Below are 43679 nucleotides of genomic sequence, written 5' to 3'. Positions count from 1 at the left end.
CAACCTCTGCTTCTTCAAGGGTTTCGTGGCGAAATCAATGGTCCATGGAAAGCTTCCACTGTCACCCACTGCTATGAAAAACAAAGCGGATACACCACAGAAATTACACTCGAAGCGCCAGACAAGGGAAACAAAACAAGAGAAAAGGAAACCTCTGAGTGACAGAAAATCAAAGGGACAACTTGACCCTTTGATCGGTCGTGATGAGGAATAGGTGCAACTTGCACCAATTGCATGAGTACAGCAATAAGGTAATGTCTACTCAATTCCTTAAACGCTTCTCTTTTTAATAATGTCCTGAATAATGTGCTTAGGATACAGAAAAATCATCAGTCAATTTGATTGATCATCTCAAATTGCGATTTTGAGCAGAAAAGAAAAGAGGCTTTAAACGATCTTTGAAAGGTCTTTGAAGACCCTTTGAGAACCACTTAAAAACTCTTTGAGAAAAAATAAATTGGTACAAAACCTAGTGGCAAATTATACAAAACCCGCTGGCAAGCTACATTGAGAAAAAATAAATTGGTACAAAACCTAGTGGCAAATTATACAAAACCCGCTGGCAAGCTACAGCTACAACAATCAATAAGTTATAGCACCATAAAAGTGCTGTGGCGGAGGGGGTGGGATTCGAACCCACGGTACAGTCTCCTGCACGCCGGTTTTCAAGACCGGTGCCTTAAACCGCTCGGCCACCCCTCCAAACTGGATATGCTTTTTGACAAATTTCTTGCAAAAGGTCAATCATTTTAATACGCATTTTAAAGCGTTCTTTGTAAAACTATTTAAATTTCAATTAAAATAATTCTTTATAAGTCAATTCTTTGAGTGTGTTATCTAACAGTTTCATTTTTAAACATGATCATTTTTTCTGAAAAAATGAAAAGTAAATATGATATTTATCATTTCTTTTTTCTGTTTAAAAATTTTTCACAAAGCAATATTTTTTAAGTTTTAACGACCGATATTCGTAATAATAAGAAATATTCGGTTGAAAATATTTGATAAATTATATTAAATTCTTTGCGGGCGTGTATTTTTGAATTATTTTATATTTCCAGATATTTATTCTATACAAATCGTTCATATCTGCGAAAAAAAATGTTATTGTTCTGACAGTTTATGAGAGATAAATTTGTAAGAATGACATAATATATTCAAGGAAAGTTTTTATTGAGTTTAAATAAGCATAATTCGATAAGAAAGCTCTTTAAAAGATTTTAATTTTTTAAATAAAAATATTTAGATATTTAGTGCGTCTAAAGGGCGGCTTGGAGGGAATGGCTGGTTTGCACTATTTGAAAAAATTTTATGTAAGATTTGCATCGACAGTTTAAAATCTCTTCCAGATATGACTGGAAATTAGGTATATTTATAATGCTTTTTTTGTGGGAGAAGCAAAAAGTTAGTTGGAATAGAAGAAAAGATTATTGAACAATACGCTTAGATCAATAGATAGCTTGTTAAGGTATTGCATAGTTTTTCAAGAATAGAACTTAAAAACGCTAAATTATGCAGAGGCAGAAAGCATAAACTTTAACAGAAAAGCTTTTTAAAGCCGATTCATTCATAAGTATGTATAAAATAAAAAACTTATTTACAAAATAAAATGGTGGGCGATGAGAGACTCGAACTCCCGACATCCTCGGTGTAAACGAGGCGCTCTACCAGCTGAGCTAATCGCCCAATGCAATGATTAGCAATTGAATGGGAACTCTTTAAGGAAAAATTTTTCTAAACGCAAGAATAAAGATAGTATTTGATAATTTTTTTTAAAAATGCATAATCCTTCTTGACATAAACGCATGAACCCCTTACACGACCGCTTGTACCAAATTAAATTGGTTCGAAAAAAATGCGCGGGTGTAGCTCAGTTGGTTAGAGTGCTGGCCTGTCACGCCGGAGGTCGCGGGTTCGAGCCCCGTCACTCGCGCCATTTCGTGATTCCTTGTGAAATTTCCTTTTTAAAATATCCATATAGTATTGAGTGTGGTGGTGGAGTATTTGATTGGGGGATGATATGTTTTTTCTTTCTTTTTATATGGTTTATAAGAATAGGGCTTGCGTCTTTCTTTGCTCTGCGTTACCTATGCCGATAAGAAGAGTATCGCTCTATATGCATTTGAAGCAGTATGAATATAATTAATAGAGCGATTATTAAATTTGTCTGTTTGGTCTCGCAATATTGAATCATTGTGTTAAACTCAGGCATTTCGTTACGATGGAAGAGGGTTATGGCTTATTTATTGAGCTCTTATTTACCGGTCTTGATTTTCATTATTGTGTCAGCTGTTATTGCTGGAGTTTTGTTGATTACACCTTACATTGTAGCATATCGTTCCCCCGATCCTGAAAAGTTATCGGCTTATGAATGTGGGTTTAATTCATTTAGTGATGCACGCATGAAGTTTGATATTCGTTTCTATTTGGTATCAATTTTATTTATTATTTTTGATCTTGAAGTTGCTTTTCTTTTTCCTTGGGCTGTTTCATTCGAATCAATAGGTATGTTTGGCTTTTGGTCTATGATTGTGTTTTTAGCAATTTTGACTATTGGGTTTATATATGAATGGAAAAAAGGAGCCCTTGAATGGAATTAAGATCTAATAATTCAACGATTGCTGCTCCAAAACCAAAAGGAATCATTAATCCCAATACTGGTGAGCTGATAGGGTCTGACGATAAGTTTTTTCGTGATATTAATGCTGAATTATCAGATAAGGGGTTTTTAGTTACTTCGGCAGATGCTTTGATTACTTGGGCACGTACCGGTTCTTTAATGTGGATGAGTTTTGGTTTGGCTTGTTGTGCTATCGAAATGATGCAATGCTCAATGCCTCATTATGATAATGAGCGTTTTGGATATGCGCCACGAGCTTCACCCCGTCAGTCAGATGTGATGGTGGTTGCAGGTACTCTAACAAATAAGATGGCTCCTGCTTTAAGAAAAGTGTACGATCAGATGCCAGAGCCACGTTATGTGATTTCTATGGGATCATGTGCAAACGGTGGGGGATATTATCATTATTCCTATTCAGTAGTGCGTGGATGTGATCGTATCGTACCTGTCGATATATATGTTCCAGGGTGTCCACCTACAGCAGAGGCATTATTATACGGCATATTGTTGCTACAGAAAAAAATCCGTCGTACCGGATCCATAGAGCGATAGAGAGTTTTCTTGTCATGATGGATGAAACTTTGGCTGAACTTGCTGCTTATTTGGAAAACAAGTTAAAAAATAAGCTTGAAGAAACTGTTATTGCTTTTGGTGAATTGACCATTGTGGCACGTCTTGATGCAATTATCGATGTCTTAATGTTTGTTCGTGATGATTCGCGCTGTCAATTTATTAATCTCACAGATATTAGTGGTGTGGATTATCCTTCTCGCGATAAGCGCTTTGACGTTTCTTACCAATTGTTATCTCCTCGTGAGAATTTACGCTTACGTGTAAAAGTTCGTACGGATGAAAATACTCCTGTTGCTTCAGCTTGTACGGTTTATCCTGGCGCAGAGTGGTATGAACGTGAAACGTATGATATGTATGGGATTTTATTTTCAGGACATCCGGATTTGAGACGGATTTTAACAGATTATGGGTTTGAGGGATATCCTTTACGAAAAGACTTTCCTGTGACAGGATTTGTTGAATGTCGTTATGATAATGAAGCAAAGAGGGTGATTTATGAGCCTGTTGTTTTGCGTCAAGAGATGCGTAATTTTGATTTTCTTTCTCCTTGGGAAGGAGGACAGTATACTTTGCCATGTGATGGAAAAGCGGATGAAAAATAATAATATTGGTTTTGATAAGGCATTATATTAGAGTACTGTATTTCTTAAATAATTAAATATTTTTTAGTATGATAGATCTTTTTGATATTTGATATGAAGTTTTTAAAAAAGCAAGGGGTTGATTGTGGCTGAGGTCAATGTTCGAAACTTTAATATCAATTTTGGTCCGCAGCATCCTGCCGCGCATGGGGTTTTGCGCATGGTTTTGGAGTTGGACGGTGAAGTTGTTGAGCGTGTAGATCCACATATTGGGTTATTGCATCGCGGTACCGAAAAATTAATGGAAACAAAAACTTATCTTCAAGCGGGTCCTTATCTAGATCGTTTGGATTATGTTGCTCCTATGAATCAGGAACATGCTTTTGTCCTTGCTATTGAAAAGTTATTGGATATTAAAGTTCCTAAAAGAGGGCAATTAATACGTGTTTTGTTTTCTGAAATTGGGCGTATTCTTAATCATTTGCTTAATGTAACGACACAGGCAATGGATGTTGGTGCTTTAACACCACCTCTTTGGGGGTTTGAGCAACGTGAAAGATTGATGATTTTTTATGAGCGTGCCTGTGGCGCACGTCTTCATGCAAATTATTTTCGTCCTGGTGGTGTGCATCAAGATTTACCAGAATCTTTAGTTGAAGATATAGGTAATTTTATTGATCCTTTTCTTGTTGCTCTTGGTAAACTTGATGCGCTTGTAACGCCAAATCGGATTTTTAAGCAGCGTAATGTGGATATTGGCGTGGTAACTATTGATGAAGCTTGGGCACGTGGTTTTTCTGGGGTTATGATTCGTGGGGCTGGTGTTCCATGGGATTTACGTAAAAGCCAACCTTACGAATGTTATGATGAAATGGAATTTGATATTCCTGTAGGTAAGAATAGCGATTGTTATGATCGTTATCTTATTCGTATGGAAGAAATGCGTCAATCAGCAAAAATTATGCGCCAATGTGTGGAGCGTTTGCTGAGTACTGAAAAAAATGGACCGGTTTCGAGCTTGGATCGCAAGATTGTACCACCGAAACGGAGTGAAATGAAAAGTTCGATGGAAGCACTGATTCATCATTTCAAGCTTTATACGGAAGGTTTTCATACGCCTCCTGGAGAAGTATATGTTGCTGTGGAAGCTCCGAAAGGGGAGTTTGGTGTTTATCTTGTTTCTGATGGAACCAATAAGCCTTATCGTGTAAAGTTGCGTGCTCCTGGGTTTGCGCATCTCCAAGCTATGGATTTTTTAACCAGAGGTCATATGCTGGCGGATGCTACAGCTATTTTGGGTTCGATTGATATTGTTTTTGGGGAGGTTGATCGCTAATGTCCGTACGCCGTCTTGCAGATGATGTTTATCAGCCCGCTGAGTTTTCTTTTACAAAAGAAAATCAGATATGGGTAAAAAATACTATAGAGAAATATCCTGTAGGGCGTGAGCAGTCTGCTGTAATTCCATTATTAATGCGTGCTCAAGAGCAAGATGGTTGGGTGACACGTGCCGCGATTGAGCATATTGCTCAGATTCTTTCCATGGCTTATATTCGTGTTCTGGAAGTTGCAACTTTTTACACTCAGTTTCAGCTTAAGCCTGTTGGAACAAAAGCGCATATTCAAGTTTGTGGTACGACCCCTTGTATGTTACGTGGATCTGGTGAATTGATTAAAGTTTGTCAGAAAAAAATTCATCATGAACCTTTTGTTACCAATCAGGATGGAACCTTATCATGGGAAGAGGTAGAATGTCTTGGTGCTTGTGTGAATGCTCCGATGGTTATGATTTTTAAAGATACTTATGAAGATCTTACAGCTGAGCGTCTTGAAGAAATTATTGATGCATTTGAAGCTGGGAAAGGTTCTGAGATAGCGGTTGGTCCGCAAAGTAGCCGTAAGTCGTCGGAACCGATTAGTGGTTTAACTTCTCTTATTGATGATGAGAAAGAAAAAAAGATCTCTCAAGTCTTCACCAAAAAAGGATAAGGAAAGAGTGGGAACATAATTAAGTATTTTTCTTGAAAAAATATTTTATTATTCTACCCATGATGACAACATTTAATGAAAAGTAAGAAGTCTTGAAAAGATATTTAAAAATTGCATTTGAGGAAAAGCGGAAAATGCTATGGGTAATAGAAAAAAAGGTGGGGTATGCTAGCTGATAAAGATCGTATCTTCACCAATCTGTATGGTTTAAAAGACAAATCATTAAAGGCTGCGATGTTGCGTGGGCATTGGAATGGTCTGAAAGAGATGATTGACAAAGGTCGTGATTGGATCATTGATGAGGTGAAGGCATCGGGTTTACGCGGTCGTGGTGGTGCTGGTTTTCCTACCGGAATGAAGTGGTCCTTTATGCCAAAGCAGAATGATGGTCGTCCTCATTATTTGGTTGTCAATGCCGATGAATCTGAACCTGGAACTTGTAAAGACCGTGATATTTTACGTCATGACCCCCATACTTTGATTGAAGGATGTGCAATCGCTACTTTTGCTATGGGAGCCAATGTTGCTTTTATTTATATTCGTGGTGAATATATTCGTGAACGTGAAGCGCTACAAGCTGCCGTTGATGAATGCTATGATGCAGGTTTACTTGGCAAAAAAACGAAATATGGGCATGCTTGTGATATTATTATTCATCATGGAGCTGGTGCTTATATTTGTGGTGAAGAAACAGCTCTTCTTGAAAGTCTTGAGGGAAAAAAGGGACAACCTCGGCTTAAACCACCATTTCCTGCCAATATGGGGATTTATGGCTGTCCAACAACAGTAAATAATGTAGAGTCCATTGCTGTTGTTCCAACGATTTTGCGGCGGGGTGCTTCGTGGTTTTCGTCAATCGGACGAGCAAATAATGTTGGAACGAAATTGTTTATGGTTTCAGGGCATGTTAATGCACCTTGTACATTTGAAGACGCTCTTGGTGTTTCATTCCGTGAATTAATTGAAAAACATACGGGTGGTGTTCGTGGTGGGTGGAATAATCTTTTAGCAGTTATTCCAGGGGGGGCTTCTTGTCCAGTCGTCCGTGGTGAGGATATGATCGATGCGATCATGGATTTTGATGGGATGCGAGATGTCGGGTCTTCTTTTGGCACGGGGGGAATGATTGTTATGGATAAATCAACCGATATTATCAAGGCAATTTGGCGTATAGCTGCTTTTTTCAAGCACGAGAGTTGTGGTCAGTGTACTCCGTGTCGTGAGGGGACGGGTTGGATGATGCGTCTTTTAGGGCGTATGGTTGAGGGAAGAGCACAAAAACGCGAGATTGATCTTTTGTTTGAAGTGTCTAAACAGGTTGAAGGACACACTATTTGTGCGCTTGGTGATGCTGCCGCATGGCCTGTACAGGGGTTGATACGTAATTTTCGTCCGGAAATCGAGCGTAGAATTGATGAATACACGCGAAATGTAGTCCAAAGCAAAAACATTGCTTTAGAAGCAGTAGGATAGAAGATTTTTTAAAGAGCAGCCGAATGCAAATTTTAAGTGGGTTATCCGCAGGTTGGATGGGTGATGATAAATATCAAAGTTGATGGCAAAGAGATTGAAGTTCCTGATTACTACACGTTGCTTCAGGCTGCTGAGGCGGCTGGGGCAGAAATTCCACGTTTTTGTTTTCATGAATCTTTGTCAATTGCTGGAAATTGTCGTATGTGTTTGGTTGAGGTTAAGGGTGGTCCTCCAAAACCTCAGGCTTCTTGTGCTATGGGGGTTCGTGATTTACGATTAGGGCCTAACGGTGAAGCACCTGAGATTTTTACCAATACGGCGATGGTAAAAAAAGCACGTGAAGGTGTTATGGAATTTCTTCTCATTAATCATCCTTTGGATTGTCCAGTGTGTGATCAAGGGGGAGAATGCGATCTTCAAGATCAAGCAATGCTTTATGGACGAGATTGTTCTCGTTATACAGAAAATAAGCGTGCTGTAGAAGATAAATATATTGGACCTCTTGTCAAAACTGTCATGACACGGTGTATTCATTGTACACGGTGTGTTCGTTTTACAACGGAAGTTGCAGGTATTTCTGAGCTTGGTTTGATCGGTCGTGGTGAAGATGCTGAAATTACGACGTATCTTGAAAAAGCTATGACATCTGAATTACAGGGAAATGTTATTGATCTTTGTCCGGTGGGAGCTTTAACTTCAAAACCTTATGCGTTTCATGCTCGTTCGTGGGAATTGGTAAAAACGGAATCGATTGATGTGATGGATGCGCTTGGTAGTGCGATCCGTATTGATAGTCGTGGCCGTGAAGTTATGCGGATTATGCCGCGTACGAATGAAGATGTAAATGAGGAATGGATCTCTGATAAAACGCGTTTTATTTGGGATGGATTACGGACTCAGCGGCTTGATAGGCCATATGTGCGCAAAGAAGGAAAGCTTCAACCTGTCAGTTGGACAGAAGCTTTTGCAAAAATTAAAATGGTGGTTTCTAAAACCTTGCCAGAAAAAATTGGAGCGATTGCTGGAGATCTCGCGTCTGTTGAGGAAATGTACGCACTTAAAACATTGCTTCTTTCATTGGGCTCAACGCTTTTTGATTGTCGCCAAAGAGGGGGGGCTTTATCGCCTGAGTTTGGGCGTTCGAGTTATATTTTTAATCCTACAATTGCAGGTATTGAACAGGCTGATGCACTGCTTATTGTGGGATCTAATCCACGTCATGAAGCGGCTGTTTTAAATGCGCGTATTTTTAAGCGCCAACGGATGGGAAATTTTCCTATTGCATTAATTGGAGAGAAAGTCGATTTACGTTATCCTTATTCTTATCTTGGATCTGGGAGTGATACATTAACGACACTTATTCGTGGAGAGGATGTTTTTTTTAATGTCTTAAAAGAAGCGAAGAGGCCCCTTATTCTTATCGGAGAGGGGGCTGTTTCAGGAAATGAAGGTTTATCTGTTTTAAAAAGTCTTGCTAAATTAGCTGACAATATTGGTGCTCTTAGTGAAGAATGGAATGGGTTTGGGGTTCTTCATAATGCAGCATCGATTGTTGGAGGATTGGACATAGGCTTTACTTCTAAACTTGGGGTTGCAAATATTCTTAAAACCTGTGAAGTTTTATTTTTACTTGGTGCTGATGAAGTAGAATTAGCCAATACAAAAGCTTTTACAGTTTATATTGGTAGCCATGGTGATAATGGTGCACATGCTGCTGATGTTATTTTGCCTGCATCTGCTTACACTGAAAAATCAGGGCTTTATGTGAATACAGAAGGACGTGTTCAAATGACAAATCGGGCTGGTTTTGCTCCAGGTGAAGCAAAAGAAGATTGGGCTATTTTGCGTGCTTTATCGGATATTTTAGGACAAAGGCTCCCTTTTGATTCTCTTTCTCAATTAAGACAATGCTTGTTTAATGATTATCCACACCTTTGTGCTGTTGATGATATAGTACCTTCTGATATAAGTGGTCTTAAGGCGCTTGGTTCAAAAATGGTTTCTCTAGAGAGTCAAATTTTTACTTCTATAGTTAAAGACTTTTATTTAACAAATCCGATAGCACGTGCTTCTGCTGTTATGGCTGAATGTTCATCTCTTACAAAAAACCGTGCTACGCAAACTGTAAAGTAAGGCAAAGGAAAAGGAATAATGATGTATGATTTCTTTATGACTTGGCTGTTGCCATTACTCATTATAGTTGGAAAAACACTTCTTCTTTTGGTCGTTCTTTTGATCTTAGTTGCTTATCTTCTTTACGCAGATAGAAAGATTTGGGCTGCGGTACAATTGCGTCGTGGACCAAACGTTGTTGGTCCATGGGGTTTGTTACAGTCTTTTGCAGATTTAATTAAATTTGTTGTTAAGGAGCCTATTATCCCTGCAGGTGCAAATAAGGGTGTTTTTCTTTTGGCTCCTTTTGTTTCAGCGACACTTGCTTTATCAACTTGGGCTGTTATTCCTGTCAATGAGGGCTGGGAAGTTGCAAAAATTAATGTTGGTTTGCTTTATATCTTGGCTATTTCATCTCTTGAAGTTTACGGTGTCATTATGGGGGGGTGGGCGTCAAACTCTAAATATCCTTTCTTAGGAGCCCTTCGTTCGGCGGCACAGATGGTTTCTTATGAGGTTTCAATTGGGTTTGTGCTTGTAACCGTCATTTTAGTGAGTGGTTCATTGGATCTTACAACAATTGTTCATAAACAAAGTTCTGGAATTGGTACAACTCTTGGTCTTCCTTTTAACAGCTTTCTCGATTGGAACTGGTTGGTCCTTTTTCCAATGTTTATTATATTTTTTATTTCTGCGCTCGCAGAGACAAACCGTCCTCCTTTTGATTTGGTTGAAGCTGAATCTGAACTTGTAGCTGGTCATATGGTAGAATATTCTTCAACGCCTTACATGCTTTTCTTTCTTGGTGAATATGTTGCGATTGTTTTAATGTGCGCATTAACAACCATTCTATTTTTAGGCGGTTGGCTGCCACCCTTAGATGTTTGGTGGCTTAATTGGGTTCCTGGTATCATTTGGTTTGTTTTAAAAGTCTGTTTTGTATTTTTTTGGTTTGCTATGGTTAAAGCATTTGTTCCACGTTATCGCTATGATCAGCTCATGCGGCTTGGTTGGAAGGTTTTTCTTCCTCTCTCACTAGCAATGGTTGTGATAACTGCTGCTTTTTTAAAGTTTACGGATTTCGTTTAAGAGGAGATTTTACGATGTCAGGTTTTATTCATGCGGCAAAGTCACTTCTTCTATTGGAATTTGTGAGTGCTTTTTTCTTAGCCATGCGTCAATTTTTTTCACCAAAGCCCACGATTAATTATCCTTATGAAAAAGGTTTTGTATCTCAGCGTTTTCGCGGTGAGCATGCATTGCGTCGCTATCCAAATGGTGAAGAACGGTGTATTGCTTGTAAATTATGTGAAGCAATTTGCCCTGCGCAAGCGATTACAATTGAGGCTGGACCGCGACGTAATGATGGTACGCGTAGAACTGTTCGTTATGATATCGATATGGTTAAGTGTATCTACTGCGGTTTTTGTCAAGAGGCTTGTCCGGTAGAGGCTATTGTTGAAGGTCCAAATTTTGAATTTGCAACAGAAACGCGTGAAGAACTCTATTATGATAAAGAAAAGCTTTTAATGAATGGAGATCGTTGGGAGCGAGAAATTGCTCGAAATATATTGATGGATGCGCCTTATCGTTAAGTGTATCGTTAAATGAGGTGTCGGATATTTTTCCGATAAATTGTAATCTGGTATGAAGTTTATACCAATTGTTTGAATATTTGAGGAGAAGCCTATGCTAACAGATCTAGCGGCGGCATTTTTCTATTTGTTTGCTTTTATTATGCTAACAAGTGCAGTTATTGTTATTACAGCACGCAATCCAGTGCATTCTGTTTTGTTTTTAATCCTCGCATTTTTTAATGCAGCGGCTTTATTTTTGCTTGCAGGAGCAGAGTTTTTAGGGCTTATTCTGCTTGTTGTGTATGTTGGAGCTGTCGCTGTTTTATTTTTATTTGTCGTTATGATGCTTGACGTTGATTTTGCTGAATTAAAGAGTGGAACTCTTCGGTATGCTCCTATTGGAGCTCTTATTGGTGTTATTATCGCTGTAGAATTGATTGTTGTTTTTGTGAGTAGCTATTTTTCTCCAGACTTGAGAACGCATGTTACCCAACCAATGCCAGATTTAGCGCAGCGAACAAATACACAAGCATTAGGTGATATTCTCTATACGGATTATGTTTTTTATTTTCAAATTGCTGGAATGATTTTATTGGTTGCAATGATTGGGGCTATTGTTTTAACACTTCGTCATAAATTAGGAGTAAAGCGGCAATCTATTGCGGAGCAAGTTTCTAGAACGGTAGAAAGTGCCATTGAAATCAAACAAGTTGAATCAGGCAAAGGTATGTAAGGGGGGCTATGTAGATGTATATTGATATTACACATTATCTCACTGTTTCTGCTTTGATGTTTACAATTGGTATTGCTGGAATTTTTCTCAACAGAAAAAACGTAATTATTATCTTGATGTCCATTGAGCTTATATTGCTTTCAGTTAATCTCAATTTTGTTGCATTTTCAGCATTTCTTCATGATCTCGTTGGTCAGATATTCGCTTTATTTGTCTTAACCGTAGCAGCTGCTGAAGCTGCCATTGGTTTAGCAATTCTAGTCGTTTTTTTCCGTAATCGTGGTTCCATTGCGGTTGAAGATGTTAATGTAATGAAAGGCTAACCAGTGATGTATTATACGATTGTCTTTCTTCCGCTTTTGGGTTTTTTAATTGCTGCACTAGGTGGAAAAACGATAGGAGATCGTGCGAGTGAATTGATAACATGTAGCTTTATGCTTGTTGTTGCCATATTATCGTGGATAGCATTTTTCAGTATTGCACTTGGTCATATTCCAGCGATTGATGTCTTGGTATTACATTGGCTTACTATTGGTGACTTAAGCTTTAATTGGGCTTTACATGTTGATGTATTAACAGCTGTCATGCTTATTGTTGTGAACAGTGTTTCGGCATTGGTACATATTTATTCAATTGGTTATATGCACCATGACCCTTCAAGGTCTCGTTTTTTTTCTTATCTTTCTTTGTTTACATTTATGATGCTTATGTTGGTCACATCCAATAATTTGATTCAGATGTTTTTTGGATGGGAAGGTGTCGGACTTGCTTCTTATTTACTCATTGGTTTTTGGTTTCAGCGTGATTCTGCTAATAAGGCCGCAATGAAAGCTTTTGTAGTTAATCGTGTTGGAGACTTTGGTTTTCTCTTAGGAATCTTTAGTATTTTTGTTTTATTCCAATCGGTTGATTTTGCTTCCATTTTTGCAAAAGCTGCAAACAATAACTTTATACAAAATATGACATTTTTAGGTTGGCAATTTGATGGGCAGACGGCAATTACCATTACATGCCTTTTATTATTTATTGGTGCGATGGGAAAATCAGCACAATTTCTTTTACATACTTGGCTGCCTGATGCAATGGAAGGACCAACCCCTGTATCAGCGCTTATTCATGCCGCTACAATGGTAACGGCTGGTGTTTTTATGGTTGCGCGTATGTCGCCAATTTTTGAACTTTCTTCAACTGCTTTGACCGTGATTATTATTGTTGGAGCAACAACAGCGTTTTTTGCAGCAACTGTGGGGTTGGTGCAGAATGATATTAAACGTGTTATTGCTTATTCTACATGCTCTCAGCTCGGTTATATGTTTGTGGCTTTAGGTGTTGGAGCTTATGGCGCTGCTGTCTTTCATCTTTTTACGCATGCTTTTTTTAAAGCCTTATTGTTTCTTGGTGCAGGTTCTGTCATTCATGCTGTATCTGATGAACAAGATATGCGAAAAATGGGTGGGTTACGCAAACATATAAAAGTCACCTATTGGATGATGATGGTCGGGACCATTGCATTGACAGGTGTTGGAATTCCAGGAACACTTTTCGGGACTGCAGGTTTTTTCTCAAAAGATGCGATTATAGAGTCTGCTTTTGTATCCCATAATATTGCTTCAGGATATGCTTTTTATCTTCTTGTTTTTTCAGCTTTATTAACAAGTTTCTATTCATGGCGGCTTATCTTTATGACATTCCATGGTAAACCACGGGCAACAGTTGATGTTATGCATCATGTTCATGAATCACCTCCAGTTATGTTGATTCCACTCTTTCTTTTATCTATTGGAGCAATATTTTCTGGTGTCGTTTTCCAACCTTACTTTTTTGGTGACTTGTATAATGCTTTTTGGAAGGGAGCATTATTTACAAGCAGCCACAATCACATTCTTCATGATGCCCACCATGTCTTTAATTGGGTAAAATGGTCGCCATTTATAGCGATGGTTCTTGGGTTTATTTTAGCTTATTTATTTTATGTTTCTATTCCATCTCTTCCTAAGAAAATGGTTCGTATTATGCCAGGAGCATATAATTTTCTTTACCAAAAATGGTATTTCGATCAATTATATAACTTTTTGTTTGTTCGTCCTACCTTTAGAATTGGTTCTTTTCTTTGGAAAGTGGGAGACGGTAAGATTATTGATGGTCTAGGTCCTAATGGTATCGCAGCGCGTGTTGTTGATATTACAAATAGAATTGTTCGATTGCAAACAGGCTATCTTTACCACTATGCATTTGCAATGCTTATCGGCGTTGCATTACTCATTACATGGATGATGATCGGGGGCGTAAACTAATGACCGATTGGCCTATTCTTTCTACGGTTACATTTTTGCCACTTGTTGGTGTGCTTCTGATTTTGTTTATCAAAGATGATAGTGAAGTAGCACGCCATAATATACGTAATGTTGCATTTTTTACGACTTTATTTGTTTTTATTATTTCTTTAATTATTTGGATAGGATTTGATTCTAGCAACCCAAATTTTCAAATGGTTGAAAAGTCCAGTTGGTTAGGAGGGGGCATTAGCTATCATATGGGGGTTGATGGTATTTCTATTCTTTTTGTTGTTCTCTCGGCTTTTCTTTTGCCTTTTTGTATTTTAGCAAGTTGGGAAAATGTTAAAGAGAGATTAAAGGCTTATATGATTGCATTTCTTCTTCTAGAAGTTGCGATTATTGGCGTTTTTTGTGCTCTTGATGCAATGCTATTCTATGTTTTTTTTGAAGGCAGCCTTATTCCAATGTTTATCATTATAGGTGTATGGGGTGGAGCACGTCGTGTTTATGCAAGTATAAAGTTTTTCTTATATACTTTACTTGGTTCAGTGCTTATGCTGGTTGCTCTTATGGCTATGTATTGGGAGGCTGGGACACTTGATATACCAACTTTACTCAATTACCAGTTTCCTGCTCATATGCAAATATGGTTATGGCTTGCATTTTTTGCTTCTTTCGCAGTTAAAATGCCAATGTGGCCAGTTCATACATGGCTCCCTGATGCTCACGTGGAAGCACCGACAGCGGGTTCCGTTATTTTAGCTGGTGTCTTACTCAAATTAGGTGGGTATGGTTTTCTTCGTTTTTCTTTGCCTATGTTTCCTATCGCTTCAGCAGATTTTGCACCTTTGATTTTTACATTATCGCTTATCGCTATTATTTATACGTCGTTGGTTGCACTTGTTCAAAATGACATCAAAAAGCTTATTGCTTATTCTTCAATAGCGCATATGGGGTATGTGACAATGGGCATTTTTTCTGCGAATGAACAAGGGATACAAGGGGCTATTTATCAGATGCTATCCCATGGAATTGTTTCAGCAGCGTTGTTTCTTTGTGTTGGGGTTATCTATGATCGCTTGCATACACGTGAAATTTCAGCGTTTGGTGGTTTAGTGAATAATATGCCTAAATATGCTGTTGTTTTCTTAATTTTTACTATGGCAAATGTTGGTTTGCCTGGAAGCTCAGGATTTTTGGGTGAATTTTTAACCTTAATAGGTGTTTTTCAAGTAAATAAATTGGTTGTTGTTTTAGCAACAACAGGTGTTATCTTATCGGCAGCCTATGCCCTTTATCTTTACCGGCGTGTGGTGTTTGGTTCCTTGGATAAAGAGAATTTAAAAGTATTAATAGATCTTTCTTTAAGAGAAAAATTCATCCTTTATCCAATGGTTATTCTTACAATATTCTTTGGTATCTATCCAACGCCTATTCTTAAAGCAACGGCGTTTTCCGTAGAAACCCTCATCAATAAACTGCACTAGATAAGGGAAGAACGCACATGCAAACTGAAATAATAGCGCAATTAGTCTTAATTCTTCCGGAGCTTTTAATCGCATTAGGAGCTGTCGTGTTGCTTATGATTGGTGTTTATTCCAATACACGTGCTTCTTTAACAGTGACAGGTTTAGCCATGGCACTTCTTGTGGCAACCATTATTATTCTTATAGTTTTTCCGAAAAATGGTTCATTTCAAACCAATGCGCTCGTTATCGATTCCTTTAGTCGTTATATGAAAATTTTAATGCTTATTGGTGCACTCTTTTCTCTTATCATGTCTGTTGGTTTTGCCAATGCACAAAAGTTTAATATATTTGAATTTCCAGTGCTTGTTCTTTTAGCAACCCTTGGAATGATGTTTATGATTTCAGCGGGTAATATGCTGTCACTTTATATGGGGTTAGAACTGCAATCTTTAGCTTTATATGTTTTAGCAGCGATTAATCGTAATAATGTAAAATCTTCTGAAGCCGGTATAAAATACTTTGTTTTAGGAGCATTATCTTCAGGATTGCTGCTTTATGGTATTTCATTGCTTTATGGTTTTACGGGTCAAATTGGTTTTCACGAAATTGCTGTTGCTTTAAAAAGTGAAAATTTGCAATTGGGAGTTATCTTTGGAATTGTTTTTATTTTAGCTGGTTTGGCTTTCAAAATTTCTGCTGTTCCATTTCATATGTGGACACCTGATGTTTATGAAGGAGCGCCAACACCGATTACAGCATTTTTTGCTGGTGCCCCTAAAGTTGCTGCAATGGCTTTAATCATCCGTATTATTGTGATGACCTTTATTCCCCTAGGGCATGTTGATAATGTGATGCCTGCATGGCAACAAATTTTGGTCTTCATGGCGATTGCATCAATGATACTTGGTGCATTTGCTGCAATTGGTCAAAATAACATTAAGCGATTAATGGCTTATTCGTCGATCAGTCATATGGGCTATGCACTTGTTGGTTTATCTGCTGGAGATATGCTAGGAATAAAAAGTGTTATTCTTTATATGACGATTTATCTTGGAATGACGATTGGCTCGTTTGCTTTTATTCTTGGAATGCGCTCTCAGAATGGCAATGTTGAAAATATTTATGATCTTTCAGGGTTAGCAAAGACAAATCCGTTTATGGCTATTGTTATGACAATACAGCTTTTCTCGTTAGCCAGTGTACCACCTATGGCTGGTTTTTTTGGGAAGTGGTATACATTTTCTGCTGCTGTCCATGCTGGTCTGACGCCACTTGCAGTCGTTGGGATGATAGCATCTGTCGTTGGAGCTTTTTACTATTTACGAGTCATTAAAATTATGTGGTTTGATGACGCAAAAGCGCATTTTGTTGCTTTATCGAATGAGCTTCAATTTTGTCTCGGTCTTTCTGCATTGTTTATTTTATTTTATACACTTTTTGGAGTTTGGTTTGCTGAATTAGCAGAAAAAGCAGCAGCTGCATTGTTTTAATGAATATGGTTTATATTTTATCAGATTTTGCTCAAGAACAAGGATACACTATTGAAGTGTACGATAGTGTTGACTCAACAAATCTCATTGCGCAACGAAAAGCGCAAACTGGTCATCAAGGTAATCTTTGGATTGTTGCACAAGAACAATCACAGGGAAGAGCAAGAAGAGGGAGGACTTGGTCTAGTCCCAAAGGGAACCTTTATTCTAGTCTTCTATTAATTGATGATATTGTTCATCAAACTGCAGCTCAACTTGGTTTTGTTGCTGGAATAAGTGTGGCAGAGGCAATAAAACAATTGATAAAAGATGAAAAGCAGACAGACAATATTGTGAGTTTAAAATGGCCAAACGATATTTTGCTCAGAGGAGCAAAAAGCTCTGGAGTTTTGCTTGAGATTTTAAAATTGTCATCACAACAATATGCATTGGTTATTGGTATTGGAATAAATGTGAAATATAATTATGAAAATGCACCCTATCCCACTTCAAGCTTAAAGAATATCGGTTTGCATATTGAAGCAGAACAATTATTTACGGTTTTGACGGAGTATTTTTCTAAAAATTACCTTCTTTGGAAACAACCAAAAGGATGTGAAATAATCCGAAAAAAATGGCTTTTATATTCTGCTCACCTTGGGAAACATGTCAAAGTGGTGAATGATGAAAAAGTCATTGAGGGTGTTTTTGATGGTCTTGATAGTGATTTTAACTGCATCATAAAGCAAAAAAATGGTCAGACAGCCATTATAACAGCTGGAGATGTTCATTTTGGTTCGGCTGCTTCTATTAATGCAGGTCGTTATTAAAAAATTATTTTACCATCAGATACCTTAATGATTTTGGGAGATGTTTATGGTTGCAGCCAATAAGAATGAATTTGTTTTTTTACCTCTGGGAGGTGTAGGTGAAATAGGGATGAATTTAGCTGCTTACGGATTTGGTCCCCAACATCTTCGTGAATGGCTGCTGGTTGATATGGGAATTAGTTTTGCTGGTTCTGAATTACCAGGAGTCGACCTTGTTTTTCCTGATATTCGTTTTCTAGAAAGTGAAAAACATAATATACGGGGTCTTGTTTTAACACATGCACACGAAGATCATTATGGGGCCGTTCTTGATTTATGGCCAAAGTTACAAGTTCCAATTTACTGTACGCCTTTTACTGCAGGATTATTGGAAACTAAAAAACAATTAGATTTTGAATCTCAAAAAATTTTACTCAATATTTTTCAAGCTGGTGATTGTTTTCAGGTAGGTTCCTTTGCTGTAGAGTCTATAGCTGTTAACCATTCAATACCAGAATCTGTATCTTTAGCAATTACAACCTCTTTGGGGACTGTGATTCATACTGGTGATTGGAAAATTGATCATACTCCTTCACTTGGGGCTGTGACGGATGAAAAAAGATTTCGTGCGTTAGGAAAAAAAGGTGTTTTAGCATTACTTTGTGATTCTACAAATGCGTGTCGGGATGGTATATCTCCATCAGAGCAGCAGGTTCAAGCCAGTCTTTCTGAGATTATTTCCAAAGCTGAAGGGCGCGTTGCAATAGCAACTTTTTCTTCTAATATTGGTCGGATACGTTCTATTGCTCTTGCAGCTGAAGCTGCTGGACGTAAAGTGCTTGTTATTGGGCGTTCCCTTAAGCGAAGTATTATGGTTGCACAAGAACTTGGTTATATGAATGGTTTAGCACCATTTGTAACGGAAGATGATTATGGTTACATCTCGCGAAAAGATCTTGTTTTAATTGTTACAGGGAGCCAAGGTGAGCCATGTGCTGCTTTGGCTAAACTGTCACGTGATGGAATGAGAAATATTGCACTTTCTGCTGGTGATACCGTTATTTATTCATCACGAAGTATTCCAGGAAACGAAAAAGCGATTATTGAGGTACAAAATCGTTTCATTGATTTGGGTATTGAAATTATTACGAATGAAGATGCACTTGTTCATGTTTCAGGTCATCCCCGTCGTTCAGAACTTTTACAGATGTATGATTGGGTAAAACCACAGATACTTGTTCCTGTACATGGGGAAGCAATGCATCTTAAGGCTCAAGCAACTTTAGCACGTCAAGCGGGTATTAAAATTGTTACAGATATCAGAAATGGACATATGTTACGTTTTGCACCAGAGCCTGTAGAAGTTGTTGATCAAGTTCCTGTTGGCCGCATCTATAAGGATGGTTGCCTAATTGGAGATGAAAATGAACTAGGGATTCGTGAACGTCGCAAACTAAGTTATGCTGGTCATGTTACTATTTCTCTCCATATAAATAGTAAGCATGAATTATTAGGGGATATAGGTCTAACAACATTCGGGTTACCTGAAAGCAATGGAAAGGGAGAAAGTTTAAAAGATATTCTTTTAGATATTGTAGAAAATACAGTTTATAATATCCCACGCATGAAACAGAAAAATAATGAACTTATTCGAGAGGCAACACGACGTGCTGTGAGAGCGGCTGTTCATGAAATTTGGCAAAAAAAACCTATCTGTACAGTTTTTTTACATCGGTCAAAATAAGGAACTTTCATATTACGTTATTTAAAAAGAGAAGAGCATTTTTATTTTATTGCTAAATAAGAAAAATAGAGAATAAAGCCCAATAAATTTTTAAATAATAAGATCGTTATATTTGAAAGTATTCAGAATGCGGATATAGATGAATAGAGGGTGTGATAAATTGTTTCGATATGATAGGTGTGATTAGGAGTTAATTATTTCAATGCGTCTTTCTCAATATTTCCTTCCACTTTTAAAAGAGAATCCTAAAGAAGCAGAAATTGTTTCTCATCGCTTCATGTTACGCGCTGGAATGATTCGACAACAAACATCAGGGATTTATTCTTGGCTTCCTTTGGGAAAAAAAGTGCTTGATAAAGTTTGTAGAATTATTCGTGAGGAGCAAGAACGTGCGGGTGCAATAGAAATATTGATGCCTACAATTCAATCTTCTGATCTTTGGCGTAAAAGCGGTCGTTATGATGATTATGGTTTGGAAATGCTTCGCATTAAAGATCGTCAAAAGCGTGATTTACTTTATGGTCCAACCAATGAAGAGATGGTAACAGATATTTTTCGTTCATATGTTCGTTCTTATAAAGATCTTCCACTTAATTTGTATCATATTCAATGGAAATTTCGTGATGAAATTCGCCCACGTTTTGGTGTGATGCGGGCACGGGAATTTTTAATGAAAGATGCTTATTCTTTTGATCTTGATTATGAAGGCTCTAAAACATCTTATAATCGTATGTTTGTTGCTTATTTACGCACTTTTTCTCGTCTTGGCTTAAAAGCAATCCCTATGCGTGCAGATACAGGTCCAATAGGGGGGAAACTCAGTCATGAATTTATCATTTTGGCTGAAACGGGAGAGAGCGCTATCTTCTGTGATAAACAATTTCTTGAACTTACTGTTCCTGATAGTTCAATCGATTTTAGTGATAAAGCTGTTTTAGATGATATTGTTAAACAATGGACATCTTTTTATGCAGCGACGGAAGAAATGCATAATGAAGAGGAGTGGGCTAAAGTTTCTGATCATAGTCGTCTTTCAGCGCGTGGTATTGAAGTCGGGCATATTTTCCACTTTGGTACGAAATATTCTGCTCCAATGGGAGCAAAAGTTATGGGACAAGATGGAAAAGAGCATGTAGTCTCTATGGGATCTTATGGTATTGGACCTTCGCGTCTTGTTGCGGCCGCTATAGAGGCTTCTCATGATGAAAATGGTATTATTTGGCCAAAGTCGATGGCACCGTTTGATTTTGGGATTATCAATATGAAATCCGATGATGAAAAATGCACGAAGGCATGTGAGTTTCTCTATCAGGGATTAAAGGAGGCTGGTTTTGATCCATTATTAGATGATAGAAATGAACGTCCTGGATCAAAATTTGCAACAATGGATTTGATTGGTTTGCCAACGCAAATCATTGTTGGTCCTAACAGCATTGCACAAAATGAAGTTGAAATTAAAGATCGAAAAACAGGTGTAAAAAAATCTCTAAAGGTTGAAGATGTACTCAGCCAACTTTCTATGAATTAATAGGAAATGTTATGAAGAGGCTGAAAGACAAATGGTTTTCATCTTATGAGTGGATGATCGCTTTTCGTTATATGATTCCCAATAAAAAACATGTCGTTGCATCTGTTATTTCAATTATTTCTCTTATTGGGATTATGTTGGGCGTATTTGCTCTGGTTGTTGTTATGGCGGTGATGAATGGCTTTCGTACAGAGCTTCTCAATCGTATTCTTGGTATGAATGGGCATCTTATTGTTCAAACAGTTGATTCTGGTTTTTCTGATTATAAGACTCTTATTTCTTCTTTAGAATCTACAAATGGTGTAAAGTTTGCTTTGCCTGTTATTGAAGGTCAAGCGCTTGTTCAAGGTGAAGTTCAAGGTGGCTCTGGCGCATTAGTTCGTGGTATGCGCAAACAAGATCTAGAAAAGCTTAAAACAGTCTCTCAAAACATTAAATTAGGATCGATTTCTCGGTTTGATGAAGAAGAAGGTGTTGCAATTGGAAGTGGCTTAGCAGAAAAATTGGGGCTGACAGTTGGAAGAGATATTCGTATTATTACTCCAGATGGTGATGAGACTCCTTTTGGCGTTACCCCACGCGTGAAAGCTTATAGAGTCGTTGCTATTTTTGAAGTTGGTATGTCTGAATATGATTCAATATTTATCTTTATGCCTCTCCATGAAGCACAAATGTTTTTTAATTTGGGAGATAAGGTTCAGTCTTTAGAATTATTTCTAAATTATCCTGATGCTGTTGATCAAATAAAACCTGTTGTAGAAAAAACAGTTGATCAACAGGTCTATTTAATTGATTGGCGTACACGCAATCAGGCTTTTTTTTCAGCCTTACAGATTGAACGAAATGTTATGTTTTTCATTCTTTCTCTGATCGTTCTTGTTGCTGCTTTAAATATTATTTCAGGGCTGATTATGCTTGTAAAAGATAAAAGTCATGATATTGCGATTTTACGCACGATGGGGGCTCAACAGAGTGCGATTTTGCGTATATTTATCATTACAGGAATGATGATTGGTTTTATTGGAACTATATTGGGTTTAGTTTTAGGTGTTATCGCGACCGCGAATATTAATCATATCCAAGACTTTATATCTTGGTTATTTAATGTCGACGTTTTTAATCCTCAACTTTATTTTTTAACAAAATTGCCTGCACAAATTGACTGGAAACAGACAATCTTGGTTGCTATGATGGCTTTATTTTTGTCGTTTCTTGCTGCTCTCATTCCGGCATGGCGTGCTGCTAAGCTAGATCCCGTACAAGCTTTGAGGTATGAATAATGACAGCTATTTTAGAGCTTGTAGAGATTGAAAGACACTTTTTCGAGAGTCATAAGCCGCTTATTGTTTTAGATAAAGCGAATTTTATTCTTAATCGTGGAGAGCTTGTCGCACTTGTTGCACCATCTGGTGCTGGAAAATCAACACTTCTTCATATTGCTGGATTATTAGAAAAACCAACAGCTGGTGATGTGATGTTACGGGGTGTTTCTTGTGCAAAGCGCTCTGATAGTGAGCGAACAGCTATAAGACGAAATGATATTGGTTTTGTTTATCAATTTCATCATTTACTTCCAGAGTTTACGGCGTTAGAAAATGTCATGGTACCGCAAATGATAGCAGGATTAAAAAAATCCATAGCAGAAGATCGTGCGCGCAAATTATTGACGTATCTGCGTATTTCTCATCGTGCTAACCATCGTCCCTCAGAGTTATCGGGAGGAGAACAACAACGTGTTGCTATTGCACGTGCAGTAGCAAATGGCCCTTCGGTTCTTTTGGCTGATGAACCTACAGGAAATCTTGATCCAGTAACTTCAGCTTATGTCTTTCAAGCTTTGTCTATCCTTGTTCGTCAGTCGGGTCTTTCTGCTCTTATTGCAACACATAATTACGCTTTGGCTAAGCAAATGCATCGTCGAATTACACTTAAAGAACAAAAGATTATAGAACTTCCTTAAAAGCAAGGTACAAATTTTATACGACTAATTGAATAGTTTATATTACTTTATTCAAGGAGATTTTTTATGACAGTTTTTGTCGTTGACAAAAATCAATTAGATGTGCGTCGTCGTCGATTGATTTTTCGTGCATGGCATCGCGGTATTCGTGAAATGGATCTCATTTTTGGACATTATGTCGATGCTCATATTGCTGAAATGAATGATAAAACGCTCTCTGAACTTGAATATATTATGTCTTTTGATGATCGTGATTTACTCACATGGATTACTGGAGAAGTTTTGCCACCCTCTGAAGTTGATAGTCCACTTTTTCGTGATATTGCCAATTATCGTATTTGCTTAAGTTATTAATCCTGATGCCTATATTTAAAAAAATTGTTATTCCCAAAAATAATTCTGTTCGTATGATTTTTGATGGAGTTCCTGATGGATTTGAAGCCTTTGCGCTTGCTAAATTAAGTTCAGAAATTGCACAAGGTAAACCACTCATCTATGTTGTCCGCGACGGAACAAAAATTGTTCATTTACAACAAGTTTTAAATTTTATTGAGCCCAATTTACCCATACTTCAATTTCCTGCATGGGATTGTTTGCCTTATGATCGTGTGTCACCAGGAATTGCTGTTATGGCACGTCGACTATCAGCATTGGCACACATAGCAAATTTACGTAAAGATCCACATCCTGCAATTATATTAACAACAGCAAATGCGATTATGCAAAAGTTACCTCCTCGTGAAATGATAGAAGCTCAGCTTATTCACGCACGTGTTGGCCAGCGCAATAACATGGGAAATCTTATTCAGTTTTTAGAAACCAATGGTTTTGAACGCGTTACGGTTGTCCGTGATGTTGGTGAGTTTGCTGTAAGAGGAGGAATACTTGATATCTTTTCTCCCATGGATGTTGAACCTTTACGTCTTGATTTTTTTGGAGATACCCTAGAAAGTATCCGCATATTTGATCCAGAAAGTCAAAGGACAACAGGTCAAAAAACTGAACTTTTATTACAGGCAATGAGTGAGGTTGTTCTTACACCAGAACGCATAAGCCGTTTTAAGAGCAATTATACCCGTACATTTGGTGTATCACAAAAAAATAACATGCTTTATGAAGCAATTGCTCAAGGTCGGCGTTTTGCCGGTATGGAACATTGGCTTCCATTTTTTTATGAAAACCTTGATAGTTTTTTTGACCATTGTGGTAACTTACCGATAGTTTTTGAGCATCTCATAGAAGAAGCCTTCATTGAGCGCTATCGTCTTATTGAGGACTATTATAACGCGCGCAAAGAGCGCGAAAATGATGAAAAAAATTCTACTTCTTATCACCCAATAGATCCTAGTCTTTTCTATTTAACGCCAGAGCGTGTTTTGGAGGGTGTGCAACAATCTTCACAGCGTATTGATTTTTCGCCTTTTAATATTCCACAAAGTTTGGAAAAAACTGTTATTCACACCAATGTTAAACAGGGATATGATTTTGTAAAAGAGCGTAATGCGCAGGAAAAAAATGTTTTTTCAAGTGTTGTTGATCATATCGCATCTTTACGCACTGCTGGTAAAAAAGTGCTTTTAGCGTGTTGGAGTGAAGGATCTCTCAATCGTTTGCTACAAGTTCTCGATGAGCATGGATTGAAAAAAATAGATGTTGCAAAATCCTTGCAAACTGTCAAAGCAACACCACGAGATCGCATATTAGCAGCTGTTATCATGATAGAACATGGTTTTGAGGCTGAAGATTTGGCTGTTATAGCAGAGCAAGATATCCTTGGCGATCGTTTTATAAGATCGCCAAAGCGGCGTAAAAATAACACAAATTTTATTTCTGAAATTTCTGCTTTAAATTCTGGTGATATTATTGTGCATATCGACCACGGTATTGGCCAATTTGTTGGTCTTAAAACCATCAAAACCACTGGAATTTTACGAGATTGTCTTGAAATTAGATATGCTGGAGGTGATTTACTCTTTTTACCTGTTGAAAATATTGAGCTTCTCTCACGTTATGGCTCAGAAGGAACAGAGGTAACTTTAGATAAATTAGGGGGTGTTGCTTGGCAAGCACGTAAAGCTCGGCTTAAAAAACATTTATTGGAAATGGCAGGGCAATTAATTCGTATAGCTGCAGAGCGTGTGACTCGTGCTGCGCCTGCTTTACTTCCACCAGTTGGACCATTTGATGAGTTTGTTGCTTGCTTTCCCTATGAAGAAACGGAAGATCAAATGAATGCAATTGATGCTGTTTTAGACGATTTAGCCTCAGGAAAGCCTATGGATCGCTTGATATGCGGTGATGTTGGTTTTGGAAAAACCGAAGTAGCCATTCGAAGTGCTTTTGTCGCAGCATTAAATGGATATCAGGTTGCTGTTGTTGTACCGACAACTTTGCTTTCACGTCAACATTACAAGACATTTATTTCGCGTTTTCAAGGATTACCGGTTAAAATTGGACATGCTTCAAGGCTTGTAAAAGCGAAAGAACTTGCACAAGTAAAAAAAGGTGTTTCAGATGGTACAATAGATATTGTCATTGGAACCCATGCATTATTAAGTGGTGCAGTTAATTTTTTACGGTTAGGCCTTCTCATCATTGATGAGGAGCAGCATTTTGGTGTCAAACACAAAGAGCGTTTAAAAGAGCTTAAAAGTGATATTCATGTTCTCACACTTTCAGCAACTCCCATACCACGCACTTTAGGGTTAGCATTATCGGGTGTACGTGAACTTTCATTGATAACAACGCCCCCCATTGATAGAATGGCGGTTCGTACTTTTATTTCACCTTTTGATGCACTTGTTATACGAGAGACCCTGCTTCGAGAATATTATCGTGGCGGACAAAGTTTCTATGTTTGTCCTCGTATTTCTGATCTGGCTTTTGTAGAAGAATATCTCAAAACACATGTGCCAGAACTTAAATTCGTTGTGGCTCATGGACAAATGCCGGCTGGACAACTTGATGATATTATGAATGCATTTTATGATGGGCAATATGATGTTTTGCTATCGACAACCATTATTGAATCTGGTCTTGATATTCCAACAGCCAATACCCTAATTGTGCATCGCGCTGAGATGTTTGGTCTTTCTGCACTCTATCAGTTACGAGGGAGGGTAGGGCGCTCAAAACAACGTGCTTATGCACTCTTTACATTTCCTGCTGGTAAAGTTTTAACAGCTGCTGCTGATCGCCGTCTTAAAGTTTTACAATCTCTTGACACCTTGGGGGCCGGTTTTCAATTGGCAAGCCATGACATGGATATCCGCGGTTCAGGCAATTTTTTAGGTGAAGAGCAATCGGGACATATTAAAGAAGTTGGATTTGAACTCTATCAAAAAATGCTTGAAGAAGCTGTTGCTGAATTAAAAGATGGAGAGCTAAATGAAGATAAGCAATGGTCTCCTCAAATTTCACTTGGTACAACAGTGATGATACCAGAAAGTTTCGTGCCTGACTTGCCATTACGTATGGGGCTTTATCGTCGTTTAACAGAACTTGATGATTTAGAACAAATTGATGAATTTGCAGCGGAGTTAATTGATCGCTTTGGTCCTTTACCGCTTGAAGTTCAACACCTTCTTAAAGTCTTTTATATCAAAACATTGTGTCGAAAAGCGCATGTAGAAAAATTGGATACTGGACCAAAGGGGATTGTTATACAGTTTCGCAATAATTATTTTGCAAATAGTGTTGCTCTTGTTCAGTGGGTTGGAAAACAAGGTTCGATGGCAAAAATTCGACCAGATCAAAGTATCGCTCTTATTCGTGATTGGTCCACAGCGGATGAAAGGCTTGTTGGAGCAGCGAATATTATGACACAGCTTGTCGAAATGGCAGAACAACATTCTGGTTAAAAACTTCTTTGTTGTTTCAGAATTGTTACTCATTTTTATAAAATTATTATAAAAAACAAATAGTTATTGATTTTTTATAAGAATAAAATTTAAGTTTATAATAAAAGAACTTCTTACATATTCATTTTGCGTTCTTCATCATAAGACATATTGATACAATGAAGAAAATAGCTTAGACGGTGTAACCGTAATAAATAGAACGTGCATATAAGTACCTTCTCTAAAAAGCAAAAATTTAAGCCAAGATAACATGCTTTCTTCATTACAAAAGTTGCTAACGATAGTTTTTTACTCCCTGTAATATATGGCATAAAAACGCTCACGCTGATTTATCTTCTAAGGAACAATACCAACATTAAAAAACAAAAGAAAGAATACTAAAGATAGCATACAATTTATTGAAGATAAGTATTTATATTTAGATATTTTGGGAAAAAATTTTTCTAAAGCAGAATACTATAAGCGTTTGCAGGAACGAAATAAGTTTTTAAAAGAACTGAAAAATCTGAAGAATGAATATTATAATCTTGGTTCGAATTACAGGATCTATTTGAAAAAAATAAAAATTTATCTCTAGGGTAGATATAGCGAGAGAGTACGAAGTAGGAGAATACGAAGAAAAGCTGAATTATTTAATAAATAGAAAATTATCCTCATATTTATTATTAGTTGCAAAGTTTTAGCGGATATATTGCAGAGTGATATAGGTGCTATTTTACGCAAAGATTTTGATTGGAAAGATAAAGATTTTTATTGAGTAAAAGACGCAATTAATTCGATAAGCCCCAGTTTCTAGCAATATAAAAGAATTGCTAACAGAAGGCTCTTAATAGCTATGAAAAACAAACATTTGATGATGTAAAAGATAAATTATTATTATAAATAAAATATTTTCAACAGTTATAAATTTTCTCTCTAAGAAAATATGTTGTTTAATTAAGAAAAAAGCACTTCTTTAGTAGCGTATTTTTAAACTAAACTTTTTGGTTAAAAGCTGTAGAATATAAAACTTTTATTACAAATAATGTATCGCCCTTGTTTTGTAAACAAGGGCAGAAAATTGTCCATTAGCAAAAAGTTCTCTTACAATTATGCAGAAATTTTAGACAATCAGTGGTTTTAATTTATGAAATGTTTCAATTATACCGTAAATGATTTTATTTTTGTGTATCACACGAATCACATAAAGAAAAAAGTAAAATTTATCTGATATTTTGAAGCTTCATGCATTACAACAGCTGTTGCTAAGGCTCTACGAGCTTAACATGAAGAGTAATAAATGTAAAAAGTTTAATTAGTAAGATTTTTAGAGTAGTATAGGAGTTTATTTTAATTAATATTGCAATATTGATTCGTTTGTGTAATCTTAGCTTAAATGCACAGAGGTGTTTTATGGATAGATTGCATCAAACACCAATATGATAAAGAGGGGAATTATATGGGTGTATAAAAATTAGAATAGCTTGTCGTATTTTTTTCTCTAAATTTGACTTTTTTTTTTATATTGAAGTAAAAATAGTAAAATTAAGTGTTATTTCATTATAATTTAATAAATTTAAGTTGGAATTATATTTAATATTTTTTTGAAGTTACTTAAAAGCGCGTTGAAAGGATTAACTTAATCATGTCGCATAAAAATGTTTATTCTGCTGTTTCAGTATTAGTTGGAGCCGCTGCCCTTTTTCTTATAGCTGGTATTTCTGCAAATGCGCAAACTTTATCACAAGGTTGGTACAAAGTTTGCAGTAAGCAGCATGATGTTGATATTTGTAATACAATGAATACTGTATTATCGAATACGGGACAACCTTTAACGGCTTTTAATCTTGTTGAAATAAAAGGGAAGCAAAATGAAAAACGTATAGGTATTCAAGTACCTACAGGTCGTTTTTTGCCAGAAGGTGTTCACATTAAAATTGGTGACGACTTCTCTAAAAAAATTCCTTATATTATTTGTAATGGACCAAGTTGTATTGCCAATGATGTCTTAGATGATAAGCTTATAGCTGCTATGAAAAGTGGTACAAAAATGGTTGTAACCACAGTTAATTTCCGTGGTTCAGCTAATCCTATTGAATTTTCTCTTAATGGGTTTACAGCAGCCTATACCGGTCCTGGTATGGAGGAAAAAGATTTCCAACAAGAACAAATAAAGATGCAGCAAGCTATTCAATCAAAGCAAAAAGAAATTGAAGATCGTATGCGGGCTGAGCAAGAAAAAGCAAAACAAAAGTGATAAACCCACACCATAGAATTGGTTGAAACGTCTTCTATAATTATTTATTTAAACCGTCACAGAAAACTGTGGCGGTTTTTTTAATCTTTAATTTTTCGAAAGAATTCTGCGTTTCCACCAACCAATACGTTCAGTTTTGGAAGAATCATTAGGCGTTGATGAAACAACAACGGGTTGATTAATTGTTTCTTCAATTTGGGAAGGAGAGGTTTCGACAACTTCCTCCATCTCGATTATAGTTTCTTTCTCTAATATTTTTTGTATTTGCGTTGTCTCTTTAGAAGATGATTTTTTACGTGTTCCACGTGTTGACTTTTTACTATTTTCAAGAGTTTTATCTTCTACTTTATGAATAGATTTGTCTGCCTTTTTTGTTTTAGCTTTACGTACTGAACTAGTTTTAGGTTTTTCTTCAAGAGATTTTTGTTCTACGACATTTTGATCATTATCTAAAGAAAGTTGATTTTCTACTACTTTTGAAGAACGTGTTTTACGTTTTTTAGGTTTAATACTTGTATCATTTTTTTCAGATTCACCCTGTTGTTGTATATCTAGAGCTTGTGTATTATTTTTTGTTTCTTCAAGTTCAAAAGATTTAGCAGGTGAAACACGATGTTTGCGGTGTGCTGCTTTAATTTCTGCTAAAGCCTGCTTAGCAAAATCTCCCACTGGTTCTGCGTAAGGAATGCGAATCTGATGAAAACTATTATCTTGATTGCGTCGACCACCACGACGTCCTCGACGACGTCCTCGACGATAAGAATCATCACTCAAGGTATCTTCTTTTTTATGAACGTTGGAGAGAGAATGATCAGTAATTTCATCGTGACGACTTTTGCGCCGACGCTTTTGGTTTGTTTCAATGGGAGAAGGATTTTCAATAGATTCACTTTCTGTGAAAACAGAATCTTCAATTTCTTGCTTATTAACATCTTCCAATGAAGATCGAGAAATGCTCTCTGCTATTGAGCCTTTAGAAATAACAAGATGTTGCGTTCCAATACTATCATCTGCTTCAATACTAATATTAAGCTTAAAGCGAGTTTCTAAATTAACAAGAATGTTGCGTTTATGATTTAATACATAAAGCGCTGTTGCTACGGGTGTGCGCACGATAATATTATATTGCGAATTATGAAGAAGATATTCTTCAATTGAGCGCATGACATGTAACGCAATTGATGATTCAGAACGTATATTTCCTGTTCCTGCGCAATGCGGGCAGGGCTGTGTTGTACTTTCTAAAACCGATATGCGAATACGTTGACGACTCATTTCTAAAAGGCCGAAGTGTGAAATATGACCAACTTGAATACGAGCACGATCATTTTTTAAACAATCTTTTAATTTTTTTTCGACCAGCTTTACATTGCGTTCTTCAAGCATATCAATAAAATCAATCACAATTAAACCAGCAAGGTCACGCAAGCGTAATTGACGCGCTACTTCTTCAGCAGCTTCAAGGTTAGTTTGTAAAGCTGTCTTTTCGACAGAGAATTCTTTCGTAGAGCGGCCAGAATTTACGTCAATAGCAACAAGTGCTTCTGTTTGATTAATAACAAGATAACCACCAGATTTTAAAGAAACCTGTGGTTGCAACATTTTATCAAGTTGAATTTCAATATTATTTCTTGCAAAAATGGGTGTAGGATCACGGTAAGGTTGCACAACTTTTGCATGACTTGGCATAAGCATACGCATAAAGTCTTTTGCTTCACGATATCCTTGGTCTCCAGAGACAAGAATTTCACTAATGTTCTTATTGTAAAGATCTCGTATAGAACGCTTGATGAGATTACTTTCTTCATGGACAAGGCATGGCGCCGTTGACTCGAGTGTCAAAGTGCGAATAGTATCCCATAACCGCATAAGATATTCATAATCACGTTTAATTTCAGCTTTTGTTCTATTGGCACCAGCGGTTCGTAAGATAACACCCATACCTTTTGGAACGGCTAATTCTTTTACGATTTCTTTAAGACGTTTACGGTCTTGTACGTTCGTAATTTTTCGTGAAATACCACCACCACGTGCTGTGTTGGGCATTAGAACAGAATAACGACCTGCTAAAGACAGATATGTTGTAAGGGCAGCACCTTTATTACCACGCTCTTCTTTAATGACTTGTACCAACAAAATTTGACGTCGTTTAATGACTTCTTGAATTTTATACTGGCGCCCTTGTTTTCTTTGATAAATTGGGAGCTCTTCACGGATGTCCTCAGCACCAACCATTTCGATCTCATCATAAGAGATATCGGCATTTAATGCTTCTTCTGTATTATCAATTATTGTTGATTCAGATGTGATATCATTTTCAATATCGGCTGCTATGACATTGTTTTTTCCATTTTTTTTTGTTCTTCTGGAGCGTTTTTTATTTTTAGTTGCTTCTTCCGTAAAGGCATCTACAGAATTTTCTCCTACAGCTGCTTTTTCCTCTTCTTCAAGAAGAGCAAGGCGATCAGCAATAGGAATTTGATAATAATCAGGATGAATTTCAGAAAATGTTAAAAAACCATGTCGGTTTCCACCATATTCAACAAAAGCTGCTTGGAGAGACGGTTCTACACGCGTAATACGTGCGAGATAAATATTCCCCTTGAGCTGTTTTCTATGTTCTGATTCAAAATCAAGTTCTTCAATTTTGTTGCCGTGAACAACAACAACACGTGTTTCCTCCGGATGGGAGGCATCTATAAGCATTTTGTTTGACATAAGCTAATATCCTGAAGGCGACATGCACAATTTTATTCAAACGAACGCTATAACTATTCGTAAATATAAAAGGCTGTCTGCCATAAAAGGGAGGTACCAGAAAAACAGGACGGAACACCACGTGCAAAGGCATGACTGCATTTACACCATTTCTCATCATTATCTCCATCTGTTTTTTATGACTCATATTTCTTAAAAGTCTCCGGTAAAATAATCTTTAAAACAGTTCGGATATCCGAACCAACGAATCTTAAGTAATGCAATCCTAATGTTATAACATAGAAATTTTTCATCCATAAAAAAGTCTCAATGCATAATAGGCAAAAAACCTCTAAAGACAACTTAATATGAGTTACAGATAATTTAGATGACTATTATCAGCTAGGAAGCATAAATATTCTTTTATGTTGATATCATGCGTTTGGCAAGTAACAATGTAAATCATGTATAATGATAATGTCTTTAATGACCTTAATTTCGTTTTTGGGTGTTTATTTAGCTTTTATTGAAAAATAGAGAATAAATTGGTGTATCGTTTTTATATAACCAAGATAAATTATTACAAATGTAATGTAGAGTATTTTGCTTATGATAAGAGTTTTCTTTACCAAAAAGCTGAAAACAGCTTATGGGAATGTTATTGTGCTTGTCACATACTTTTTATTATTATTATTTTTGCTATTCCAAACCAGTGTTCAAGCCGCAGATCCTCTGAGACTTATTAATTTTCGAACCATTGGTGATAGTGTTCATACGCGTATTATTGCGGTTTTCAATTCAAAACCAAATGTTCGTTTACAGATTTTGGACAGGCCAGCACGGTTGGTTATCAATTTACCTACAATTGACTTTTCGATGCAAAATACGCCTTTAAAGAAACAGAATACATTATCCGTTATGCTTTCAGATGTGCGTTATGCTTTTTCTGACATACAGACTTCACGCATTATTTTGACAAGTAAAACGGCCTTTGTAATTGAAAAAAGTGTCGTAAAAAAATTAAATAATGATTTATGGCAGTTGCTGATTGATATTCGTAAAACTACACTAGAAAAATTTGATGAAATATTAAAAAAACAGCAAAAGACCAATTTTGATACAAAAACGCAGTTAATGCCAGCATATAATTTTCGTGTTGTTCTTGATCCTGGTCATGGTGGTATTGATGGCGGTGCACGGGGTGTTACTGGAGTTTTAGAAAAAGATGTGACTTTAGACTTTGCGCGTGCATTGCGAGACGAATTACAAAAGGATTCTCATATTACTGTTGCTTTAACGCGAGATTCCAATATTTTTTTAAGACTAAGTGAAAGAGTTAAAAAAGCGCAAGAGCTCGATGCTGATCTTTTTATATCTATTCATGCAGATACGATTGATCTACATTCTCTTCGCGGTGCTACAGTGTATACCATATCAGACAAAGCCTCTGATGCCATTGCAAAATCTTTAGCTGAAAATGAAAATAAAGTTGATTTGCTGGATGGTTTGCCTGCAGATGAAACACTCGAAGTTACAGATATTTTGATGGATCTTACACGACGTGAAACACATACATTTTCGGTTAATTTTGCAAATAGTGTTATTTCAAGTTTATCAAAGAATCATATTAACTTGATTAATAACCCACATCGGTATGCTAATTTTCAAGTTTTAAGAGCTTCAGATATACCCTCCGTCTTGATAGAGATAGGTTATTTATCCAATAAAGAGGACGAAAAGTTATTAAATGATCCTCATTGGAGAAAACAAATGGCAGCCTCTATTGCTCATTCTATTCGTCAATTTGCTCATTATAGGCAGAAAATGATACAGCCTCTTTAAATTTGTGAGAAAATAGAGTATCAATATGGGGTTCTAGTGTACCTTAGTATAAATAAAAGATAGAAAATAATTTCTCTTGATCTCAATCTTGTGGTGATATCCGCTTGGTGTGTTTGAAGTAACGTATTTTTTCTTTGATTAATTCTTAAGAAAGCGATAGCCGTTTTTATGATGATTTTTTTAAGATATCTTCTTCGTTTTTTTGTTGCTATTGGACTTTGTGGAGCAATAACATGGGGTGTTATGACCAGTGGTCAAGCAAATGCACTCCCTGATTATGAAGTTCTTTCACTTTATGAGCCGCCGGTAATGACCCGCGTCCATGCTTCTGATGGCCGTCTTATGGCAGAGTTTGCAACAAAACATCGCCTCTATTTACCAATTCAATCAATACCAAAGCTTGTTATAAATGCTTTTATTTCGGCTGAAGACAAAAACTTTTATCATCATTTTGGTTTAGATCCCGAAGGACTTTCTCGAGCTTTGATCAATAATATTCGTAATATTGGTTCTGGAAGACGTCCAGAGGGTGCATCAACTATAACGCAACAAGTCGCTAAAAACTTTCTTTTAAGTTCAGAAACAACGTTAGAGCGTAAATTTAAGGAAGCTATTTTAGCAATGCGTATTGAGAAAACTTATTCAAAGGATCATATTCTCGAACTTTATCTCAATGAAATTTATTTGGGTCGTGGTACTTATGGTATAGCCGCTGCTTCTTTGACCTATTTCAATAAATCCGTCAATGATCTGACGCTAGAACAATGTGCTTATTTGGCTGCTCTTCCAAAAGGGCCAGCAAATTATGATCCATTTAAGAATACACAACGTGCTATTGATCGGCGCAATTGGGTTATAGATCGGATGATTGCAAATGGATATGTAACGCGTGAACAAGGTGAAAAAGCGAAAGCTAAACCTTTAGGAGCGACAATACGTGGGAGTGATAGCTATGTTTTTGCGGCTGATTATTTTACTGAAGAAGTGCGACGTCGTTTAATACATCGCTATGGGGCTAAGACACTTTATGAAGGTGGGCTTTCCATTCGTACAACGCTTGATCCGCATTTACAACTTATTGCGCGACGTGCTTTGCACGCTGGATTAATTAGATTTGATCATTCGCAAGGATGGCGTGGAGCTTATGCGCATATCGATAAAAAAGGTGATTGGGGGATAGAACTTGCAAATATCACGGGGCTAAGTGATGTTCCTGAATGGCGTTTAGCTGTTGTTCTTTCTGCTAATCCCAATAAAGTAGAGATTGGTTTACAGCCACAGCGCGAAGCTTCAGGTATATTATCAAAAAAACGGGAAATTGCTGTTTTATCTGAATCTGATTCAAAATGGGCACTCCATGTTGTAAAAGAAAATGGTTATCGAAAAACTGTTCAGAATTTATCTCATGTTCTGCAAGTTGGGGATGTCATTTTTGTTGAAAAACTATCCAATACAAACAACACTTATCGTTTACAACAAATTCCAAAGGTTGAAGGTGCAATTGTTGCTATGGAACCTCATACAGGGCGCGTTCTTGCTATGGTGGGAGGATTTTCTTTTGCTGCATCTGAATTCAATCGTGCAACCCAAGCTTATCGCCAACCGGGGTCTGCTTTTAAGCCTTTTGTTTATGCAGCAGCTCTTGATAACGGGTATACACCAGCATCCGTTGTTTTAGATGGCCCCATTGAAGTTCGTCAATATAATGGGGAAGTTTGGCAACCAAAAAATTATGGTGGTACATTTGCAGGACCTTCAACGTTGCGTTATGGTATTGAGCGTTCTCGTAATCTTATGACAATACGGCTTGCCAATGATATGGGAATGCCTCTTGTCGCTGAATATGCAGAACGCTTTGGCATAGTGGATAAATTGCAGCCTTATCTTCCCATGGCTTTAGGGGCTGGTGAAACAACAGTATTACGAATGGTTACAGCTTATTCAGTTATTGCCAATGGGGGACGCTCTATTAAGCCTTCTCTGATAGACAGAATTCAAGATCGTTATGGAAAGACAATTTATCGTCATGATGATCGTATTTGTGAAAATTGTAATACGCCTTCATGGAATAATCAACGTGAACCCACATTGATTGATGAGCGAGATCAAGTTCTTGACCCTATGACTGCTTATCAGATTACATCCATGATGGAAGGGGTTGTTCAGCGTGGTACTGCAGCACGTTTACGTTATCTTAATCGACATATTGCCGCTAAGACAGGGACAACCAATGACTCTAAAGATGTCTGGTTTATGGGATTTACTCCTGACATTGTCGTTGGTATTTTTATCGGCTACGATCAACCTGCTCCATTAGGATATAATGGAACCGGAAGTTCATTAGCTGCACCTATTTTTGGTGAGTTTATGGCAAATGCTCTTAAAGGAAAGCCAGATGTTCCCTTTAAGATGCCAAAGGGTATGATTTTAATGCCAATTAATCGGAAAACAGGAATGCTTGCGGAAAGAGGAGATCAAGATGTCATTATAGAAGCATTTAAACCAGGGACTGGTCCTGCTGATATATATCAAGTTATTGGGAGTACAAATTCTTTTCAAGAAGGTGTTCCTGCAGTAACCACTTCTCCACAAGTCAATAAAGCCCTTGAAAGTGGGACAGGTGGGCTGTATTAATCAACAAAATCTCCTTTCGCCATGAGTCTATAGTTTTTATTTTTTTACAGTGTCGGTCCTGTAAATAGAATGATAAGTCCGTGCTATTCCCTCACAGCAGCTATCGAATTTGTATAAAATTCTAGAGACATAACCAGAAAGAGTGTTAAAAAATACGGTGTTAAATTATGCGAGCAGAAATAGAAACATTAGTTGATGAAATCCAGAAAGCAATTCAATTGCTAAGGGGGCATCTTTGACTGGGATCAATCACTAAAACGTCTCGAATATCTTAATCAAAAAGCGGAAGATCCGTCATTATGGGATGATGCACAACAAGCACAGGATATGATGCGTGAGCGTCAACGTCTTGATGATTCAATCAATGGTCTTTTATCATTTACAAAAACACTTGAAGAATGCATTGAGCTTATCGCGATGGGCGAAGAAGAAAGTGATGTTGAAATTATCGCTGATGCAGAAAATTCAATACGTAATCTTAAAAATGAGATAGATAAAAGGCAAATTGATGTACTTCTTTCAGGAGAGGCGGATCCGAATGATACCTATTTAGAAGTTCATGCTGGAGCAGGGGGAACAGAAAGCCAAGATTGGGCTTCTATGCTCTTACGTATGTATATGCGCTGGGCTGAACAGCATGAAATGAAGGTTGAAATTTTAGAAATTCATGATGGAGAAGAAGCAGGAATAAAGTCAGCGACTATTCTTGTAAAAGGGCATAATGCTTATGGAATGTTAAAAACAGAATCAGGCGTTCATCGCTTGGTTCGGATTTCTCCATTTGATTCGAATGCAAAGCGCCATACCTCTTTTGCAAGCATTTGGGTTTATCCAGTTATTGATGACAATATTGAAGTTGATGTTTCAGAGGCAGATGTGCGTATTGATACATATCGTGCATCAGGAGCAGGAGGACAACATGTTAACACGACAGATTCCGCTGTTCGCATCACACATATAAAAACGGGTATTGTTGTTCAATGTCAAACAGAGCGTTCTCAACATAAAAATCGCGCTACGGCTTGGTCGATGTTGCGTGCACGGCTTTATGAAGAAGAGCTTAAAAAAAGAGAAGAAGAAACCAATGCTGCTGAATCTTCTAAAACAGAAATCGGATGGGGACATCAAATTAGATCTTATGTTCTTCAACCCTATCAGCTTGTCAAAGATTTACGTACAGGGATTGAAAATACGGATCCACAATCCGTACTGAATGGTAATTTAGATGCATTTATAGAGGCAGCACTCGCACGGCGCATTTATGGACAAGACAAAGAAATTGAGGATATTCGTTAATTATATATCCTTCCTTCAAGCCATGTAGATTTTTTTCTTAAGTTGTTTGTTTTATTGATGTTGTGATATTACGATAGTTCTTGATACTTTAAAGGTTCAAAGAGGGATTTTCTTGTTCCTTTCTTCAATTTTTTCTCACACGCCAATCCTGCTTATGATATTGCAAGTGATAGAAAGCTGAAATAAGAAAAATTTGCGATATTCGGAGGACTAATATAAATATAAAACAATTCATTATCCTTATAAATCAATATATTGTAAAAATTGAATCCATTGAAAAACTAAAATCAATTCGGAGGATGACTTTTGCTTTTTAAGATAAATCAAACACTCAATTTATAAGTTAGCGTTATGATGTAAAAGTGTTGCAGTAGCTAAAACATTTTCAGCATGCCCAGATACGCTTACTTTGCGCCATTCTTCTGCTATTATTCCATTTGCATCAATTAAAAAAGTGCTCCGTTCAACACCCATATATTTGCGTCCATACATGCTTTTCTCAACCCAAACACCATAAGCTTCGAGGGTTGTTTTTTCTTCATCAGAAACCAAGATGACATCAAGTTCATATTTTACTTTAAATTTATCATGTTTTTTTACATTATCTGGAGAGATTCCAATAACAGCAACACCGATTTCATCAAATTTCATCTTTAATTTTGTGAAATCAAGTGCTTCGCTTGTGCAACCGCTGGTGTCATCTTTTGGATAAAAATATAAAACAACAGGTTTTCCTTTAAAGTCAGAAAGACATACTGTCTCTCCTCCATCGCGAGGCAAATTAAAATCAGGAGCAAGAGCACCCTTCATTGATCTTGTCATTGTTTTCATCTTTCTTGTGTAATAAGTATAAGATATCAGAGTACACAGAAGAAAAGAACTATTCAACTCTCTAGAATATTATTGTTTTTAAGAGACCTTTATTTTCCTAACAAAACTCGCTCTATCACAACGATTGGATTGAAAGAACAAGATCGGCGTGAACAACATAAACAAAACAACAAAAGATTATACTGGTTTTATCACAACATGTTTTTTCTTACCGAAAGAAAGCTTAATGATTCCTTCCGCACTGACATCCCCTTCAATAATAAGATGTGTTTCATCCTCAATAATTTGATCATTTACACGTACACCTCCACCTTGAACGTGTCGGCGTGCCTCACTATTAGATTTAGCGAGTCCTGCTTGTACTAAAAGAGTGAGCAATCCAACACCTTTTTTTAATTCTGAGGCATTAATTTCAACAGTTGGAAGATTTTTTCCCAGAGTTTTTTCTTCAAACGTTTTGCGAGCAGTCTCTGCTGCTGCATTGGCAAGAGCACGTCCATGCAACATTGCTGTAACTTCTGTTGCAAGAATTTTTTTTGCTTCGTTAATTTCTGTCCCTTGTAGTAGAGAAAGTTTAAGAATCTCATCCATTGGCAATGGGGTATAGAGCTTTAGAAATCGTATTACATCAGCATCTTCTATATTGCGCCAATATTGCCAAAATTGATAAGGTGAAAGCATATCCGCATTCAGCCATACAGCCCCATTCAATGATTTACCCATTTTGGCACCGGAAGAGGTTGTCAACAATGGTGATGTTAACGCATATAATTGTGGTGTTCCTAAACGATGCCCTAATTCGATTCCGTTAATAATGTTGCCCCATTGATCAGAGCCCCCCATTTGCATACGCAACCCATAACGTTTATAAAGTTCAACAAAGTCATAAGCTTGCAGAATCATATAATTAAACTCTAAGAATGACAAAGAGTGCTCACGCTCAAGTCTGAGTCTGACAGAATCAAATGACAACATACGGTTGACAGAAAAATGTTTTCCCACATCACGCAAAAATTCTAAGTAGTTTAAATTGCATAACCATTCAGCATTATTCACAATACAAGCATCAGTTTCTCGGTCACCGAATGTCAAATAGTTAGCAAATACCTTTTTAATACCATCGATATTTGCAGCAATATCATCTTGTGTCAGAAGACGTCGCGCTTCATCTTTGAAGGAAGGATCACCGATTAATCCGGTTCCTCCACCCATTAAAGCAATGGGACGATGACCCGTTTTTTGTAACCAATAAAGCATCATAATCTGAAGAAGACTTCCAGCATGTAAACTCGATGCTGTTGGATCAAATCCAATATAAGCGCTTACAATTTCTTTTGAAAAAAGATCATCTAAGCCTTTTTCATCTGAAATTTGGTGGATAAAACCACGTTCGCTCATAATGTGTAAAAAATCAGATTTAAAGGCAAACACAGATTCAATTTCCTAATTTTAAGAGTGCATTCATTTCATATAATAGGTGATTATATGATGGAGCGTTATCTATCATAACTGATGCACACATCACAAGAGAAAGAGACATATTGATAATATAAAGATAATAATACAGGTATTATTTCCTTTTTACGCTAAAAAAGAGATTTCTAGGTGATAGAAAAAATGCATTCTGTTATTCTCATTTCTATCCTAGAATAAAATTTAGAAAAGTTTTAAGTACAGACTAAAAAAATTACTTTAGTTATGATCAAAGACGATTTTTTCTGATTTTTTATAAATCCATCGTGTTTTCCTAAGTTAGTGAAAGTATTTCAGGAGGAGGAGCGAGAAGTTCATTGGTGATATGGTTATCCAAATAGTGGGCACATCGTTCAATAAGTTCTTCATGACATCCACTGAAAAAGTGATTAGCCTCTTCCAATATTTCTTGTGTGATGATGATTCCTTTTTGTGTTTTCAATTTATCGACAAGTATTTGAACATCTTTTGGGGGGGAAACTTTATCGATACCGCCATGAATGATAAGTCCAGAAGATGGACAAGGTGCAAGAAATGAAAAGTCATAAACATTAGGCTGAGGGGCAACAGAGATAAATCCCTCAATTTCCGGTCGGCGCATTAAAAGCTGCATACCAATCCATGCTCCAAATGAATATCCTGCGACCCAACAATTTTTAGAGTCTGGATGTTGTGTTTGCACCCAATCGAGAGCAGCAGCAGCATCTGAAAGTTCTCCTATTCCATAATCAAATTCACCCTGACTACGACCAATACCACGAAAGTTAAAACGTAAAGTTGTAAAGCCACGTTGTTGGAACATATAAAAGAGGTCATAGACAATTTTATGATTCATAGTTCCACCAAATTGGGGATGAGGATGCAAAATGATCGCAATGGGTGCATTTTTTTGTTGTGAAGGTTGATAACGCCCTTCGAGCCGACCCGCGGGACCGTTAAAAATAATTTCTGGCATAAAATGCTCCTTAAATGCAATAAAAGGCTTTCATTGACCTTGGTCGACTTTTACCATAGAATCTCTTAAATAATTATTAGATATTCTTTTTTTAGTGCACTTTTCAAGAAAATTGCGCTATTTTTTTTAATCAATTCATAAGATTAATGATTGCGATGTAAAATGGTTATAAGACGCCGATATTTTGATCATAACGCAACAACACCGCTCAAAAAAATGGCACGGATGGCGTTAGTGGAATCTTTAGAGATATTTGGTAATCCATCATCGGTTCATAAGGAAGGGCGTGCGGCTAAAACCTTGTTGCAAAAGGCACGTCGACAAATCGCTGAAAATCTTAAAACAGATCCAGATCACGTGGTATTTACCTCTGGTGCGAGTGAAGCAGCGATGACTTTGTTAACACCCTTTTACAATATGGGGAATGCAAAAGTTCAATTTTCTCATCTTTACCTTGGAGCGACTGAACATCCCTCTGTTGCAGAGGGAGGGCGTTTTTCTAAAGAATTGATAAGCGTCATTGCTGTTGATCAAGATGGGCTCATTCAACAAGATAAATTAACATCACTCTTAACGGTTCACGATAAAACAAAAGGTTTACCTCTTGTTGCTATTCAAGCTGCAAATAGTGAAACGGGTGTTATTCAACCGTTAACAGAAATCGCCGCTATTGTTCGGGATTTAGGAGGTACTCTTATTGTTGATTTGACACAATATGTCGATAAAAATTTCGTGGATATTAATCAGCTAGGAGGAGATTTTTTTATACTGTCTGCACATAAAATTGGTGGTCCTAAAGGAATAGGTGCTTTTGTTTCATGTGGTAATCTTCTTATGCCACAACCTCTTATTATTGGGGGAGGACAAGAAAAAGGTCTCCGTGGAGGAACAGAAGCATTGCCCCTTATTGCTGCTTTTGGGGCAGCAATGGCTGATTGTTTCACACAGGAAGAAATAAAACAGTTAATATATTTACGCAATAAATTAGAAGATGGACTACAAAAAATAAGTAAAAATGTTGAAATTTTTGGCAAAAGAGTTCAACGTTTGCCAAATACAACTTACTTTACCGTGAAAAATATAAAAGCTGAAACGATGCAAATTGCTTTTGATTTAGAAGGGTTTTCTATATCATCCGGCTCGGCTTGTTCTTCGGGAAAAGTAAAACAAAGCAAAGTGTTGGAGGCAATGGGGTATCATGTTCCAAATGGTGCCATTCGCATTTCGCTAGGGCGGGACACAACTTCTGAGGATATTGATGATTTTCTATCGTTTTTTTCTCAAATTATAAGCAAGAAAAAAGGGTAAGATTTATCATCAGAAAGTTATAAAATTAGAATTATTTTAAATAATAAGATAAGTTTGATTGAAATTTTTGCACTTTACCTATAGCCTAGGAAATAACTTGCTACTTTAATCTTGTAAAAAAACAAGACTTTTAGTTACCGGTTTTTGACGCCAATAGTTACCGGTTTTTGACGCCAAAAAATGGAGAAAATTGATGCCGGCAGTACAAGAAACAATACGCCAAGTACGTGAAATAGATGTTGACCAATATAAATATGGATTTGAAACCAATATTGAAACAGATAAAGCTCCAAAAGGCTTAAATGAAGATATTATCAAATTTATTTCTGCTAAAAAACATGAGCCTGAATGGATGCTAACATGGCGCTTAAAAGCTTACCGACGTTGGCTGACAATGCAAGAGCCTCATTGGGCGCGTCTTGAATATCCTAAAATTGATTTTCAGGAGCTTTATTATTATGCTGCTCCAAAAAATCATACAGGACCAAAATCTTTGGATGAAGTGGATCCTGAGTTATTAGCAACGTACGAAAAACTTGGCATTCCCCTTAAAGAACAAGAGATTTTGGCAGGAGTAAGAAAACAGTCTGATCCCTCTACTTTCGATGACAGTATGTCTGTATCGGGGCAGGTGGCTGTTGATGCAGTCTTTGATTCTGTTTCTGTTGTAACAACATTCAAAAAAGAGCTGGCACGTGCTGGTGTGATTTTTTGTTCTATTTCAGAGGCGATTATTGAACATTCTGAGCTTATTAAGGAATATTTAGGAACAGTTGTACCTATAAGTGATAATTATTATGCGGCCTTAAATGCAGCTGTCTTCACAGATGGTTCATTTGTTTATATTCCCAAAGGGGTTCGTTGTCCTATGGAGCTTTCAACTTATTTTAGGATTAATGAACGCAACACTGGCCAATTTGAACGAACATTGATTATCGCCGCTGAAGATTCCTATGTTTCTTATCTTGAAGGGTGTACAGCACCCCAACGTGATGAAAACCAACTTCATGCGGCTGTCGTTGAACTTATTGCCCTTAAAAATGCAGAGATTAAATATTCTACAGTACAAAACTGGTATCCTGGCGATAAAGATGGAAAGGGCGGTATTTATAATTTTGTGACGAAGCGTGGAGATTGTCGAGGTGATAGCTCTAAAATCTCATGGACACAAGTTGAGACTGGTTCTGCGATTACTTGGAAATATCCATCCTGCTTACTCCGTGGTGATAATGCGCGTGGAGAATTTTATTCTATTGCTGTTGCAAACGGTCATCAACAAATTGATTCCGGTACAAAAATGATTCATTTGGGAAAAAATACATCCAGTCGTATTATTTCCAAGGGCATTTCTGCAGGTTTTTCAAATAACACTTATCGAGGACAAGTTACAGCACATCGAAAAGCACAAAATGCGCGTAATTTTACGCAATGTGATAGTTTGTTAATCGGAAATGATTGTGGTGCGCATACAGTTCCTTATATTGAAGCAAAAAATGCAACAGCTCAGTTTGAACATGAAGCCACAACATCAAAAATTTCTGATGACCAACTTTTTTATGTTATGCAGAGAGGAATTCCCGAAGAAGAAGCTATCGCATTAATTGTAAATGGTTTTGTAAAAGAGGTCATTCAAA

31 protein-coding genes, 3 tRNA genes and 1 pseudogene (1 of these 35 running past the window's edge) are annotated in these 43679 nt (G+C 37.0%); 29 read left to right on the top strand and 6 right to left on the bottom strand.

The annotated features are described in order from the left end of the window. Positions 1 to 162, top strand: a pseudogene (locus ACFIKQ_RS05740) (late control protein); the annotation flags it as partial. A gap of 450 nt (positions 163 to 612) precedes the next feature. Here ACFIKQ_RS05740 and ACFIKQ_RS05735 read toward each other — a convergent pair. Then, a tRNA-Ser gene (locus ACFIKQ_RS05735) sits at positions 613 to 702 on the bottom strand. 908 nt (positions 703 to 1610) lie between these two features. Further along, a tRNA-Val gene (locus ACFIKQ_RS05730) sits at positions 1611 to 1686 on the bottom strand. 173 nt (positions 1687 to 1859) lie between these two features. Between ACFIKQ_RS05730 and ACFIKQ_RS05725 the strand changes: the two genes are divergently transcribed. The 23 genes from ACFIKQ_RS05725 to ACFIKQ_RS05615 all read left to right on the top strand — a co-directional run bounded on the left by ACFIKQ_RS05725 (position 1860) and on the right by ACFIKQ_RS05615 (position 29009). Beyond that, positions 1860 to 1936: transfer RNA gene (locus tag ACFIKQ_RS05725), tRNA-Asp, on the top strand. A gap of 298 nt (positions 1937 to 2234) precedes the next feature. Next, positions 2235 to 2600, top strand: a complete 366-nt coding sequence (locus ACFIKQ_RS05720) for an NADH-quinone oxidoreductase subunit A (RefSeq protein ID WP_005773599.1) — start codon at positions 2235 to 2237, stop codon at positions 2598 to 2600. Next, the gene (locus ACFIKQ_RS05715; RefSeq protein ID WP_273787996.1) at positions 2591 to 3172 is read left to right on the top strand and encodes an NADH-quinone oxidoreductase subunit B family protein; all 582 of its coding nucleotides are present in this window, start codon (positions 2591 to 2593) and stop codon (positions 3170 to 3172) included. The genes ACFIKQ_RS05720 and ACFIKQ_RS05715 overlap by 10 nt, the downstream gene beginning before the upstream one ends. Before the next feature lie 17 nt (positions 3173 to 3189). Further along, positions 3190 to 3795 (top strand): NADH-quinone oxidoreductase subunit C, encoded by a 606-nt coding sequence (locus ACFIKQ_RS05710; RefSeq protein ID WP_375656124.1) that lies wholly within the window; start codon positions 3190 to 3192, stop codon positions 3793 to 3795. Positions 3796 to 3919: 124 nt separating this feature from the next. Beyond that, positions 3920 to 5110 carry an NADH-quinone oxidoreductase subunit D gene (locus ACFIKQ_RS05705; protein WP_273787995.1) on the top strand — a complete coding sequence of 397 codons (1191 nt, stop codon included), beginning with the start codon at positions 3920 to 3922 and terminating at the stop codon, positions 5108 to 5110. Next, positions 5110 to 5763, top strand: a complete 654-nt coding sequence (gene nuoE / locus ACFIKQ_RS05700) for an NADH-quinone oxidoreductase subunit NuoE (RefSeq protein ID WP_015856354.1) — start codon at positions 5110 to 5112, stop codon at positions 5761 to 5763. Before ACFIKQ_RS05705 ends, nuoE begins: the two co-directional genes overlap by 1 nt. 165 nt (positions 5764 to 5928) lie before the next feature. Beyond that, positions 5929 to 7236: an NADH-quinone oxidoreductase subunit NuoF gene (nuoF, locus tag ACFIKQ_RS05695; protein WP_375636123.1), complete on the top strand. Its 1308-nt coding sequence runs from the start codon at positions 5929 to 5931 to the stop codon at positions 7234 to 7236. A 63-nt stretch (positions 7237 to 7299) separates the two neighbouring features. Beyond that, a complete protein-coding gene (gene nuoG, locus ACFIKQ_RS05690; protein WP_375656121.1) occupies positions 7300 to 9369 on the top strand; it encodes an NADH-quinone oxidoreductase subunit NuoG in 2070 nt (689 codons plus the stop codon). A 21-nt stretch (positions 9370 to 9390) separates the two neighbouring features. After that, the gene (gene nuoH / locus ACFIKQ_RS05685; RefSeq protein WP_375644851.1) at positions 9391 to 10437 is read left to right on the top strand and encodes an NADH-quinone oxidoreductase subunit NuoH; all 1047 of its coding nucleotides are present in this window, start codon (positions 9391 to 9393) and stop codon (positions 10435 to 10437) included. 14 nt (positions 10438 to 10451) lie between these two features. Beyond that, entirely contained in the window at positions 10452 to 10943 is a 492-nt protein-coding gene (nuoI, locus tag ACFIKQ_RS05680) for an NADH-quinone oxidoreductase subunit NuoI (protein WP_375636121.1), read from the top strand. Positions 10944 to 11037: 94 nt separating this feature from the next. After that, positions 11038 to 11658, top strand: a complete 621-nt coding sequence (locus ACFIKQ_RS05675; protein WP_375636120.1) for an NADH-quinone oxidoreductase subunit J — start codon at positions 11038 to 11040, stop codon at positions 11656 to 11658. A 14-nt stretch (positions 11659 to 11672) separates the two neighbouring features. Further along, positions 11673 to 11981 (top strand): NADH-quinone oxidoreductase subunit NuoK, encoded by a 309-nt coding sequence (gene nuoK, locus ACFIKQ_RS05670; RefSeq protein WP_015856359.1) that lies wholly within the window; start codon positions 11673 to 11675, stop codon positions 11979 to 11981. Between the two features lie 6 nt (positions 11982 to 11987). Next, complete coding sequence (gene nuoL / locus ACFIKQ_RS05665; RefSeq protein ID WP_375636127.1) at positions 11988 to 13952, top strand: NADH-quinone oxidoreductase subunit L; 1965 nt, start codon at positions 11988 to 11990, stop codon at positions 13950 to 13952. Then, complete coding sequence (locus ACFIKQ_RS05660) at positions 13952 to 15421, top strand: NADH-quinone oxidoreductase subunit M (protein ID WP_273787991.1); 1470 nt, start codon at positions 13952 to 13954, stop codon at positions 15419 to 15421. Before nuoL ends, ACFIKQ_RS05660 begins: the two co-directional genes overlap by 1 nt. A 17-nt stretch (positions 15422 to 15438) precedes the next feature. After that, positions 15439 to 16893, top strand: a complete 1455-nt coding sequence (gene nuoN, locus ACFIKQ_RS05655; protein ID WP_015856362.1) for an NADH-quinone oxidoreductase subunit NuoN — start codon at positions 15439 to 15441, stop codon at positions 16891 to 16893. Continuing rightward, on the top strand, positions 16893 to 17702 hold the full coding sequence (locus ACFIKQ_RS05650; RefSeq protein ID WP_375636119.1) for a biotin--[acetyl-CoA-carboxylase] ligase: 810 nt from the start codon (positions 16893 to 16895) through the stop codon (positions 17700 to 17702). The genes nuoN and ACFIKQ_RS05650 overlap by 1 nt, the downstream gene beginning before the upstream one ends. A 46-nt stretch (positions 17703 to 17748) precedes the next feature. Beyond that, the gene (locus ACFIKQ_RS05645; RefSeq protein ID WP_375656120.1) at positions 17749 to 19425 is read left to right on the top strand and encodes a ribonuclease J; all 1677 of its coding nucleotides are present in this window, start codon (positions 17749 to 17751) and stop codon (positions 19423 to 19425) included. A gap of 202 nt (positions 19426 to 19627) precedes the next feature. Then, positions 19628 to 20953: a proline--tRNA ligase gene (gene proS, locus ACFIKQ_RS05640; protein WP_375656119.1), complete on the top strand. Its 1326-nt coding sequence runs from the start codon at positions 19628 to 19630 to the stop codon at positions 20951 to 20953. An 11-nt stretch (positions 20954 to 20964) separates the two neighbouring features. Then, positions 20965 to 22233: a lipoprotein-releasing ABC transporter permease subunit gene (locus tag ACFIKQ_RS05635; RefSeq protein ID WP_375656118.1), complete on the top strand. Its 1269-nt coding sequence runs from the start codon at positions 20965 to 20967 to the stop codon at positions 22231 to 22233. After that, positions 22233 to 22913, top strand: a complete 681-nt coding sequence (locus ACFIKQ_RS05630; protein ID WP_375636116.1) for an ABC transporter ATP-binding protein — start codon at positions 22233 to 22235, stop codon at positions 22911 to 22913. The genes ACFIKQ_RS05635 and ACFIKQ_RS05630 overlap by 1 nt, the downstream gene beginning before the upstream one ends. A gap of 66 nt (positions 22914 to 22979) precedes the next feature. Beyond that, positions 22980 to 23267, top strand: a complete 288-nt coding sequence (locus ACFIKQ_RS05625) for a succinate dehydrogenase assembly factor 2 (protein WP_375636115.1) — start codon at positions 22980 to 22982, stop codon at positions 23265 to 23267. Between the two features lie 5 nt (positions 23268 to 23272). Further along, the gene (gene mfd / locus ACFIKQ_RS05620) at positions 23273 to 26773 is read left to right on the top strand and encodes a transcription-repair coupling factor (RefSeq protein WP_375636114.1); all 3501 of its coding nucleotides are present in this window, start codon (positions 23273 to 23275) and stop codon (positions 26771 to 26773) included. Positions 26774 to 28397: 1624 nt separating this feature from the next. Then, on the top strand, positions 28398 to 29009 hold the full coding sequence (locus ACFIKQ_RS05615; RefSeq protein ID WP_015856370.1) for an invasion associated locus B family protein: 612 nt from the start codon (positions 28398 to 28400) through the stop codon (positions 29007 to 29009). Between the two features lie 87 nt (positions 29010 to 29096). Here ACFIKQ_RS05615 and ACFIKQ_RS05610 read toward each other — a convergent pair whose 3' ends face one another. Continuing rightward, positions 29097 to 31727, bottom strand: coding sequence for a ribonuclease E/G (locus ACFIKQ_RS05610; RefSeq protein WP_375656117.1), 2631 nt, complete (start codon positions 31725 to 31727; stop codon positions 29097 to 29099). A gap of 588 nt (positions 31728 to 32315) precedes the next feature. Between ACFIKQ_RS05610 and ACFIKQ_RS05605 the strand changes: the two genes are divergently transcribed. From ACFIKQ_RS05605 to prfB, 3 genes are all read left to right on the top strand, one after another. Further along, on the top strand, positions 32316 to 33548 hold the full coding sequence (locus ACFIKQ_RS05605; protein WP_375656116.1) for an N-acetylmuramoyl-L-alanine amidase: 1233 nt from the start codon (positions 32316 to 32318) through the stop codon (positions 33546 to 33548). Positions 33549 to 33716: 168 nt separating this feature from the next. After that, positions 33717 to 36182: a penicillin-binding protein 1A gene (locus tag ACFIKQ_RS05600; protein ID WP_375636111.1), complete on the top strand. Its 2466-nt coding sequence runs from the start codon at positions 33717 to 33719 to the stop codon at positions 36180 to 36182. Positions 36183 to 36349: 167 nt separating this feature from the next. Then, positions 36350 to 37478, top strand: a protein-coding gene (gene prfB, locus ACFIKQ_RS05595; protein ID WP_015856374.1) for a peptide chain release factor 2 whose coding sequence is annotated in 2 segments (ribosomal slippage) — positions 36350 to 36418 and positions 36420 to 37478 — 1128 coding nt in all. Because the reading frame shifts where the segments join, the coding sequence is not laid out codon by codon here. A gap of 336 nt (positions 37479 to 37814) precedes the next feature. On the opposite strand, the gene ACFIKQ_RS05590 is transcribed toward prfB, so the two are convergent. The 3 genes from ACFIKQ_RS05590 to ACFIKQ_RS05580 all read right to left on the bottom strand — a co-directional run bounded on the left by ACFIKQ_RS05590 (position 37815) and on the right by ACFIKQ_RS05580 (position 40737). Beyond that, the gene (locus ACFIKQ_RS05590; RefSeq protein WP_375636110.1) at positions 37815 to 38300 is read right to left on the bottom strand and encodes a peroxiredoxin; all 486 of its coding nucleotides are present in this window, start codon (positions 38298 to 38300) and stop codon (positions 37815 to 37817) included. A 186-nt stretch (positions 38301 to 38486) separates the two neighbouring features. Beyond that, on the bottom strand, positions 38487 to 39740 hold the full coding sequence (gene tyrS, locus ACFIKQ_RS05585; protein WP_375644839.1) for a tyrosine--tRNA ligase: 1254 nt from the start codon (positions 39738 to 39740) through the stop codon (positions 38487 to 38489). A gap of 316 nt (positions 39741 to 40056) precedes the next feature. Further along, entirely contained in the window at positions 40057 to 40737 is a 681-nt protein-coding gene (locus ACFIKQ_RS05580) for an alpha/beta hydrolase (protein WP_015856377.1), read from the bottom strand. 162 nt (positions 40738 to 40899) lie between these two features. Here ACFIKQ_RS05580 and ACFIKQ_RS05575 point away from each other — a divergent pair, with 162 nt between their 5' ends. Together ACFIKQ_RS05575 and sufB are read left to right on the top strand one after the other, a co-directional pair. Then, positions 40900 to 42045 carry a cysteine desulfurase family protein gene (locus ACFIKQ_RS05575; protein WP_015856378.1) on the top strand — a complete coding sequence of 382 codons (1146 nt, stop codon included), beginning with the start codon at positions 40900 to 40902 and terminating at the stop codon, positions 42043 to 42045. A 193-nt stretch (positions 42046 to 42238) separates the two neighbouring features. Continuing rightward, positions 42239 to 43679, top strand: partial view of a Fe-S cluster assembly protein SufB gene (gene sufB / locus ACFIKQ_RS05570; protein WP_015856379.1) — the 5' portion only. It continues 71 nt past the right edge of the window; 1441 of the gene's 1512 nt are visible here — the first part of the coding sequence; the start codon lies at positions 42239 to 42241; its stop codon lies off the right edge, out of view.

The organism is Bartonella sp. MR63HLJHH (genome assembly GCF_042194155.1).
Lineage (GTDB): Bacteria > Pseudomonadota > Alphaproteobacteria > Rhizobiales > Rhizobiaceae > Bartonella > Bartonella grahamii.
This window is presented reverse-complemented; position numbering and strand designations above follow the sequence as displayed.

What these genes read in the sequence shown, in the direction of transcription:
- ACFIKQ_RS05675 (WP_375636120.1), top strand. Translation starts at nt 11,038, where the DNA reads ATGCTAACAGATCTAGCGGCGGCATTTTTCTATTTGTTTGCTTTTATT.
- ACFIKQ_RS05610 (WP_375656117.1), bottom strand. Translation starts at nt 31,727, where the DNA reads ATGTCAAACAAAATGCTTATAGATGCCTCCCATCCGGAGGAAACACGT.
- ACFIKQ_RS05710 (WP_375656124.1), top strand. Translation starts at nt 3,190, where the DNA reads ATGGATGAAACTTTGGCTGAACTTGCTGCTTATTTGGAAAACAAGTTA.
- ACFIKQ_RS05715 (WP_273787996.1), top strand. Translation starts at nt 2,591, where the DNA reads ATGGAATTAAGATCTAATAATTCAACGATTGCTGCTCCAAAACCAAAA.
- ACFIKQ_RS05720 (WP_005773599.1), top strand. Translation starts at nt 2,235, where the DNA reads ATGGCTTATTTATTGAGCTCTTATTTACCGGTCTTGATTTTCATTATT.
- nuoL (WP_375636127.1), top strand. Translation starts at nt 11,988, where the DNA reads ATGTATTATACGATTGTCTTTCTTCCGCTTTTGGGTTTTTTAATTGCT.
- ACFIKQ_RS05645 (WP_375656120.1), top strand. Translation starts at nt 17,749, where the DNA reads ATGGTTGCAGCCAATAAGAATGAATTTGTTTTTTTACCTCTGGGAGGT.
- ACFIKQ_RS05590 (WP_375636110.1), bottom strand. Translation starts at nt 38,300, where the DNA reads ATGACAAGATCAATGAAGGGTGCTCTTGCTCCTGATTTTAATTTGCCT.
- nuoG (WP_375656121.1), top strand. Translation starts at nt 7,300, where the DNA reads ATGATAAATATCAAAGTTGATGGCAAAGAGATTGAAGTTCCTGATTAC.
- nuoE (WP_015856354.1), top strand. Translation starts at nt 5,110, where the DNA reads ATGTCCGTACGCCGTCTTGCAGATGATGTTTATCAGCCCGCTGAGTTT.
- nuoH (WP_375644851.1), top strand. Translation starts at nt 9,391, where the DNA reads ATGTATGATTTCTTTATGACTTGGCTGTTGCCATTACTCATTATAGTT.
- ACFIKQ_RS05660 (WP_273787991.1), top strand. Translation starts at nt 13,952, where the DNA reads ATGACCGATTGGCCTATTCTTTCTACGGTTACATTTTTGCCACTTGTT.
- ACFIKQ_RS05575 (WP_015856378.1), top strand. Translation starts at nt 40,900, where the DNA reads ATGGTTATAAGACGCCGATATTTTGATCATAACGCAACAACACCGCTC.
- ACFIKQ_RS05630 (WP_375636116.1), top strand. Translation starts at nt 22,233, where the DNA reads ATGACAGCTATTTTAGAGCTTGTAGAGATTGAAAGACACTTTTTCGAG.
- nuoK (WP_015856359.1), top strand. Translation starts at nt 11,673, where the DNA reads ATGTATATTGATATTACACATTATCTCACTGTTTCTGCTTTGATGTTT.
- ACFIKQ_RS05625 (WP_375636115.1), top strand. Translation starts at nt 22,980, where the DNA reads ATGACAGTTTTTGTCGTTGACAAAAATCAATTAGATGTGCGTCGTCGT.
- ACFIKQ_RS05600 (WP_375636111.1), top strand. Translation starts at nt 33,717, where the DNA reads ATGATGATTTTTTTAAGATATCTTCTTCGTTTTTTTGTTGCTATTGGA.
- nuoN (WP_015856362.1), top strand. Translation starts at nt 15,439, where the DNA reads ATGCAAACTGAAATAATAGCGCAATTAGTCTTAATTCTTCCGGAGCTT.
- ACFIKQ_RS05650 (WP_375636119.1), top strand. Translation starts at nt 16,893, where the DNA reads ATGAATATGGTTTATATTTTATCAGATTTTGCTCAAGAACAAGGATAC.
- ACFIKQ_RS05635 (WP_375656118.1), top strand. Translation starts at nt 20,965, where the DNA reads ATGAAGAGGCTGAAAGACAAATGGTTTTCATCTTATGAGTGGATGATC.
- nuoF (WP_375636123.1), top strand. Translation starts at nt 5,929, where the DNA reads ATGCTAGCTGATAAAGATCGTATCTTCACCAATCTGTATGGTTTAAAA.
- ACFIKQ_RS05580 (WP_015856377.1), bottom strand. Translation starts at nt 40,737, where the DNA reads ATGCCAGAAATTATTTTTAACGGTCCCGCGGGTCGGCTCGAAGGGCGT.
- ACFIKQ_RS05615 (WP_015856370.1), top strand. Translation starts at nt 28,398, where the DNA reads ATGTCGCATAAAAATGTTTATTCTGCTGTTTCAGTATTAGTTGGAGCC.
- proS (WP_375656119.1), top strand. Translation starts at nt 19,628, where the DNA reads ATGCGTCTTTCTCAATATTTCCTTCCACTTTTAAAAGAGAATCCTAAA.
- ACFIKQ_RS05605 (WP_375656116.1), top strand. Translation starts at nt 32,316, where the DNA reads ATGATAAGAGTTTTCTTTACCAAAAAGCTGAAAACAGCTTATGGGAAT.
- nuoI (WP_375636121.1), top strand. Translation starts at nt 10,452, where the DNA reads ATGTCAGGTTTTATTCATGCGGCAAAGTCACTTCTTCTATTGGAATTT.
- mfd (WP_375636114.1), top strand. Translation starts at nt 23,273, where the DNA reads ATGCCTATATTTAAAAAAATTGTTATTCCCAAAAATAATTCTGTTCGT.